Origin of the sequence: Nocardia sp. NPDC006982 (assembly GCF_042869435.1) — a bacterium.
In the GTDB taxonomy this organism is placed as follows: Bacteria; Actinomycetota; Actinomycetes; order Mycobacteriales; family Mycobacteriaceae; genus Nocardia.
The window spans coordinates 401,013-458,683 of the sequence record NZ_JBIAFV010000002.1 but is presented as its reverse complement, the minus strand read 5'-3'; the positions used below and the strand labels follow the sequence as shown (position 1 = coordinate 458,683).

General features: G+C 66.6%; 46 protein-coding genes (2 of these 46 cut by a window edge). 22 read left to right on the top strand and 24 right to left on the bottom strand.

Features of this window, described 5'->3' with window-relative positions; genetic code table 11:
* A protein-coding gene (locus tag ACFYOW_RS11000; RefSeq protein WP_387286704.1) for a DUF2339 domain-containing protein crosses the window boundary here: on the top strand, positions 1–1,088 show its 3' portion. 490 nt of this gene lie to the left of the window's left edge; 1,088 of the gene's 1,578 nt are visible here — the last part of the coding sequence; its start codon lies off the left edge, out of view; its stop codon occupies positions 1,086–1,088.
* Positions 1,089–1,306: 218 nt separating this feature from the next.
* On the opposite strand, the gene ACFYOW_RS10995 is transcribed toward ACFYOW_RS11000, so the two are convergent.
* Entirely contained in the window at positions 1,307–1,903 is a 597-nt protein-coding gene (locus ACFYOW_RS10995) for a TetR/AcrR family transcriptional regulator (protein WP_387286702.1), read from the bottom strand.
* Positions 1,904–1,991: 88 nt separating this feature from the next.
* Between ACFYOW_RS10995 and ACFYOW_RS10990 the strand changes: the two genes are divergently transcribed.
* Positions 1,992–3,197, top strand: a complete 1,206-nt coding sequence (locus tag ACFYOW_RS10990) for an alpha/beta fold hydrolase (RefSeq protein ID WP_387286700.1) — start codon at positions 1,992–1,994, stop codon at positions 3,195–3,197.
* 150 nt (positions 3,198–3,347) lie between these two features.
* Here ACFYOW_RS10990 and ACFYOW_RS10985 read toward each other — a convergent pair whose 3' ends face one another.
* From ACFYOW_RS10985 to ACFYOW_RS10970, 4 genes are all read right to left on the bottom strand, one after another.
* Entirely contained in the window at positions 3,348–6,200 is a 2,853-nt protein-coding gene (locus tag ACFYOW_RS10985; protein ID WP_387286698.1) for an MMPL family transporter, read from the bottom strand.
* Entirely contained in the window at positions 6,200–6,928 is a 729-nt protein-coding gene (locus tag ACFYOW_RS10980) for an NYN domain-containing protein (RefSeq protein WP_387287475.1), read from the bottom strand. Before ACFYOW_RS10980 ends, ACFYOW_RS10985 begins: the two co-directional genes overlap by 1 nt.
* On the bottom strand, positions 6,928–7,737 hold the full coding sequence (gene trmB / locus ACFYOW_RS10975) for a tRNA (guanosine(46)-N7)-methyltransferase TrmB (RefSeq protein WP_387286696.1): 810 nt from the start codon (positions 7,735–7,737) through the stop codon (positions 6,928–6,930). The genes ACFYOW_RS10980 and trmB overlap by 1 nt, the downstream gene beginning before the upstream one ends.
* 71 nt (positions 7,738–7,808) lie before the next feature.
* Positions 7,809–9,146 carry a lipase family protein gene (locus tag ACFYOW_RS10970; protein WP_387286694.1) on the bottom strand — a complete coding sequence of 446 codons (1,338 nt, stop codon included), beginning with the start codon at positions 9,144–9,146 and terminating at the stop codon, positions 7,809–7,811.
* 170 nt (positions 9,147–9,316) lie between these two features.
* On the opposite strand from ACFYOW_RS10970, the gene ACFYOW_RS10965 reads away from it, so the two are divergent.
* From ACFYOW_RS10965 to ACFYOW_RS10950, 4 genes are all read left to right on the top strand, one after another.
* Positions 9,317–10,099: an SDR family oxidoreductase gene (locus ACFYOW_RS10965; RefSeq protein WP_387286692.1), complete on the top strand. Its 783-nt coding sequence runs from the start codon at positions 9,317–9,319 to the stop codon at positions 10,097–10,099.
* Between the two features lie 88 nt (positions 10,100–10,187).
* Complete coding sequence (locus ACFYOW_RS10960) at positions 10,188–11,321, top strand: hypothetical protein (RefSeq protein ID WP_387286690.1); 1,134 nt, start codon at positions 10,188–10,190, stop codon at positions 11,319–11,321.
* Positions 11,322–11,631: 310 nt separating this feature from the next.
* Positions 11,632–13,020: a hypothetical protein gene (locus ACFYOW_RS10955; protein ID WP_387286688.1), complete on the top strand. Its 1,389-nt coding sequence runs from the start codon at positions 11,632–11,634 to the stop codon at positions 13,018–13,020.
* A gap of 274 nt (positions 13,021–13,294) precedes the next feature.
* Positions 13,295–15,133, top strand: coding sequence for a phosphoenolpyruvate carboxykinase (GTP) (locus ACFYOW_RS10950; RefSeq protein WP_387286686.1), 1,839 nt, complete (start codon positions 13,295–13,297; stop codon positions 15,131–15,133).
* Between the two features lie 408 nt (positions 15,134–15,541).
* On the opposite strand, the gene ACFYOW_RS10945 is transcribed toward ACFYOW_RS10950, so the two are convergent.
* Entirely contained in the window at positions 15,542–16,318 is a 777-nt protein-coding gene (locus ACFYOW_RS10945; RefSeq protein WP_387286684.1) for a phosphohydrolase, read from the bottom strand.
* A gap of 121 nt (positions 16,319–16,439) precedes the next feature.
* On the bottom strand, positions 16,440–17,279 hold the full coding sequence (locus ACFYOW_RS10940) for an SDR family oxidoreductase (protein WP_387286682.1): 840 nt from the start codon (positions 17,277–17,279) through the stop codon (positions 16,440–16,442).
* Between the two features lie 63 nt (positions 17,280–17,342).
* On the opposite strand from ACFYOW_RS10940, the gene ACFYOW_RS10935 reads away from it, so the two are divergent.
* The 3 genes from ACFYOW_RS10935 (at position 17,343) to ACFYOW_RS10925 (ending at position 19,400) form a co-directional block, all read left to right on the top strand.
* A complete protein-coding gene (locus ACFYOW_RS10935) occupies positions 17,343–17,741 on the top strand; it encodes a winged helix-turn-helix transcriptional regulator (RefSeq protein WP_387286680.1) in 399 nt (132 codons plus the stop codon).
* 210 nt (positions 17,742–17,951) lie between these two features.
* On the top strand, positions 17,952–18,902 hold the full coding sequence (locus tag ACFYOW_RS10930) for a GlxA family transcriptional regulator (protein ID WP_387286678.1): 951 nt from the start codon (positions 17,952–17,954) through the stop codon (positions 18,900–18,902).
* Between the two features lie 294 nt (positions 18,903–19,196).
* Positions 19,197–19,400: a hypothetical protein gene (locus tag ACFYOW_RS10925; protein WP_387286676.1), complete on the top strand. Its 204-nt coding sequence runs from the start codon at positions 19,197–19,199 to the stop codon at positions 19,398–19,400.
* Here ACFYOW_RS10925 and ACFYOW_RS10920 read toward each other — a convergent pair whose 3' ends face one another.
* Positions 19,401–20,843 (bottom strand): aldehyde dehydrogenase, encoded by a 1,443-nt coding sequence (locus ACFYOW_RS10920; protein ID WP_387286674.1) that lies wholly within the window; start codon positions 20,841–20,843, stop codon positions 19,401–19,403.
* Between the two features lie 208 nt (positions 20,844–21,051).
* Between ACFYOW_RS10920 and ACFYOW_RS10915 the strand changes: the two genes are divergently transcribed.
* Entirely contained in the window at positions 21,052–21,351 is a 300-nt protein-coding gene (locus tag ACFYOW_RS10915; RefSeq protein WP_387286672.1) for a hypothetical protein, read from the top strand.
* A 2-nt stretch (positions 21,352–21,353) separates the two neighbouring features.
* Here the strand turns inward: ACFYOW_RS10915 and ACFYOW_RS10910 are convergent, their stop codons facing one another.
* On the bottom strand, positions 21,354–22,136 hold the full coding sequence (locus ACFYOW_RS10910) for a class I SAM-dependent methyltransferase (protein ID WP_387287473.1): 783 nt from the start codon (positions 22,134–22,136) through the stop codon (positions 21,354–21,356).
* A 226-nt stretch (positions 22,137–22,362) separates the two neighbouring features.
* Between ACFYOW_RS10910 and ACFYOW_RS10905 the strand changes: the two genes are divergently transcribed.
* A complete protein-coding gene (locus ACFYOW_RS10905) occupies positions 22,363–23,529 on the top strand; it encodes a glycosyltransferase family 4 protein (protein WP_387287471.1) in 1,167 nt (388 codons plus the stop codon).
* Positions 23,530–23,769: 240 nt separating this feature from the next.
* Here ACFYOW_RS10905 and ACFYOW_RS10900 read toward each other — a convergent pair whose 3' ends face one another.
* Together ACFYOW_RS10900 and ACFYOW_RS10895 are read right to left on the bottom strand one after the other, a co-directional pair.
* On the bottom strand, positions 23,770–25,920 hold the full coding sequence (locus ACFYOW_RS10900) for a hypothetical protein (protein WP_387286670.1): 2,151 nt from the start codon (positions 25,918–25,920) through the stop codon (positions 23,770–23,772).
* A gap of 453 nt (positions 25,921–26,373) precedes the next feature.
* Positions 26,374–26,508, bottom strand: a complete 135-nt coding sequence (locus tag ACFYOW_RS10895) for a hypothetical protein (RefSeq protein ID WP_387286669.1) — start codon at positions 26,506–26,508, stop codon at positions 26,374–26,376.
* Between the two features lie 107 nt (positions 26,509–26,615).
* Between ACFYOW_RS10895 and ACFYOW_RS10890 the strand changes: the two genes are divergently transcribed.
* Complete coding sequence (locus ACFYOW_RS10890) at positions 26,616–27,899, top strand: polysaccharide biosynthesis protein (RefSeq protein ID WP_387287469.1); 1,284 nt, start codon at positions 26,616–26,618, stop codon at positions 27,897–27,899.
* A gap of 82 nt (positions 27,900–27,981) precedes the next feature.
* Positions 27,982–28,347, top strand: a complete 366-nt coding sequence (locus ACFYOW_RS10885) for a VOC family protein (RefSeq protein WP_387286667.1) — start codon at positions 27,982–27,984, stop codon at positions 28,345–28,347.
* 69 nt (positions 28,348–28,416) lie between these two features.
* Here the strand turns inward: ACFYOW_RS10885 and ACFYOW_RS10880 are convergent, their stop codons facing one another.
* Positions 28,417–29,523 carry a DUF3068 domain-containing protein gene (locus tag ACFYOW_RS10880; protein ID WP_387286665.1) on the bottom strand — a complete coding sequence of 369 codons (1,107 nt, stop codon included), beginning with the start codon at positions 29,521–29,523 and terminating at the stop codon, positions 28,417–28,419.
* 203 nt (positions 29,524–29,726) lie between these two features.
* Between ACFYOW_RS10880 and ACFYOW_RS10875 the strand changes: the two genes are divergently transcribed.
* Positions 29,727–30,932: an acyltransferase family protein gene (locus ACFYOW_RS10875; RefSeq protein ID WP_387286664.1), complete on the top strand. Its 1,206-nt coding sequence runs from the start codon at positions 29,727–29,729 to the stop codon at positions 30,930–30,932.
* An 80-nt stretch (positions 30,933–31,012) separates the two neighbouring features.
* Here ACFYOW_RS10875 and ACFYOW_RS10870 read toward each other — a convergent pair whose 3' ends face one another.
* The 5 genes from ACFYOW_RS10870 to ACFYOW_RS10850 all read right to left on the bottom strand — a co-directional run bounded on the left by ACFYOW_RS10870 (position 31,013) and on the right by ACFYOW_RS10850 (position 37,941).
* Positions 31,013–31,510 carry a DinB family protein gene (locus tag ACFYOW_RS10870; RefSeq protein WP_387287467.1) on the bottom strand — a complete coding sequence of 166 codons (498 nt, stop codon included), beginning with the start codon at positions 31,508–31,510 and terminating at the stop codon, positions 31,013–31,015.
* A 21-nt stretch (positions 31,511–31,531) separates the two neighbouring features.
* Positions 31,532–35,881: an alpha-(1->3)-arabinofuranosyltransferase family protein gene (locus ACFYOW_RS10865; RefSeq protein ID WP_387287465.1), complete on the bottom strand. Its 4,350-nt coding sequence runs from the start codon at positions 35,879–35,881 to the stop codon at positions 31,532–31,534.
* 149 nt (positions 35,882–36,030) lie between these two features.
* Positions 36,031–36,198: a DUF2613 domain-containing protein gene (locus tag ACFYOW_RS10860; protein WP_083898253.1), complete on the bottom strand. Its 168-nt coding sequence runs from the start codon at positions 36,196–36,198 to the stop codon at positions 36,031–36,033.
* Positions 36,199–36,312: 114 nt separating this feature from the next.
* Positions 36,313–37,404, bottom strand: coding sequence for an isochorismate synthase MenF (locus tag ACFYOW_RS10855; RefSeq protein WP_387286661.1), 1,092 nt, complete (start codon positions 37,402–37,404; stop codon positions 36,313–36,315).
* 57 nt (positions 37,405–37,461) lie between these two features.
* A complete protein-coding gene (locus tag ACFYOW_RS10850) occupies positions 37,462–37,941 on the bottom strand; it encodes a universal stress protein (protein WP_387286659.1) in 480 nt (159 codons plus the stop codon).
* Positions 37,942–38,089: 148 nt separating this feature from the next.
* On the opposite strand from ACFYOW_RS10850, the gene ACFYOW_RS10845 reads away from it, so the two are divergent.
* The 4 genes from ACFYOW_RS10845 (at position 38,090) to ACFYOW_RS10830 (ending at position 43,025) form a co-directional block, all read left to right on the top strand.
* The gene (locus tag ACFYOW_RS10845) at positions 38,090–39,418 is read left to right on the top strand and encodes an ADP-ribosylglycohydrolase family protein (protein WP_387286657.1); all 1,329 of its coding nucleotides are present in this window, start codon (positions 38,090–38,092) and stop codon (positions 39,416–39,418) included.
* A 37-nt stretch (positions 39,419–39,455) separates the two neighbouring features.
* Positions 39,456–40,616, top strand: coding sequence for a glycoside hydrolase family 3 N-terminal domain-containing protein (locus tag ACFYOW_RS10840; RefSeq protein WP_387286655.1), 1,161 nt, complete (start codon positions 39,456–39,458; stop codon positions 40,614–40,616).
* 251 nt (positions 40,617–40,867) lie between these two features.
* Positions 40,868–41,467, top strand: coding sequence for a TetR/AcrR family transcriptional regulator (locus ACFYOW_RS10835; protein WP_062992537.1), 600 nt, complete (start codon positions 40,868–40,870; stop codon positions 41,465–41,467).
* Between the two features lie 427 nt (positions 41,468–41,894).
* The gene (locus ACFYOW_RS10830; protein ID WP_387286654.1) at positions 41,895–43,025 is read left to right on the top strand and encodes a DUF5685 family protein; all 1,131 of its coding nucleotides are present in this window, start codon (positions 41,895–41,897) and stop codon (positions 43,023–43,025) included.
* Between the two features lie 55 nt (positions 43,026–43,080).
* Here ACFYOW_RS10830 and ACFYOW_RS10825 read toward each other — a convergent pair whose 3' ends face one another.
* Both ACFYOW_RS10825 and ACFYOW_RS10820 read right to left on the bottom strand, forming a co-directional pair.
* The gene (locus ACFYOW_RS10825; RefSeq protein ID WP_387287462.1) at positions 43,081–43,947 is read right to left on the bottom strand and encodes a MaoC/PaaZ C-terminal domain-containing protein; all 867 of its coding nucleotides are present in this window, start codon (positions 43,945–43,947) and stop codon (positions 43,081–43,083) included.
* Entirely contained in the window at positions 43,947–45,305 is a 1,359-nt protein-coding gene (locus tag ACFYOW_RS10820) for a 3-oxoacyl-ACP reductase (RefSeq protein WP_387286653.1), read from the bottom strand. Before ACFYOW_RS10820 ends, ACFYOW_RS10825 begins: the two co-directional genes overlap by 1 nt.
* Before the next feature lie 229 nt (positions 45,306–45,534).
* Here ACFYOW_RS10820 and ACFYOW_RS10815 point away from each other — a divergent pair, with 229 nt between their 5' ends.
* On the top strand, positions 45,535–46,851 hold the full coding sequence (locus ACFYOW_RS10815) for an acetyl-CoA C-acetyltransferase (protein WP_387286651.1): 1,317 nt from the start codon (positions 45,535–45,537) through the stop codon (positions 46,849–46,851).
* A 204-nt stretch (positions 46,852–47,055) separates the two neighbouring features.
* Here ACFYOW_RS10815 and prcB read toward each other — a convergent pair whose 3' ends face one another.
* Together prcB and gnd are read right to left on the bottom strand one after the other, a co-directional pair.
* The gene (gene prcB / locus ACFYOW_RS10810) at positions 47,056–47,856 is read right to left on the bottom strand and encodes a proteasome subunit beta (RefSeq protein ID WP_387286649.1); all 801 of its coding nucleotides are present in this window, start codon (positions 47,854–47,856) and stop codon (positions 47,056–47,058) included.
* Between the two features lie 236 nt (positions 47,857–48,092).
* Positions 48,093–49,124, bottom strand: coding sequence for a phosphogluconate dehydrogenase (NAD(+)-dependent, decarboxylating) (gene gnd, locus ACFYOW_RS10805; protein WP_387286647.1), 1,032 nt, complete (start codon positions 49,122–49,124; stop codon positions 48,093–48,095).
* A gap of 705 nt (positions 49,125–49,829) precedes the next feature.
* Here gnd and ACFYOW_RS10800 point away from each other — a divergent pair.
* Complete coding sequence (locus tag ACFYOW_RS10800; protein ID WP_387286645.1) at positions 49,830–51,467, top strand: VanW family protein; 1,638 nt, start codon at positions 49,830–49,832, stop codon at positions 51,465–51,467.
* Positions 51,468–51,474: 7 nt separating this feature from the next.
* Here ACFYOW_RS10800 and ACFYOW_RS10795 read toward each other — a convergent pair whose 3' ends face one another.
* Entirely contained in the window at positions 51,475–52,578 is a 1,104-nt protein-coding gene (locus ACFYOW_RS10795; protein ID WP_387286644.1) for a DUF4185 domain-containing protein, read from the bottom strand.
* 231 nt (positions 52,579–52,809) lie between these two features.
* Between ACFYOW_RS10795 and ACFYOW_RS10790 the strand changes: the two genes are divergently transcribed.
* Positions 52,810–53,934, top strand: coding sequence for a GGDEF domain-containing protein (locus tag ACFYOW_RS10790; protein WP_387286643.1), 1,125 nt, complete (start codon positions 52,810–52,812; stop codon positions 53,932–53,934).
* 51 nt (positions 53,935–53,985) lie between these two features.
* Here ACFYOW_RS10790 and ACFYOW_RS10785 read toward each other — a convergent pair whose 3' ends face one another.
* Complete coding sequence (locus ACFYOW_RS10785) at positions 53,986–55,821, bottom strand: acyl-CoA dehydrogenase (protein ID WP_387286641.1); 1,836 nt, start codon at positions 55,819–55,821, stop codon at positions 53,986–53,988.
* A gap of 312 nt (positions 55,822–56,133) precedes the next feature.
* On the opposite strand from ACFYOW_RS10785, the gene ACFYOW_RS10780 reads away from it, so the two are divergent.
* A complete protein-coding gene (locus ACFYOW_RS10780) occupies positions 56,134–56,730 on the top strand; it encodes an alpha/beta family hydrolase (RefSeq protein WP_387286639.1) in 597 nt (198 codons plus the stop codon).
* 329 nt (positions 56,731–57,059) lie between these two features.
* On the opposite strand, the gene ACFYOW_RS10775 is transcribed toward ACFYOW_RS10780, so the two are convergent.
* Positions 57,060–57,671 carry the 3' portion of a class I SAM-dependent methyltransferase gene (locus ACFYOW_RS10775; RefSeq protein ID WP_387286637.1) on the bottom strand. The gene runs 87 nt beyond the window's last position, so 612 of the gene's 699 nt are visible here — the last part of the coding sequence; the start codon falls outside the window, past its right edge; it ends in the stop codon at positions 57,060–57,062.

The following is a 57,671-nucleotide window of genomic DNA, read 5'->3' as shown; positions in this document are numbered from 1 at the left end:
TGCGCACGGTACCGGCGACTTTGACGACCTTGCTCGCCATTGCCGTCGCCGTCGTCGACGATCCGGCGCAGGGCCGGGTGTACTGGCTGCTCACCGCTGCGGTGGCGATGGTGGCGATCGGGTTGGTCGGCGGTGTTCTGGTGGTGCGCAGGCGATCCGGCGATATCGTCGCCGCGCTGAGCTTCGCGCTCTCGACGGTTCCGCTCCTGGCCGCCCCCGCAATGTTCGAGCGGCACTCGGCCGCCTTGGTCGCGGCCGTTTATGCGGCGGTCCTGTTGGCCGTGGCGGCGTTGCATATGGTGCCGAACTTGCGTGAGCTGGTGCGGATTCCGGGTTCGATCGCATTCGTCTCCGCGATCGCCGGTTCGTTCGCGCTGCTCGAAGCGTGTGTCGGCGTGACGCGAGTACAGACCCTGCCCATCGCACTGTTCCTGGTGGCGCTGTGCTACCTCGGGTTGGCCGGACAGCGGCGCTCCCGTATTACCGCCGCCGTCGGCGCGGCATTCACGTTGGTCGGCTCGGTAGCATACTTCACCACCGTGACTCCGGAAGTGCTTGCAGCACAACGGCTTGCACAACTGCGTCTGAATCTCGCCACCGCTCTGGGCGCCGTCCTCGCACTCGCGGTCATCGTTGTGGGCGTCTGGTGTGCCCGGAGACTCCCCGGCATGACGAAGGGCGGAACCGACGAGTCGACGCTGTTCGTCGTAGCGAGCATCGCGGGCCTGTATGCGGTAACCGCCGCAGCGGTCTCGATCGGAATCGCGACCGGCAGCGCCGACGGTTTCATCTTCGGCCACAGCGCCGCCACCATCCTGTGGATGGCCGCCGCGACGGCCACGCTGTTCTTCGGTCTGCGCAACCTGTCCCGCTCGGCCGCCGTCGCCAAACTGGCACTCGGCTCCGGACTGCTCGTCACCGCAGCCGCCCTGGTCAAACTGTTCCTCTTCGATCTCGCCACCCTCGACGGCCTGGTCCGAGTAGCAGCCTTCCTGGTGGTCGGCGTCCTCCTGCTCCTGGCAGGGACCCGCTACGCTCGAGCTTTCGCCGAAGCCGGTGCCACCAACCCGGATTCAGCAGAACGCTGACAACTGCGCCGAAACTCGAGCCACCGGCGAAGACCCAGCGGAAGCGCCCGCGCCACCTCCTCGTCGGTACCAACGATGCGTGCCTTCGCCGAAGCCTGTGTTGCATAACAAGATTCAGTGGAAGCGACCCGGCTGAACCGTTCCGATCGTCGGCGGGCACACGGATACCCAGCATCCGTTGGACTCGAGGCGATCTCGTTGGATCGACTCGGCGTGTGTCATGCACCTGGTTGTTCGAGCCCGGCGCAGATCAGGTCGACGATGCGTTCGGGTAGCGTCTCGTCGATCGGCTCGTGGGTGAGTAGGACTCGCATGTGGAACGGGGCGATGATGGTCTCGAGCACCAGGCTGGCATCGGTGGTCTGCGGCAATTCGCCTCGCTGAATACCACGTTCGATGATGACCGAAGCCAGGCTGCGGCGCGATTCCCAGAACCTGCGGCGCGCTGCTGCGACGGACTCGTCGTCGACATGCACGGCGGCCGCGCGGGTGAAGGTCGCGCCGGCGGGCTGGGACAGGAATGCCGCTACCGATCGGGTCAGCGCGAGGAGGTCGCCGCGCACCGAGCCGGTGTCGGGCACTGGGATGTCCTCGCCGCTGGTGGCCAGCATCGCATCGACGATGAGGTTCTCTCGGGTGCGCCACCGGCGGTAAATCGAGGTCTCGTGGACACCGGCACGGGCCGCGACCTCGCCGACACTGAAATTATTCAGACCATGTTCGAGCAGCACGCTGACCGCGGCCTCGACAACCGCTCCACGTACGCGTGCGCTGCGGCCGCCGGTACGCCGCGGCCGATCTGCTGACTCGGTCACCCACTCACCTTAACGCAAGAATCCTTGCGTTCTAGTTCGGTGCGCGTTAGCGTACTTATCGCATTATTACTTGCGTTAAGGAGTGGATATGGTCAACTGGGATGCGCCGACCATCGACATCGCGCCCACTGCGGACCCAGTCGGCTACCACAGACTGCATCCGGACCGGGGCATGGAATTCCAGCTCAACCGATTCCTGCAGTGGATCGGACCCGATGCCCTTGCCGAGGTCGGCGCGGCCGCCGAGCGGATCAGCTCCTACTCCGAGTGGATCACGGTGTTCCTCGAGCTGGCGCAGCAGGCACGGGCCGACGGTCGCGTGCTGCCTGCCGCATACTACGACCGGGCGGCAGAATTCTTCATGCCCGTCGACGACCCGCGCCGCGTCCCCGCTCGCGATCGATTCGTCGGCGCGATGCGCGATCTTTACCAGCTGTCTCCGGTCGACGTGTCCTACGGTGCGGCCGCATTGCCGACATACGAGGTGCTGCCCGAGGGCCCTTCGCAAGGCGTCCTCGTCGTCTGTGGTGGATTCGACGAGTACACCGAGGAAATCTTCCCCCTGCTACTGACCGGAGCCCGCGCCGGATACCGCGTCATCGCCTTCGACGGCCCCGGCCAGGGCGGCGCTCTCGAAGACCACGGACTGCCCCTCACGGCAACCTGGGAACACCCGGTCGCAGCCGTGCTCGATCACTACGACCTCGATGACGTCACCTTGATCGGCATCTCACTCGGCGGCGGACTCGCCATCCGCGCCGCCGCCTTCGAGCCCCGCATCCGTCGCGTCGTCGCGCTCGACGTTCTCGATGACTTCCTCGAATGCGTTGGCGGACAAGCCTTTCCCGGCGCAACCCCGGCACTGCGCCTCGCCGACGCCGCCCGCGCTCGCCCCATCGTCAACCTCACCGCACGCCTGGCCGCCGCCCGCAAACCGATCGCCGCCTGGGGCCTGCGCCAGGGCATGCATGTCACCGGCACCGCCGACGCCTACACCTTCTTCCGCGTCGCCCGCACCCTGTCCACCCGCACCATCTCCGACCGCGTCACCGCCGACGTCCTCCTGCTCGCCGGAGCCGACGACCACTACGTGCCCGCACACCAACTCCACCGCCAAGCCGCCGCGCTGACCCACGCCCGCTCCATCACCACGCGCTTGTTCACCGCCGCCGAACAGGCTCAAAACCACTGCCAAATCGGCAATATCGGCATCTGCCTGCACACCATCCTCGCCTGGCTCGACGATCATCAGCCCGCCGCGGAGGACAACCTGAGCCCGACGCCGATCCGGTGAGTCATAGGGTTCGCGCCGAGCGGCCCGCAAAAACCGCTGGCATCGAAGCTGCTCAGTGTCGTTCAGCCGTCACCGACAAATCCGCTTCCGGCACCCGGGTAGGAACTGATGTGGCTCGTGCTGAAACGAAAGCCGCAGCCGCACAACGCGTTACTCGCGATCCCGCCGCCGCAGCAACTCGTTCACGCTGACTGTCCGCCCGTCCGCGCTGTGATGCCGACCTTCGTCGGGCTGGCCGATGCGGCGACGGTTGGACCGCAACTCGGCCATCCAGTTTTCGATGCTGCTCCGGTTGTCGTCCGAGGCATCGTCATTCGACGGGGCGGGGCGTTCCGATGGCGCGTGGTGGGTCGGATGGTCCGAAGCCGGGACCGGCGTCTGCTGAAGCGGTGGCGGGGGAGGCGTCGGTGTGGGCGTAGGCGGAATCGGACGAGTCGGTTCCGAAGCTCCCGAAATCGTCGGAATCGGCCGCGGCCGAATGGGCTCGGGTGCGGGCGGCGCCGACTGGCCGAGCGGCGCAGGCGGCAACCCCGGCGCAGCCGATGCCTGTCCGGATGGCGGCACGGGCGGCCCAGGCGGTGGCGTATGCAGCGGCGAATTCGCCCGCGGCCGAGTCGGATCGTGTGGCGCGACAACCGGCCGCGGCGGCACCGGTGGTTCGGGCGGGAGCTTCGCGAAATGCTGCGTCGGCGCCTCCGCCTCGATCTCCTCGACCGTGCGCCGCCGCCGCGGTGACCGCGACCGAGTACTGACGTTATCGGTGAGCGCGGGCATCTGCATCGTCACCGGATCGGTGATCGGCGTGGTCTTCACCAGGTCGACGACCTCGCCCCCGCCGGGACGTTCGTCGTCCAGAATCGGCTCGCCGAGCCCGATCTTCTGCTGCACCTTCTTCATCCACGCCGGCGCCCACCAGCAGTCGTCGCCGAGCAGCTTCATGGTGGCCGGGACGAGCAGCATGCGCAGAATCGTCGCGTCGATGAACAGCGCCGCGATCATGCCGTAGGCCAGATACTGCATCATGACCAGATCGGAGAATGCGAACGCACCGGTCACCACGAGCAGGATGAGCGCGGCCGCGGTGATGATGCGCCCGGTCTGCGCGGTACCGATGCGCACCGCCTCGGTCGTCGAAGCCCCCTGCGTGCGCGCTTCGACCATGCGCGACAACAGGAATACCTCGTAGTCGGTCGAAAGACCGTAGATAACCGCGATGATCAGCACCAATACCGGTGACATGATCGGCTGCGGCGTGAAGTTCAGCAGGCCCGCGGCGTGCCCGTCGACGAAGATCCACGTCAAAATGCCGAGCGTGGAACCCAATCCGAGTGCGCTCATCAACGCGGCCTTGATGGGCAGCACCAGTGAGCCGAAGGTGAGGAACATCAGCAGCGTGGTCACGAACAGGACCAGCGCGATCATCCACGGCATCCGGTGCAGCAGCGCGTCGATGCTGTCCTTCTGGATCGCGGGCTGTCCGCCGACATACATCTGCACGTCGTCCGGGATTTCGAGGGAGCGCAGATAGTCGATGGTCGGATCCGGATTCTCCGAATCCGCCAGTGTCGCGCTGGTGCGGAACACTTCCTTGTCCGTGTTGGACTGAGCGGGCACGTCGAAGGTGCCGTTCAAGCCGGGCGCCTGCTTGGCCGCGGTCCACACCTTGCCGACGTCACTGCTGTTACCGGAGACGAAAACCAGTTGGATCGGATCGGACTTGCGTAGCGGGAAGATCGAGTCGAACTTCGCCTGCGCGAGCCGGGTCGCGTTATCCGGCGGCAGATACCGCTCGTTGATACCGCCGAAGGCCAGATTCCTGACCGGAATGATCAGCAGCAGCAACAGGATGCAGATCGGGATCGCGATCTTGAGCGGATGCTTCATCACCCAGCGGGTCGACTTGCCCCAGAAGCCGTTCTCGACTTCCTCCGCGGTCTTGGTCTTGCGGAATCGCTTGAGCCCGAGCAAATCCACCCGCGACCCGAGAATGCTGAGCATCGCGGGCAGGATGGTGATGGCGGTCAGTGCCGCCAGCGAGACGGTCGCGATGGAGCCGTAGGCGATCGATTTCAGGAAGCCCTGCGGGAACAGCAGCATGCCGCCGAGGCTGGCGATGATCATGGTCGCGGAGAACACGACAGTGCGACCTGAGGTCATCACCGAACGGCGCACGGCCGCCCGGGTGTCGTAGCCCTCGGCGAGTTCCTCACGGAATCGACTCACGATGAACAGGCCGTAGTCGATGGCCAGACCGAGACCGATCATCGAAACGACCGGCGAGACAAACGAGTTGACCTCGGTGAACTGGGTGACGAAACGCACGATGCCCCAGGCACCGATCACCGTCAGACCACCGACGATCAGTGGCAGTGCCGCCGCGACCACACCGCCGAAGATGAAGAACAGCAGCACCGCGACCGCGGGGATGGCCAGGATCTCCATCCGCTTCTGGTCGGCTGCCATGGTGTCGTTCAGCGTGCCCGCCACCGCCTGCAGGCCCGCGACCTGCACATCGACGCCCGGAATGGCGAAGGCATCCTTCACTTTCCGGAAGTTGCGCACCATATCGGTGTCGTTATTGCCCTGGATGGCGACCGAGGCGAAGGTGTACTTCTTATCCTTCGAACCGAATGTCAACGGTGACGCCGGACCGGTTTCGGTCTGCCAGTAGGCGCCGTTGATCTTGGAGATCTCATCCGGATGTTCGCGCGGCAGCGAATTGAGGCTGTCGACGATCTTCTGCCGGAATTCGGGATCATCGATCGTCTTACCGTCCGGTGCGGTGTAGAGCACGATCACATCGCTGTTGTGATCACGTCCGAACGCCTCGTCGGACAACTTGGCCGCCTTGGCCGATTGCGACGTGGGATCGTCCCACCCGCTGGAGCTGAGATGGTCTTCCAGGCCCAGGCCGTAACCGCCGAGTGCCAAGAGTGCGGCCGCGACCATGCCGATGACGGCGAAGCGCAGCCGATAGACCAGATCGCCCCAGCGTGTGAACACTAAGCGACTCCTTGGGCAGGGCGAGAGGTGAGCAGCGCCGACAGCGGCCGGAACGGCTGCAGCCAAGCTCCCTCGTCGGGCAGCGAGTCGAGGCTGACCCTGGGCAGCGGTTCACGGAACACGCCCGGGATGTCCTCGAGATCTACGAACTCGAGGGTATCGGATGTTACGGCCCAACTCGCATGCTCACGGAAGCCGAGTATCTGAACGGGGATTCCGTTGGCGGCCAATCGTTCGAGCGGTTCGCGAAATGCCTGGCCATCGGCGGAGGCGACCATGATGCCCGCCAGCCCGGCACCGCGGCTGCGTAGCTCGATGTGCGCGAGCATATCCGCGTCGACATCGGAGTCCTCATCGATCTTGGGCTTGGCGAAGACCGCGTAGCCGACATTGCGCAGCGCCTCCACCCACGGCCGCACCACATCGGCGGTGCCCGGCGCGATATTGGTGAAGACGGTCGCCTCCGGTTCGACCCGGGTCACGCTGCCGACCGATAGTTCGGCGGTGCGCGCGAGCAGCCAGCGGCCGAGCGCGTCGAAGCGCGGTCGATAGGCGGCGGTCGGGCGGCCGCCGAGGATCGCGCCCAGTCCCATATCGAGGTTCGGGGCGTCCCAGACCAATAGCACCCGACGCACATCGGGCGTAACCGCGCCGATCACCTCGGATCCGGTTCCGTGCACCTCCCCGGCAACATCTACGACCTCGTGGGCCATCTCACCGACACTCATCATCCGATCTTCCCCCATATGAACTCGTTGATGGCGCTTCCGGCGCGATGTGCCTTGCCTTCGAATTTCGTGACGGGCCTTTCGAAGCCGATCGGTGCGGTGTCGCGATGCTCGGCGCTGACCCCGCCCGTGGTCTCGTTCAAGCCGATGAGCTGCGGTTCTGCGGCGCCGACCGCGGCGATGAATTCGGCGTAATCGGCGTGGTCGGTCGCGACGTGCAACACACCGCCGGGCCGCAGGCGATTGGCGATCAATGCGAATGTGGCGGGCTGCAACAGCCGGCGTTTATGGTGTCGCGCCTTCGGCCACGGGTCGGGAAAGAAGACTCGAACGCCCGTGAGCGACTGCTCAGCAATCATATTTTCCAACACATCCACAGCGTCACCGCGCAGCAGCCGAATGTTGTCGATCTGCTCGCGCTCGATGCGCTGCACCAGTTGCGCCAGACCGGGCTGATAGACCTCGATGCCGATGAGATTCAGATGCGGTTCCGCCTGTGCCATCGCGGCGGTGGCGGTGCCAGTCCCACAACCGATCTCGATGACGAGCGGGGCCTCGCGGCCGAACCAGGCGGTGGCGTCGAGTGGTTCGTCGGCCACATCGCGACCGATCTTGGGCCAGGTGCGATCCCAGGATTGCTGTTGGGTCGCGGTGAGTGCGCCCCGGCGCGAGCGGAAGCTCGTCACGCGGGGGTACAGACGAGAGCTCGAGCCCTTTCGGGATCCACCGTCCGCCGGAGCCGGAGCTGTGGACGGCGGTCCGGGAACTGACTCGGCAGTATGGTTCGCGGCGTCGTTCACGCGCTCCATTGTCCAGCATCGCAGGATGCGGGCAGCAAGCGGTCGTAGCGGATCGCTTGCGGGTCACCCGAGGCGAACGGTTATGCGGCGCGTACGCGGGGGATTCGAGCGGCGGGCTCGGTCTCCTGACGCAGCGGCTTGCCCAGCGCCACCTTGACCGCGGTGCCGAGCATTTCCCACAGTCCACGCACACCCGTGGGCGAGGCGGCGACCGACCACACCGTGCTGTCGCCGACTTCGCGCACCGGTTTTCCCGCGAGCCGATCGCTCAGCCAATCCAGGCTGATCGGCGTGGCCAGCGGAAGCAGCGAGAAGTGCTCGCTGAGCCGGTCGCGCACATAGGTGACCTGTGCACCGCCGCGGCGATACCGCTCGACCTGGCCGTCGACGCCGTCCATGTGGATGATCTGGTCGTGCACCGGCTGCAACACCAGCAGCGGGCAGGTCGGGATGGAGTGACCGAGCCGCAGGTCGTCGAGCATGGCCTGCATATCGGGCGCGGCGAGCACCTCGGCGAGCGGACGGCTCAGATGGTGGCCGACATCTCTTTTGACGAGCCCGAGAACCGCCGCGAACGGTGTCGACCGTTCCGCGCGTTCGATGAGTCGCAGACCCTCGGCATCGCAATCGCTGTCGAATACCTCGGCCAGTGCCGGGTAGAGCCTGCGTAGCGCGGCGATCACGATCGCGGGCAGCCCGGCGTAATGCCCGCCGTTGAGTCTGGTGAATACCTGGCCGGGATCGCCGACCGGCGCGCCGAGTACCGCGCCGACGATATCGAGCTCCGGAGCGTAGGTCGGCGCCATCTCGACCAACCACGAACTGGCCATACCGCCGCCGGAGTAACCCCAGACCGCGATCCGGGTATCGGGGCGCAGACCCAGCGGCGCGAAGCGCAGCGCCGCGCGGATCCCGTCGAGCCCGCGGTAACCGGGTTCGCGCGGCGCGCCGAAATTCCCGTGCGGGCCCTCGTGATCGGCGATGCTCACCGCCCAACCCCGGCGCAGCGCGTTGGCCACCAGCATCCATTCGAATTGGGTGACCGAGCCGAGTGCGTGGGCACCGCGACGCAGTGCGTAGGAGGGGGAACATCGCTCGGCGACCGCGTCCATGGCGGTCTGGAAGGCCAGCAGCGGGCGGTCTTCGTTCGGGTCGGCGTCGAGCGGCAGCAGCACCGTGGTGACCGCCGCTTCCGGGGTGCCGTGCATGTCACAGCTGCGGTAGAGCAGCTGCCAGGCCGAGACCTGCTGCGGTACAAGACCGAACAGTGCGAGTTCGACGCGACGGCTGCGCAGGATGGTTCCGGCCGGCCGGGCCGCGAAACCCTTCGGTGGACGGAGGAATGGATCGCTACTGGGTAGCAGCGGCTTCCGATCGCCGGACGCGTCCGGCTCGACACCGATGACATCGACGGTCACGGCAACCTCCTCATCGAGACCAGCGGAACGGATTCCGCCTGGTCGGCTGCCGCGTTCGAAAAGCGAAGCTGCGCACCGACGATGGTGCCGACCATCCCGCCAGATTAAGTGACCATGGCATCTGTGGGAACCCCGAGGTAGGGGGCTTGCCGCCGCACTAGACTGCGCGCATGAGCAGACCGACTGTGTTCATCACCGGTGCGGCGGCGGGTATCGGCCGGGCCACGGCCCTACTTTTCGCAGCACAGGGGTATCACGTCGGTGCATACGATATCGATGAGGTTGGGCTGACCAGGCTCGCGGCCGATATCCACGCCGCCGAAGGCAGTGTGCGCACCGGGGTGCTGGATGTGACGAACGACACTCACTGGACCGAGCGTCTCGCCGAGTTCAACGGTGACGAGAACCGGCTCGACATCCTCGTCAACAATGCGGGCATCCTGCGCGCGGGTTCGTTCGAATCGATCGATCTGGCCACCCACCAGACAATCATCGACGTCAATCTCGGCGGGGTCATAGCGGGAACGCATGCCGCGTTCAGCTATCTGCGCGATACGCCCGGTGCTCAGGTGGTGAATCTGTGCTCGGCGTCGGCGATCTACGGTCAACCCGAACTCGCCAGCTACGGTGCGACCAAGTCCGCGGTCAAAAACCTCACCGAGGCACTGGATCTCGAATGGGAGCACCACGATATCCGAGTGATCGCGGTGTGGCCGCTGTTCGTGGCCACCGCCATGGTGGACGGAGTGGAAACCGGTACGACCAAATCGCTCGGCGTGCGTCTGACCGCCGAGGATGTCGCGCAAGGGATCTGGGACGCGACCCGCAAGCGCGGACGGCTGCCGCGGGTGCACTACGAAATCGGCGCGCAGGCAAAGGTACTGGCGGCCGCCGCGAAATACGCGCCGAACTGGGCCGTGCGGACCGCGAACAAATACTTCAGCGGCAGCTGATCCGTTCGAGCGACCTGCAAGCAGGCGCTACGGCCCGTCCGCCCGGTATGTCTGCAAGAATGGCGCACCGAAAAGGGGGTGCGAAGCTTTGCCGACAGCCACCGAATCCGACGGGCCCCGGATCCGATCGGGCGGACCCGCACGGGAACTGGACCAACTCGACCACCTGCTCGCGACGCTGCGCTCGGGTGCCGATCCGCGGATCGTGGGCCAGGTGGGGACCGCCATCGCGCGCTGGCGTCGGCCGCCGCGCATTCAGGTGACCGGGCGGGCGCATACCGGGCGGACCACCGTGCTGCACGCGCTGGCATTGATGTCGGCGGTGGAGACGGCGCCGATCGACGAACCGGGCGTGGCCGATCCCGAACTCGACGCCGACATCATCGTCTACGTGCTCTCCGGTGCGCCACAGCCCGCGGACCGGCGGATTCTGTCGGAACTGCCGCCGGAGCGCACGGTCGCGGTGCTGAACAAGGCCGACGCCATCGGATCCCGCTGGGGTGATGCGGTCGCCGCCGCCGAGCAGTACAGCGGCGGACTCGGGACGGTCACGCTGCCGGTGGTCGCCTCGCTGGCCGTGCGCACCAGGGCCGGTGCGGTGAGCGAGGCCGATATGGCCACGCTGCGCCGCCTGGCCGAAACCGCGGATCCGGCGCTCACGCTTTCGCCCGACCTGTTCGTCGCGGCATCGGCCGGACCGGATGTCGCCGAGCGCGAAGAACTGCTGCAGCATTGGGATCTGTACGGCGTGACCTGCGCGCTGTCGGCATTGCGGCAAGACCCCGAACTGGGCCCGCACGCACTGCTGCAGATCATGCACGCGGCCAGCGGTATCGATCCGCTGCACCGCTTACTGCACCGCCGCTACGAACAGGTCTCCGCGCTGCGCGGCGGCGAACTCCTCGACGAACTGGCCCGTCTCGCCGCCCGCGCCGTCCCGGCCGACGGCGCGAACGCACGGGACATGCTGGAGGACTACCTCTTCGGCGACGACGCCCTCTGGCTCGGCCTCTGCGCGGGCCTCGCCTACCCGCAGGTCGCCCACCTGGCCGCCGGGTATCGTGCACCCGCGCCCTCCGATGCCGACGACGCCCTCGCCCGCGCCGCCCGCTGGCGCGCGGTGGTCTCCAGCGATATGTCCCCTGCGGCTCGCCGCGCCGCCCTTCGCGTGCACAACGGCTACATCCGGCTATGGGAACGGATGAGCAGTGCCGGACTCTGAGCAGCCGGATTCCGCACGCATGGAGCCGTCAGGCTCGGGTGCACCTGAGCGCGACGAATCTGCTACCGCTGCACGCCAGTCCGCGAGTGGTCCGGCGGCACAGGCATCGCCGACGAGTGGGGACGAATCGGCTGGACCAGCGGTTGCGTCACGCGGATCGACTCCTGTTCCGAACGGCGGGGACCCTGATGGATCGCCCGCTCCTGGGAAGCCGTCGCTGACTCCTGAGGTCGAGGCGGTCATCGCACGGTGGAACCCGCAGGGAACGGCGCTCCTACGAGCGGTGCAGGGCACGGGGGTGGCGTCGGCGGTGTCGTTGATCGGGCCCGATGACGCCAATACGAGCCTGTTGCGCACCGAACTGGCTCGGTTCGAGCCGCGGATACCGCTCTCGGATCCGGTGTCCGATGCGAGCGCGGCGGTGGAGACCACGTCGCCGTCGGGTAATGCGCCGTCGGCGGTCGCGCTAATGCTGTTGGACGCGGGTAGCGCCCTCGGCGCGGACACTGTGCACATGGTGCAGCGCCTGCGCGCCGACGGCACCCGGGTCCTGCTCGCCATGAACGGCATCCACGCCTATCAGGACTGGCGCGCGGTGCAGGCGCACAACCTCGAACTGCTTGCCGCCCAGGGCATCGACGATCTGGAGATCGTGCCGGTATCGGCGCGGCTCGCGGTGGCGGGCCGATCGGCTGGAGATGCGGGTCTGCTCGATCGCTCCGGCCTCGGTGCGCTGCACGCGGAGCTCGCGGCGGCCACGGCCGGCGCCGAATCCGAGGACCGGGTCGCCGCGGTCACCGCGCGCGTGTTGACCGATACCCGCCGACGGGTCGCCGAACAGGTCGCGGTGCTGCGTTCCGGCGCGGAACCGATCCAGTGGCGCGAAGAACGCGCCGTACTGCTCGCCGGACGTGACGGCGGCCGCGCCACCGCCATGTCCACCCTGCGCAGCCAACTGCATCTGGCCAGGGTCGATCTGATGACCGATGTCGGGGCCCGGGTCCGCGCGCTGCACGCCGCCGCCCGGGGTGAGCTCGACCGTTTGCGCCGCGCCGAATTCGACGGCTATCCCGAACGCCTACAGCAGGCGGTCAACGAACTGACCAACGTCGTGGACGGAACCGTCGACCAGCGGCTGTCCGAGCTCGCCGACCGCCTCGGCGCAGCACCGGAACACGACCGCGACATGCCACCGCGTTGGCGCGATCCGGCCCCGCGTGTCGGTCCGGATCCGGAGCCGCGGCACCGAGGTGTCGAAGATCACCTCATGATCGCGCTGGGTGCGTCCGCTGGGGTCGGCATCGGCCGCCTACTGGTCGCCCCGTTCTCCCTCGTGCAAGCCCTCAATTTCGCGGTCCTACCCGTGACGCTGCTGCTCGGCGCGGGTGCGGCGGCCTGGGTGGTGCGGGCCCGCGGCCAGGTCGCCGACCGTGCGCACCTCCGTCAATGGGTCTCCGACGCGCTGGTCAATGCGAAGGCCCATTTGGAGCAGCGGGTCGCTACCGCGCTGGTGGAATCGGAGACCGCGCTATCGGACCGCGTCATGCGCGCGAGCACCGAGCGAATCGTCGAAATCGACCGTCAGGTGGCCGAATTGGAGGCCAGACTGCGCCGTGCCGCGGCCGAGCAACCAGGACAGCTCGCCGCCTGCGAACGCGATATCGCCATACTCGACCGATATCGGACTTCTTTTGACTAGGTAACTTAGTGGGTAGTCCTGGGGAACCCGATTCCGTACTGGTCGTCACATCGCGTTAACCTCTTAAGCAGGAACCTGGGCGTCCGCTTCGTCCTTGTACGCGGTCCAGCCATGACGCGCTTTCGACTGGTCGTAGCGGGTGCCTTCCCGCCAACGGTGGCGCTCGGTGTGTTCGCGCTGGTCATGGGCTTTGCCGTAGCGACTGCTCGCAGGTCGCTCGAAATGGTCAGGCCAGGCGGAAACACCTTGAACCGCCCATCTCAGGAGAGTTTTCATGACCTCAGCGACCATTCCTGGTCTTCGCGATTCCGACGGCAAGCAGCCGACCGAGCACAGCGAACTACTCGCCTGGGTACAGGACGTCGCAGAACTCACTCAGCCAGAGCGAGTGGTCTGGGCGGACGGTTCCGACGAAGAGTGGGATCGGCTGACCGCTCAGCTCGTTGCGGCGGGCACCTTCCGGAAGCTCAACGAGGACAAGAAGCCGAACTCGTTCCTCGCCCTCTCCGACCCCTCCGATGTGGCGCGGGTCGAATCCCGCACCTACATCTGTTCGAAGACCGAGGCCGACGCGGGCCCCACCAACAACTGGGTCGACCCCACCGAGATGCGCGCCACCATGACCGAGCTGTACCGCGGCTCGATGAAGGGCCGCACCATGTACGTGGTGCCGTTCTGCATGGGCCCGCTCGGCGCCGAGGACCCCAAGCTGGGCGTGGAGCTCACCGACTCCGAATACGTCGTGGTCTCGATGCGCGTGATGACCCGCATGGGCACCGCCGCGCTGGAGAAGCTCGGCACCGACAAGCCGTTCGTGAAGGCCCTGCACTCTGTCGGCGCCCCGCTGGCCGAGGGCCAGGCCGATGTGCCGTGGCCGTGCAACGACACCAAGTACATCACCCATTTCCCCGAGGACCGCGAGATCTGGAGCTACGGCTCCGGCTACGGCGGCAATGCGCTGCTCGGCAAGAAGTGCTACTCGCTACGCATCGCCTCGGCCATGGCCCACGACGAGGGCTGGCTGGCCGAGCACATGCTGATCCTCAAGCTGATCTCCCCCGAGGACAAGGCGTACTACATCGCCGCGGCCTTCCCGAGCGCCTGCGGTAAGACCAACCTCGCGATGATCCAGCCGACGGTTCCCGGCTGGCGCGCGGAGACCCTGGGCGACGACATCGCCTGGATGCGTTTCGGCAAGGACGGCCGCCTGTACGCGGTGAATCCGGAGTTCGGATTCTTCGGTGTCGCGCCGGGCACCAACCACAGCTCGAACCCGAACGCCATGGCGACCGTCGAGGCGGGCAACACGGTCTACACCAATGTCGCGCTCACCGATCACGGCGACGTCTGGTGGGAAGGCCTGGAGGGCGAGCCCGATCACCTGATCGACTGGAAGGGCAACGACTGGTACCTGCGGGAGACCGAGACCCTTGCCGCGCACCCGAACTCGCGGTACTGCACGCCGATGTCGCAGTGCCCGATCCTGGCTCCGGAATGGGACGACCCGCAGGGTGTGCCGATCTCGGCCATTCTGTTCGGCGGCCGCCGCAAGACCACGGTCCCGCTGGTGACCGAATCCTTCGACTGGCAGCACGGCGTCTTCATGGGCGCGACCCTGTCGTCCGAGCAGACCGCAGCCGCCGAGGGCAAGGTCGGCACCGTGCGCCGCGACCCGATGGCGATGCTGCCGTTCATGGGCTACCACGTCGGTGACTACCTGAACCACTGGATCAATGTCGGCAAGAACGCCGATGCGAACAAGCTGCCGAAGATCTTCTACGTGAACTGGTTCCGTCGCGGTGGCGACGGCCGCTTCCTGTGGCCCGGATTCGGTGAGAACTCCCGCGTGCTGGAGTGGATCGTCGGCCGCATCGAGGGTTCGGCGCAGGCCGAGCCGACCGCGATCGGCAATGTGCCCACCGCCGCCCAGATGGACCTCGAGGGTCTGAATGTCGACCCGGTCGATGTCGATGAGGCACTCGCCGTCGATGCCGACGAATGGCGCAAGGAGATCCCGCTCATCGAGGAGTGGTTCGAATTCGTCGGCGACAAGCTGCCCTCCGGCGTGCGCGACGAGTTCGAGGCGCTGAAGGAGCGCCTGGGCTCTGTCTAATTTGCAGCGCCTTCGGCGCTGCGTGTTCGCGGCCCCCTGGTGTCTCGCGGCCGAGCAGCCGAGACTCGCGCCTGCGGCGCATGCGCTTCGGCCACTCGGCCGCGAGACGGGCCGCGAACGTCGCTCGTAAGACTCGCTCCGTGGTGGCTGAGTAATCGCCGAAACCTGTGGCGCCGGTCTAATTTGCAGCGCCTTCGGCGCTGCGTGTTCGCGGCCCCCTGGTGTCTCGCGGCCGAGCAGCCGAGACTCGCGCCTGCGGCGCATGCGCTTCGGCCACTCGGCCGCGAGACGGGCCGCGAACGTCGCTCGTAAGACTCGCTCCGTGGTGGCTGAGTAATCGCCGAAACCTGTGGCGCCGCCCGCCCCATCTTTCGCGATGGTGCGGGTGGATTCGGCTGTGGCGGGGATTTATTCGGAGAACGGCGCGAACCGGATCACTTGACGGAAGCCCGCAGTCCGGAAGAGCCATCGGATCCGTCCGTCCGGCATTGCGGCCGCCTCATTCGTCAGCGCTTGCGTCACATGCTGTTTGAAGTTGTGCCGCGGATGGCGGCGCAGCAGTTCCTCGACCCAGCTCGGATCGAGGTCGGACATCCGTGCCCCGAAGACGTCCACCGACGCGCCGGCGGAAACGAAGCCGAGATCGTCGACCTCATCGGCGACTCCGACGGTGAGGTGCGCGGCGATCGCGGCACCGACGGTGTGTGCCTGTTGCGCTGTCGCACCCGCACCGGTGACGAATTCGACGGCCCGCTCCGCCCCGGTCACCGCGAAACACCTTCCTGGCGTTGGGTGTTCGAGATGCAAATCATGCAGCAGGCAGGAAACGTAGGCCAACTCGTCGTCGTATCGCGTGCCATCGACTTCAGCGAGCGCACGCCCGAAGAAGTAACTCCGATACGAGTGCTCCAACATGTGCACCGAAAGACATTCCCGCGCTTCTTCTTCGGTGGCCTTGGCCAGCTTCGAATCGGGCAGTTTCAGTTCCGCGAAATCCACCCGACCGTTCCCGCGTCGACCGAGCGCCATCGCAATCTGTCCCGCAACGAGCCGGGGCAATCCCGCAACGAGCTTGGCAGTCAGCTGCCTGCGCTGACGACCGGAAAGCGCCCCTCCCGTACGCGTCGCCCATTCCCAATCCATCCCCACAGGCGCACCCACGTCGATCTCCTTCTCCTCGAACATGTCTCGTTCTCAGTGAAGCCCTCGAGTCGGCTGCCGACGAGTGGCGGAAATGTCAGTAACCCTCGGATTCCCGCCAATCGTACGCCCGCCGACCAAGAGTTGGGGCTGGACAGGCGATAGGTCAGCGGAAGTCGAGAGCGTGATCTTGTGCCCACTGGGCGAAGGTGTGGGCGGGGCGGCCGGTGATGTCTTCGACGATCGTCGATACCTGCGGTGGTTCGGTGACGCCTGCCTTCCATCCGGCCAGGATGGCCTCGACACCGATCTCCGGCATGGTCTTGCCCAGCTCCACACGGGCCTGGTCATCGGAAATCACTTCGAAAGCGATCTCGCGATCGATGGCCGCACCGATCTGCCGCACCTGCTCGCGCAGGGTCAGTGACTCGGAGCCCCATACGGTGTAGGCCTGGCCTTGGTGACCGGGCTCGGTCAGCGCGGTCACCGCGAGTGCTGCCAGATCCTTCTCGTGGATGGGTGCGGTCCTGGCGTCGGGATACGGCATTCGAACGATGCCCTCGTCCCGGATGGAATGCTGCCACCACCAGAGGGCGTTCGTGGCGAACATGCCGGGGCGGATGAAGGTCCAGTTCAGACCGGACTTCTCGATGGCCGACTCGATGACGCTGTGCATCAAGGCAATTGGATTGCTCGACGCATTGCTCTGCAGCACAGCGCCCGACGACAGGAACACCACGTGCCTTACCTCGGCGGCTTCGGCGGCAGCCACGAAACCGTCGATCCCCTCGGGCTTGGCGTAGAGGAAGACGCGCTGCGCGCCCTCGAGGGCGGCGGGCAGCGTTTCGGGCTGCTCGAGATCGGCTGCGACGACCTCCGCGCCCGGCGGGAAGCCTGCGGTGGCGGGTTCCCTGCTCGTCGAACGGACCTGTTCCCCTCTCGAAATCAGGCCCTCCACCACGTGGCGACCGACATTGCCTCTGGCTCCGAAAACAACTGTGACCATGGCGGCAGCGTAGGCCGCCGGGCTTACCGATGGTAAGGACATACCTTCAGGTAAGCTCCAGAAATGGCGGTACGTTCGCAGGTCGAGCCCACTACCTGGCAGGGCATGAGTGACGCATTCAACAGTGAGTGTCCGGCACGCGAGGTGCTCGACCACATCACGAGCCGCTGGGGCATGCTGATCCTGACCGCGCTGACCGACGGGCCGCTACGGTTCTCCGAGTTGCACGCCAAAATCGGTGGTATCAGCGAGAAAATGCTGTCGCAGACGTTGCGCACGCTCGGTCGCGACGGGCTGATCGCGCGCACCGTCGAGCCCACCACGCCACCGCGGGTCAGCTACGAACTCACCGAACTCGGCCATGGACTCACCGAATCGCTGCACCAGTTCCTTGGTTGGATCCGTCAGCACACGGTCGAGGTCATGGCCGCCCAGCGCCGCCACGACCGCCAGCGCCAGTAACCTCTCGGTGCTGTCCAAATACCATGCATCGCATAGTGTTCGGCTTTTGCACGCAGGGTACGCGCTGTGCGCGAAAGCCAGCGCCTGTTGCGTCGGCCGAGGCGCCGGGGCATCTGATCAACAAGTGCACGAGGCGGGTGCCTCACCCTCGCGGTGCGCAGCTGATGGCAGGGATTCCGGTGACGCTCGGATTCATGCCACACTGAGGATGTGCTGCAGGTAGTCGCGCTGGCGCTGGACGGCGTCATGACCTACGACCTGGCCTGCGCGGTCCAGGCATTCCGCCACGGGCCGGGCAAGACCGGGGAACCGGTGGGGTTCGAGATGCGGACCTGTGGTGTGCGGCCGGGTCCGGTGTGGACCCCGAACGGTTTTGAACTCCGGGTCGAGCAGGGACTCGAGGCGTTGACGAGCGCCGACATCGTGGTGGTTCCGGGAACCGGGTTGCCCACGCTGCCGCCGGCCGAGGCGGTGCTCGATGCGCTGCGAGCCGCGTCGGAGCGCGGCGCGACCATGGTGAGCATTTGCGTCGGCGCGTTCATCCTGGCGCGGGCCGGACTCCTGGACGGGCGGCCCGCCACCACCCACTGGGCGTATTGCGATGAATTCGCCGCACTGTTCCCAGCGGTAAAGCTCGACCCCGCCGCGCTTTACGTGGACGACGGTGATGTGCTCACCTCGGCGGGGTTGTCCGCGGGACTGGACCTGTGTCTGCATATCGTGCGTCGAGAGCTGGGTGCGGGTGTAGCGGCCGATCTGGCCCGCTGGAATGTGACACCACCGCACCGCGAGGGCGGTCAGGCGCAATACATTCCGGATGCCTTGGGCGGCAATGACTTCCCTGGCGCGCTGGCCGCGACCATGGCCTGGGCGGCGGCGAATCCGGCTGCAGCGCCGGATGTTTCGGCGCTTGCCGGACATGCGCTGATGAGCGAACGCACATTCATCCGCCGATTCAAAGCCGAGGTGGGCACCACGCCGCGGCGCTGGTTGGAGGCGCAGCGCACTGTGCGTGCCAGGGAGTTGCTGGAGACTACCGAACTGCCCGTCGAAGTTATTGCGGCACAGTCCGGATTCGGTAGTGTCACCGCGATGCGGGTGCACCTGCGCGCGGCCACCGGTACGACGCCCGCCGGTTATCGGCGGTCGCTGCGTCGCTAGCAAATCTCGTCGGCGAATGCGCGTACCAGGCGGTATCGATCTGTCGATGTTCTCGGATTGTCGGATCTGAAGCCGTCGGTGCGCTACGGTTGATTTGCCCGGACGTGCTTCGTATTAACAAGAAGCCGGTCCGGGAGGGGCTTATGCTACGCGTGGTTTCCGTCTCATGACCCGCCAGATCGATTGCCAATCGTTAACTCTATGACTTAGATCGACTGAACTACTTCCCTTTCGACTCGCGAATCCGAACCTTGCGGCCAGCGATGAGATCAACGCATGAGAGGTGGTTGGAACATGACCGATCTGGAAATCGGCCCGCTGGCGGTGCCGCAGATCGAGCCGGCGACCGCGAGCACACCGCTGCGGCGCGCTGCCGGACGTTTGCAGGATGCGCTGCCGTCGGGTTGGCAGGTCGAAATCGTCGACGCCGGTGCGCCGAAAATCGTCGACGCACCGGATCGTCAGCCGGTAGTCCGGGTGGTTATGCCGGGGGCTTGACTACCCCGTCCATCCCATCGGCATCAGCAGGGACTTCTGCTCGCAGAATGCGTCCAGACCCTCTGGTCCGTTCTCCCGGCCGAGGCCGGAGTTCTTGTAACCACCGAACGGCGAGCTCGGGTCGAATGCGTACCAATTGATCGCGTAGGTTCCGGTGCGCACCCGCGCCGCGATTTCCGCGCCGTGCTCGATATCGGCGGTCCAGACCGAGCCGGCCAGGCCGTATACGGAATCGTTCGCGATGGCAACCGCTTCATCCTCGGTCTCGTATGGGATGACCGACAGGACCGGGCCGAAAATCTCCTCCTGCGCGATCGTCGACTTGTTGTCGACATCGGCGAAGATGGTCGGCTCGACGAACCAGCCGCGCTCCACATTTGCCGGGCGGCTGCCGCCGAGCACCAGTCGCGCGCCCTCCTCCGTGCCCTTGGCTATATAGCCCTCGACACGGTCGCGCTGACGTTCGGAGATCAGTGGGCCGAAGGTCGTCGCGGGATCGGTGGGATCGCCGGTCTTCAGCGTCCGCACGTGCTCGACCAGCGCGTCCAGGATCTCGTCGTAGCGGCTGCGCGGCGCGAGAATGCGAGTCTGCGCGACGCAACCCTGGCCGCTGTTCATCAGACCGGAGAAGGCGAGCACCGGGATATTGGCGATATCCATATCCGGCAACAGGATTGCCGCCGATTTGCCGCCGAGCTCGAGCGAGACGCTCTTGAGCTGGCCGGTCGCAATGGCGCCGATCTTGCGACCGACCGCGGTGCTGCCGGTGAAGGTGACCTTGTCGACGCCCGGATGCGAAACCAGATACTCCGCGGCATCCGCCTCGGCGGGCAGGATCGACAGCACGCCCTCGGGCAGGCCCGCCTCGGTGAAGATTTCCCCGATCTTGTTGGCGGTCAACGGAGTCAGCGGCGCGGGCTTGAGCACCACCGTGCATCCGGCGAGCAATGCGGGTGCGAGCTTATTGGCCGCGAGGAACAGCGGGACATTCCAGGCCGTGACGGCCGCGACCACACCGCGCGGCTCCCGCGAGACCCGCGCGGTGCCGAACAGGCCGGTGCGGGTTTCGTTCCAGGGGAAGGACTCGGCCAGTCCGGCGTACGCGTCGAGCGCGGCCACGGCCGGAATCTGGTTGAGCGTCATGGCGATCATCTGCGGTGCGCCCATTTCCGCGGTGAGCGTGGCGAGCAGATCCGCCGAACGCTCCTCGATCAGGCGCGCGGCGCGGGTGAGTACCTGGGCGCGCTCCGCGGGCGGTGTGGACGGCCATGGACCGTTGTCGAAGGCGTGCCGGGCGGCGGCTACCGCGGCGTCGACGTCGGCGCGACCGACCACCGGGACGCTGCCCACCGGCTCGACCGTCGCGGGCGAGATGACCTGGAGGCGCTCGGTGGCGGCGGGCGCGGTCCAGCGGCCGCCGATGAACAGGCTGTCGTAATGCATGAGAACACGTTACAGTTTTGTGGCCCGATTGTCTGTAACGTGTTCCAGTTTGCTGCCTGGCCGACGGTCTGAACTGCGCGAATTCCAACCTGTCGGTTCGCTTTTCAGAGAACGCACTATTGCGTTCTGTTACTGCACCGGTCATGCTGTAGCTACTGATCAGCTCGCTCGATTCATGAACCGATTACGCAATTGGGGAGTCAGAGTCATGGCGGTGCAAGTGATCGGTCGGTCGTTGATGACCAGCGACCAGACCGAGCATCAAGCTAAAAGTGTCGGCGCAGGTGGGTGGGTGGTTTCCTTCCTACCGGGCCGGACGCTGACCATCGAGCAGGCAACCGCCGCGATGCAGGCCGCCGAGGCGGTGGCCGTTGTCGGAATGCTGGCTGTTCAGGTCGGTCTGACCACCCTGGAGACGGTCGGTTTGGCCATTCAGGAATCGCCATGGGCGGCCACGATCAACGCATGCGGGCGCAGGAGCTGGCGCCGGGGCTGGCTGGAGAAGTAGCGCTACGGCTTGCTGGCCACTACCACCAGATTGCTCACCAGTAACTCTCGCAACACCGGTACGCGAACCACCCACCAGGCCCAACGCGGGTGGTAGCGGGGGAAAATGACGCGCACATCTGCGGAAGTGCCTGCCGCCCAACGCAACCCGTCGACGGCGCCGACCGCGAACAGCGACTTGCCGAAGCGGTTCTTCGGTTCCCGGCCGGTCTTGCGACGGTATCGGCGCGCTGCGTACTCACCACCGAGGTAGTGCCACGGCCCTGTTTCGTGGCCGCCGAACGGGCCGTGCCAGACCGTGTACGAGAGCACGATCAAGCCGCCCGGACGGGTCACGCGGACCATTTCGTCGGCCATGACCCACGGCTGCGGCACATGCTCGGCGACATTCGAGGAGAAGCAGATGTCGACCGCGTTGTCCCGGAACGGCAGTGCCATCCCGGACCCGCGGACCGCGCCCGCTACCGAGAGTCCGGCGGCGTGCATCTCCGACGGGTCGGGCTCGACGGGGATGTAGCGCGCACCGGTCTTGACGAATTCGTCGGCGAAGTAGCCGGGGCCGCCGCCGACATCCAGGATGGTCGCGCCATCGAGGCCGTGTCCGGTGACATCTGTGTAGAAATCGCCGAGCATCGCCGCGCTGTCAGCGGCAAGACCGCCGTAGAACAGTGCGGGATCGGTCTGCTCGAATCGGAAACTGCCGAGCAGCCGCAGCGACCGGCGCAAGGTCGCCCGCCGCGCGAACCGGGACACGGCTCGTCCGCGCCGTGGGGCATGCGTCGCCACGGCCTCGGCTGGCTCGGTTTCAGCAGTCGGCACGGCGCAGAGTCTCGCATAGTGCGGGCAACCCACCGCAGTGCCGCCCACCTGGGCTGGGAATTCTCGCTGGCGTCGGTTGCTGTTCATGCGGAGCGCGATTGCTGGTAAGGGCGCGGTGGAGGCTGGTCGGGCAGGTGCGCGGGTTAGGGTGTACGGCGATATCCGTGACCTGCTGACCGAGAGAAGCTCCACCGTGCGCGAAGTCCTCCTGCTGTGCTGGCGTGACACCGGGCACCCGCAGGGCGGCGGCAGCGAACGATACCTGGAACAGGTAGGCGCGCAGCTCGCCGCGCGCGGGGTCAAGGTAACCCTGCGCACCGCGCGTTATCCGGGCGCACCGAAGCGGGAGCGGATCGACGGCATCGATATCAGCCGGGCGGGCGGGCGGTTCTCCGTCTATCCGCGGGCACTGGCCGCGATCGCGTTCGGACGGCTCGGCATCGGGCCGCTGCGGGGTCTGCGGCCCGATGCGGTGATCGATACGCAGAACGGGATCCCGTTCTTCGCGGGTGCCGCGACCAAGGCGCCGTCGGTGGTGCTGGTGCATCACGGGCACCGGGAGCAGTGGCCGGTCGCCGGACGGTTCGTCGGGCGGATCGGCTGGTGGATCGAATCGCGGCTCTCGCCGCGGGTGCATCGGCACAACCAATACCTGACCGTTTCGCTGCCCTCGGCCGAGGAACTGGCCACGCTGGGGGTGGACGGCTCCCGGATCGCGGTGGTGCGCAACGGCGCCGAACCCGTTCCAGTGGACGCGCCGACCGGCTGCGCGGAGACGCGCACCGAAGAGCCGCGCATCGTGGTGCTCTCGCGGTTGGTGCCGCACAAGCAGATCGAAGACGCGCTCGCGGTTGTCGCGCGACTGCGGAGTCGGATTCCCGGCCTGCGGCTCGATGTGATCGGCGACGGCTGGTGGGCGGACAACCTGAAGGCCGACGCCCGCCACCTCGGCATCGCCGACGCGGTCACCTTCCACGGCCACGTCGACGAGCGGCGCAAACATGAATTGCTCGCGCGCGCTTGGGTACACGTGCTGCCCTCCCGCAAGGAGGGCTGGGGCCTCGCGGTCATCGAGGCGGCGCAACACGGCGTCCCGACGATCGGCTACCGCAGTTCACGCGGACTCACCGATTCCATTGTCGACGGGGTGACCGGGGTGCTCGTCGACGATGTGAGCCAGCTCGCCGAGTCCGTCGGTGAACTCGTCGACGACACCGAGGCGCGCGCTGTCATGGGGGAGAAGGCGCGTGCCCGCGCGCGTGAATTCTCTTGGGAGCAAACCGGTAACGGTGTGTACGAGGTGCTCGCGGCCGCGGCTCGAGGTGAGCACAGCTCGGGGCTTATCCCGCCGGGACCCTGATCGGTAGTGGGTCGCGGTCATGCGACGAACTCGTCGTTGACCGGCAGTGCGCGTGCGGGCGTTCGGATGTCGTGGCCCGAATCGATCTCCGAAGTCGGTGCGCAGTGCGGTCTGTTGCTCCTGTTCGGCTAACCGCGCGCGGCGTGCTCCCGTCGGGCGCCGGCTGGGGAGGTCGCCGATGTCGAATGTCATAGGCGTTGTCGGCCTGCCGATCCGCGCCCCCGAGCGTGCATGGTGGTCCTATTTGCGTGCGTGCGCTGCCGCTCGAGTCAACGGCGTGGGGCGCAATATCGCCGCGAGCAGCAGACCGCCGACCAGCAGGGCGGCCCAGAGGATGTGGGCGGCGTAGGCGATCACGCGGTGCGCGGACTGTGATTCTTCGAAATGGTCGGTGGCGTCGGGGACTCGGTACAGCGCCAGTTGGGAGTCGGCGTAGACCGAGTCCAGCTGGGCGAGTGTTGTTTTCGACTCGCCGAGTGGCCCGGGCGTGGTGCGTTCGACGAGGACCCAGCCGACCCCGAGCTCACCCAACCGCCGCGCCGAATCACCGTGCAGCAGTGCGATTTCCACCTCCCGGGCCCGGGTGCCCTCACCGGCCACGGTGCGCCCGTGCACCGGAAGCTCACCGGTCTGCAACACATCGCGCGGCAACATTCGTGGCGCCGGATCCAATACCGCCACTTTGCCGCTGTACGGGAACTTCCGAAACATCCCGCCGGGCAACACGGCAACATCCCCAGGACCACCGATCCGCTCAGCAACCCGCTGCCAGCCGACCGGATAATGCACCGGCTTCAGCGCCCCACCCACACCCCAGGCCAAATCGAACAGCGGCAGCACCAGCATCGCGATGAATACCGTTGCGGTCAAGGCCATCCCGAGTGAGCCGGCGGACTCCTTCGTCGCTGCTGCGAGGCGCAGTGCGACCGCTCGACACCCAGCGGCGGCGCACAGCACGTACGCAGGCATGGCAAGCGCCACATACTTCTGCGTATCCCGCAACAACCCCGCGCCGGGCACATGACCGACAAGCCACTCCAAGCCGCTCATGCCCCAGGACGTCGCCCCCAATGCGGGCAGTAGGACTGCGAGAGCCGCAAGTACCAGCAATGCGCGACGGACTCGCAAGCTCTCCCGATCGACGCCGGCGGCTGTGTCGGCCTCGGTGGCCGCGGCCTCGGGGTGCGTCGAATTTGTGGCGTCGCCTGCGGGAGTTGCGCCGGCGCTGGATGTCTCGGCCGCCCCGCGATTCGAACCCGCGTCGCCTGTGTCGGATTCGATGTCACCGGCATCGAGGCGGCGGGTTGCGGTATCGCCGGGCATTTCGGCAGCAGAGGCCGGCGAACGGGTTGTGGCGGTGTCGGATTCATCGGCATGTGCGGGGCTGGTCGAGGGTGTGGGCCGATCAGCGGTATGGCGGTTCGTAACGCGTGCCTTGATCCCCGCGGTAGTGCGGATGCCGATGGCGACGAGAGTCAGCAGCAGTGCGGTGGCGATCAGGGCGAGGGGGGTGGTGCGGGAGTCGGGGACCGAGTCGGCGTTCCAGATTCCGCCGAGTCCGGCCAGGGAGCCGAGGGTGCCGAGGGCTGGTTCGGCGCGGGCGGCGAAGGCGGCGATTCCCGCGGGGTCGGAGGGTTCAGAGCCTGCGCCGGACAGTACCGTCGCGGTCGACCACGGTGCGGACGTGGCCAGCAGCAGCGCAAGCGCGCCGAGTAGATTTCGCCGTCCGACCAGGACCATGGCGGTGCAGCCCGCCAGCAGCGCACCCGTCGGGGTCAGTCCCGCGGCCGCGAAGCATCCAGCCAGAGCCGCCCACGAACTCACGGCACTCCTGCGCGAAGCGGACTTTCCGCTTCGGCTGGGCGCCGCCTCGGCGTTCGGCTCGAGTGGCGGCTGCCCGGGGTCCGGGGTGATCGAACAGCGGATTCGGTACGCGGCCAATGCGGTCCAGGGCAGAGCCGCATAGCCGGTCAGGAGGCTCCAGTGGCCTTGTAGGAGACGTTCGGCGACGTAGGGGTTCCACATCGCGACCGTGACGGCGACCAGTTGGGGGCCGGTCGATACCCGGAGCAATTCGCGGGACAGGACTGCGGCGCCGAATCCGGCTGCCCACAATGCGACGAGCAGTATTGCCTTGACGATCGAACCGCCGTCGATGAGCGGTGAGACCGCTGCCAGCAGTGCATCCTGAGGGACTGCGCGTGGGGCCGCGTCGCCGAGACCGAGCGCGGAGTCCGTCAGGTAGGAACGCGGTGTGCTCACTGCGTCGCGCAGCAGAAGATAGCCCGGCCCGAGCAGTGGGCCTGCGATGAGCAGCGCCAGCAGGCCGCTGTAACCGGCGGGGACGAACCTTGCCCACCGGGTGTGTCGAGCCGGGCCGCTGCCACTCACGCCTGTGCACCTTACGTACCGTCGAGCAAACCGCCACCTTCCGGTACCGAGCGCCTGTTATGGGCATCACCCGTCGGGCGACTCGATCCTGCCCTTGCAGACGCACGACGCTCGACCACACCACGGGAAAGTCGGCGGCGAAGGCGCAACAGTTGCAGTGTCTTGTCGCCAGGTCGACCCGTGGTCACTGTGCCGCATGTGTAGTCGGCCTCGAGCGCCCTCGCCGCGGCGCTGCCCGTCCGGACCATTACAGCCAGCGCGAGAATCCCGATCGGGTCGCCGATCGCGCCGAGCAGTGTTGCCAGGCGTTGGAGTTGGGCACCGGCCTCGGCGGTGAGTTGCGCGTCGAGCAGGCGCGGCGCCGAAGGTTTGGGCGTGGGTGTTGTCCAGGAACAGGTTCCAGCTGTCGGCCCTGCTCCACGGGATCTGCCCCCTCGTGATCATGCGGCGAGGTCAGATTGTGGGCGTGAGCGCGGCTTCGGGGAGCCGCATTGTGCGCATGGGATGGGCGGCCGGCGGGGTGAGTTGCTCGATATCCCACGGGGTGCCGGAGAAGCAGGGAGCAGGGACGAGAGTCGGTCCGGTCATGGTGGGCGCGTGCGGGGCGCGGGGTGGTGGGGTGGGACGATTGCCGCGTGCCCGCTGTCCGTCGTCTCCCCGTCGTGGCGGATCTGACGTTGGTCACGGCAGGGGCGATGACGGCCAATGTGGCGGGATATCTGCTGCAGATGCTGGCCAGCCGTTGGTTGGGGGTCACCGGATACAGCGAATTCGCCAGCCTGCTCGCGGTGCAGCTGTTGTGCGCGGTACCCGCCCTCGCGCTCCAGAACGTGGTTGCCAGGGAACTGGTGCGCGGGTCGAGTGTGGCGGCACTGCGCGGGTTGCAGTGGCGGTGTGCGGTGATCGTCGCTGTAGTCGCCGCGGTGCTGGTGCCGGTTGTGACGGCCGTACTGTACGTCGGTGTACTCGCCGGTGCCGCCGCCCTCGGCGCGGCCCCCGCCTTGGTCCTGCTATCCGGTGAACAGGGAATCCTGCAGGGCAGCAGACGCTTCCGAGCCCTGGCCGTAGTCCTGGGCGCGGCCGGGGTAGCGCGAGTGCTCCCGGCATTGTTGGTCCTCGCGGCGGGTGGCGGCACGGCTCCCGCATTGTGTGCCGCCGCCGCGGGAATCGTTGTCGCCGCCGCGTTCGCCCGCTCCACCGCAGGCTCCCCCTCAGCGCGCATTCGCCCCGCTATCGCCCCTGCGACGGAAGGGTCGCCGGACGTTGCCGCCGAAGGACCGATGCCCGGATTCGCAGTCGGCGAAGCGGGAACTCGAGATGACGTTCGGCCCGCCGGCGACCGGCCGCCGGCTCAGGGTGTGCGTTCCGTCGGAGTGTTGCCGGTATTGCGAGCGGCGCAGGTGCAGGCGGCGTTGATGGCATTGTCGTCGGCGGATTTGATCATTGCGCGAATAGTTTTGGACGAGGCGGATGCGAGCCGGTACGCGCTGGGGGCGATCGCGGCGAAGATCGCGTTCTGGCTGCCGCAGGCCGTGGGAGTCGTGCTGTATCCGCGGATGGCGCAGCCTACGCATTCGGCGCGTGCGATCCGGGATGCACTGGCAGTGCTGTCGGGCATCGGAATCGTGGCGGTTTCGGGCGCAGCCTTGGCGGCACCGGTCGCGCCATTGTTCGCGGGACAGGATTACGCGCCGATCCAAGGCTTGCTGTGGTTGTTCGCCCTGCAAGGAGCCATACTCGCGGTGCTACAGGGCGCACTGCTTTCGGCGATCGCGGTGGACCGCACAGCCCTCGCCGCGGTGACCTGGCTCGGCCTGGTGGTCGAGGTGGTCCTCATGGCCTGTTTCGCCCGCTCGGTACCGACGCTGATCACTACCGCGGTCGGTGTCGCGGCCGCTACCACGACGCTCGTGGCGGTGATCGTGTTGCGTACCGCCGACCACTCCGGGATCGCCGAACCGCCGGGCGCACCCAGCTGATCACGGGCTATCCGAGCACAGCCGAGCGCCGGGCCGTCAAGACACGCGTCGTAGAGCCGTCGACTCGCCTAGCATCACCAGCATGATCACCGCTGTGCACACACTGGTCTATGCGCAGGATCCGGACGCGGCACGCGCCTTCTTCCGTGACGTTCTCGGCTGGCCGAATGTGGATGCGCATGGGGGGTGGCTCATATTCGGAACTGGGCCGAGTGAGCTCGGGGTGCATCCGGCGGATGGGTCGCCGCGTCACGAGATTTCGTTGATGTGCGATGACATCGAGCAGACGATGGCGGAATTGGGCGGGCGTGGGGCGGAATTCGCGGGTGAGATCGCCGAGCGGGGTTTCGGGCGCTGCATCGATATGAAGATTCCCGGCGCGGGAGTGATGCTGCTGTATCAGCCGTCGCATCCCGTTGCCTACCCGCTGGGTCCGTCCGCGCCCTGAATCGACCTACGCGAAAACGAACTCGGCTCCCCGGCATAAGGCCGGGGAGCCGAGTAGTCGAACTAACCGTCAGAGATTCTTCTGGATCCTGATCTGCTCGGTCGGAGCATCATCCCCACCGCGACCCGGCCCACGCCGACCCGCACCGGCCGGAGCGGCCCCGCCGCGGATCCCGAGGAACACACCGCCGACCACGGCGGCGACACCGAGCACACCGAGCACGATCGGCATGATCCGGCCGTACAGCGACAGCTTGTCGATGTTCTCCTTGGCCACCGAGATCTGCGATTCGATGGTGTTCTCGTCGAAGACCAGGTGCGACTTCAGCGCGGTGACGTCCGGGTGGTCGCCGCTGCGCGCGTAGTACAGGTGGATCTGCTCGCCACCCTTGACCACGGTGCCGGTCTGCGGCTCGACCCACAGGTCGCGGGTGTCGGTGTAGAAGCGGGTCATGGTGACCGGGTCGTCGCCCTCGAGGCCCCACTTCGAGGCGGGCAGGCTCAGCTTGTTGGACGGTGACTGGATCACCTCCCACAGGTTGGTCACCGGGACCGACATCTGGAAGTGGTAGACCTTCATGTCGTTGATCTCGGACTCTTCGATGAACTTCGCGTCGTAGGACTTACGCGCATTGACATCGAAGTACGGGTAGCTCTTCTTCTCGGTGCCGATCGGGAAGCGGTACTGCAGACCGGTGTGCTGGACCGGGTCGGCGATGCTCTGCATGTCCTTGTTCACCGTGACGGCGATGGAGCCGTTGGGGTCCTTGGCCACCGGCTCGCCGGTCTTGCGGTCGATGGTGACCCGGTCGACGGTCGCGGTGAGCAGGCCGGTGTCGCCCTGCTTATCGATGCGCCGCAGGGTCTGACCGGCCTGGACGGTCATCTCGGTGGCGTCGGAGGGCTCTTCGACGGTGAGGAACCGCTGTGAGATCAGTGGCACATTCGTGTCGATCTTGGCCGCGCCCTCCGGTGCGGTGAGCGACTTGGAGTCCAGGACCAGGCTGTCCTCGCCCGGCTGGTTCGTCGCGATGGTGGTGATCTCGAGATCGAGTGGAGTTTTCGCCAGTTTGCTGACGGTGTAGGTCGGGATCATCACCGCGGCGACGATCAGCAACGCACCCAGACCCACGAGCAGGCAGGCCACCGTCCTTCTGGTTCCGGCACTCAGTGCCATGCAAACTCTCCTCGTCGTAGAACACAGGTCTGTACGGCGAGTACTGCGGGCACGCCGCGGCACTCGTGAGCCCCGACACTAACAGCCCGATGTCGTACCATGCGGTGCCGAGGCCGGATTCGACCCAGAAATCGCCCGAGTTTAGCGCGAAATCTGAAACGTGGGGTTACCACCTGGTAGGACATCCTGCAGACTGGAGTTCGATGACCGCCACCCTATCCGCGCCGACCACCACCGCACCCGCGCGTACACGCGGTTTCGTGCCCGCCTTGGAAGGTATGCGCGGCATGGCCGCACTCGGTGTGCTGCTGACGCACGTCGCATTCCAGACCGGCGCCGCGAATACGCCCGCGTTCGGACGGGTTTTGGAACGGTTCGATATGGCGGTCGCGGTCTTCTTCGCACTGTCCGGATTCCTGCTGTGGCGCCCGCATGCGGCGGTCGCGCGCGGACTGGGCACCGCGCCGTCGGTCGGCCATTACTTGCGGCATCGCGCGGCGCGCATTCTGCCCGCGTACTGGGTTGTGGTCGCCGCGGTGCTGATCCTGGTGCCGAGTGCGGCCGATACCGCCGGCCTGCGGGTATGGGCTTCGAATCTGGCGTTGACGCAGGTATTCGTGCCGCTCACGCTCACCGATGGACTCACCCAGATGTGGAGTCTGTCCGTCGAAGTGGCCTTCTATGTCGCGCTGCCGCTGCTGGCATTCGCGGCGGTGCGGTTGCGTGGCGATGCCGCGCGCTGGCGCATCCCCGCGATCCTCGCGCTCGCGGCGGTGAGCCTGGGCTGGAACTTCATTCCGGTGCCGACCCCCGATGCCATTCACGCCGACAATTGGCTGCCCGGATATCTGCCGTGGTTCGCGGGCGGCATGTTGCTCGCCGAGCTCGTCGACAATAGAGATCAGCTATCACCGCGGCTTCGGCTGCTCGCCAATCAGCCGGTGATGTGGAGCATCGCGCTGGTCGCATTCCTGATCTCCGCCACCGACCTGGGCGGTCCCGCCGGGCTGACGCGGGCCGAGCCCTGGCAGTACGCGGCGAAGATGGGTTTCGGCGCGATCATCGGTTTCGCGCTGCTCGCTCCGCTGGTGCTGCGCCCGCCCGGCGCGCGTCCACATCGCTGGTTGGAATCCGGGGTCGCCGCGATGATCGGGCGCTGGTCCTACGGCATCTTCCTCTGGCATCTCGCGGTGCTCTCGGTGGTGTTCCCGATTTTCGGAATCCTGCCGTTCGGCGGCAACTTCGGCAAGGTGCTCATCCTGACGATCGCGATCACCCTCCCGATCGCCGCGGCCAGCTATGCACTCATCGAGGAACCGGCGCGCCGGTTCGCGCGTGATCGCGATCGTGCGAAGGCCGCGCGCTCGGCTGCGACCGCGACGGCAGCGCGCGACGAGACGGTTGGCTGACCGGATTCGGGCCTAAGGCGCGTGAATGACCGTGAGCTGATGGCCGCGGGACACGGCGTCGCGAGATCGGGCGGTTGTGATCAGCTGTCGAGCTGGCGGCGGATGTCGAGCAGATGGTGCCGGAGTTCGTGCAGCGTATGCAGGGCGAGCCAACGCAGCGGACGTTCCTGGCGCTCGGGATAGGTGAAAATGAGCTTGCGGTCCCAGTCCGCAGGTGCCAACCGGTCGAGGACATTGCCGAAGAGCAGCGCCGCATCCTCGAGTTGCCTGGCGACATCCGAGGGTCGTTGATCGGCATATCCGTCGTGTTCGACGCGTTCGTCGCGACCCATCGGCTCCGGTGCCGGTGTATCGACCCGGCGGGCGAGCAGTACCCGTTCTCGTTGTGCGAACAGCACATCCCGCACATGGCACGCATATTCCAACGGTGACCACACATCCGGCGCGGTGCGCTGCCGGAGCACCCGGCCGTCACCGGCGAGCAGTGCCGCGTATTCCGCTGCGTGGCCCCTGGTCAGCGCCGACACCTCCGGAACCAAGGCCGGGTCGTATTCGAATCCGCACTCCGCGCAGTCCATCACCTGTTCGAGGCTATTCCCTCAACGATGTGCACGTCGGGCGGGCAGCGCGGCGATGCCGACGGCGATCACGGCGAGCAGTGCGGGTACTTGCACCCACAGCGAGCCGCCCATGTATCCGCCTGCGGCGCGCCATGGTCCGGTGGAAAGGGCTGCCGCCGCGGCGGCGGTGCCGAGGCCCGCGACGGCGGTGAGGACTTTCGACGTCACCCGTGCGGAGAACCGAGTGGCGGCGAGCGCGACCACGGTCAGTGTGGTGCCGACGGGTCCGGCGACGACTGTTGCGACAGCGGCGATTCCGAGCGCGCCGAGAACGCGATTACCCCAGGTGGTCGGGGGCGACGCGCCCTCGGCGGTTTGCTCGGCTGGGTGCACGTCGGAGTCGGCACGGCTGCGCTTACCAGGCGGATTTCGGGTGGCGTCTGTGCCCGCGGGCGAATTCGGCTCCGGGCCAACGGTTGCCGGGCTCCGGCGCTTGCGGGGGATGGCGATCAGGATGAGCGGGATGAGCAGCAGTAGGCCGCCGAAGATACTGAGGCGGTACCAGCGGTCGATGGGGAATGAGACGGTGATGGGATTCGAGTAGTTGTCCGGGAGCAGCCAGCCTTGCTGCCAGCCATTGACCACGACCGGCTCGAGTTCTTTGCCGTCGGCGGTGCGCGCCTGCCAACCGACATTGGTACTGAGCGGCAGGACGAGGAGCTGTCCCGATGTCGTAGTGGGCGCAGCGGCAGGGGTGAAATCGGTGCGGTTCAGGCGAAGTCGGTCTACGAAGAACAGATCCGTCGGTGCGACCGTCACATCCGCACGCCCCGCAGCCACCGGGATCGTGTCGGTGGATCCGCTGTCGGCCACCTCCGGTGTGCGGGCTGTACTTGGGCCATTACCGAGTGCGGTGTTGGTTGAAACGGGGCGGGCATTCCCGGTGTCCGCCAACTCGGGCGGAAGTTCCGAATCCGCACACACGCGAGCGGGAACCGGTGCACCAGAGCGCAATTCATCAGCGGTCGCGGTGACGGACGTATGCACGAATCGTCCACCGAGCGCAATCGTCGGCCCCTGCGCACACGGGACGGTAATCAGCCGATCCCCCGAGGCGGGTGCAGGGTAATCGGGACCGAGTACCGCTACCTCGGCGAGACCGGGCGGCTGCGTCTGGGCGAACCCGAGGGCGGTGCGGTCCAGGACCGGCTTCCAGGTCTGGATGCTCAGTTCGATGCGGTCGGTCACGGTGGGCTGCAATGAGACTCGGGTCGATTCGCCCGGTTCGATCTCGCGAACCTGTGGGCCGTTGCCGAGATTTACGACTATCGAAACAGGTGCGGCGGGCAACTCGCCGAGCGACGGTGTCACGTCCAGCCCTGTCACCAGCGCAGGTTCGGGCAATTCCAGTGTGAGTGTCGGTTTGCCGCCCGCCAGATTCCGCACCGAATCCTCCGGCGCGGTCCAGCTCGTGCGCGGATCCCCATCGGTGGCCGCGAAGGCGGAACCACGCAGGTCGCCGACGTCTGCCTTACCTCGGGCGACGGGGTGCGTGTTGTCGGTGAGCAGCGCCTCGAGCGCCGGACCCTGTCGAGTCCGCACGGTCAGCTGCGGCGTCACATTCACCGGTTCCGGCACCGACAGCGTGCGTTCGAACGTGCCGGGTTCCTCCGGTGCCAGGGCAAGTCCCTTGCTGCACCGCACCCGGTCCGGCGCATCGAAGCACGCACTACGCCCGGGAAATTCCTGACCCAGATCCCAGGCCCGCACCTGCGCGCCCGCGGGTGTGGGCGGCAGCACGGTCCGATGCCGAATATCGACCCGCACCGGCGCACTCCGGTCGGTGTAGTCGTCCAGAGTCAGCTCGCTGATTCCGAATTGCCCACCGCGCGTACCGTCCTCGGTGCGGATGGCGGTAATGGTGAGCCAGTCGGTCTTGCCCGCAGGCAGCGAAATCGACACCGGCATACCAGGTTCGGGAATCCGCGCGGACACACTTCCGTTCGCGGTCCGCACCTCGACCCACTTCACCGGATCGCCGATCGCGGCCGCGCTGGTGGTCACCTGCAGCAGCCCGGAGCTGATCGGATGGTCGAGATCGAGCCGAAGCCATTGTCCCAGTGCGTGTTCGGCGCCATTGCTGATCCACGCGGTCGACGGATCGCCATCGACAACCGCGGCCGTCGAACTGCCGGGCGCGGAGCCGCCCAACTGCGTGGCGTCGGCGGCGGAACTCGATGCGGTGACCGTCGCGCCCGACCATTCCCCACGCACCAATTCCGCACCGGGAACCCGATAGTCGGGCACGAGGTTGTGCGTTCGGCGCGCATCGTCGGGCGCGCGCAGCGCCGAATTGTGATTGTCCACCCGACCGAAGTCGGCCTCCCGGTCCATCGGCGTATCGGTCACCGTCAACGGCCCGATCGGCAAACCGGACGCCGCCGCATCGGATGCGAGAAGTGTCGGCGCGGTACCGGGATCGCGGCGCAACCGTTCGAGCACTTCTGGCCCGCCCTGAACCGTGCCGACCGAGGTCATGGGCACCGTGTAGGCACCAGGGAATGATGTCGGCGCGCCTGTGCCGCTATGGATCTCGATCGGAGTGCCCGCAGGCGATGCCTCGACGCGATAGATCTCGACCGCCCGATACGCGGGGCGCAGATCACCATCGGCGACCAGACCATCGGGTCGGACAGTCTCGATCGGGTGGCCGAATTCGGCCACCTTGTGCAATCCCGGCGACCCGTCGATCGCCTGATGCGCCAGCATCGGCCGGGTCGAACGCGACGTCTCCGGGTCGAGATCGTTACGCAGTACCAGAATTCCGATGCCTTGCTCGGCCAGCGTCGCGGCGAGTCCGGTCGACGGCCTGCCGTCGGCGATCAACCGCTGCACCGAATCCATGGCCCGGATGGTGCCCGGCGGGTTCAGCGGCACTGCATCCCGGATTGCCCACGGCGTACTCGCGAGCGCCTGCAGCGGTTCGTCGCGGGTGAGGCCCCAAATCTGACTGCCGAAGGGTGCGCCGGGCACGACCAGCGCTCGGGTATCGGAGGCATTGTGGGACAACCACTGTGCGGTCTGCTTCCAGTATCCGGGCACTTCGTCGTAGGCGCCGCGCGGTGCGAGCTTCGCGGTCCAGGCCAATGAGGTGGACAGCGCGAGCGCGGTGAGGATCAAGGCGGCGACGGCGACGGATCTATCGCGTTCGGGATGGGCGAAGGCGCTGCGCCACACCGGCATCGGGACGGATGCGGGCAACGGCACCTTGCTCAACATATGAGCGAGACCGAGCACCAACGGAATTCGGATCAGCGGTTCCAGCTTGTGCACGTTGCGCAGCGGCGCGCCCCCGGTATCCAGGAATACCCGCACCGAATCCGCGAACGGCCCGCTCAGTTCACCGACAAATCCGGCACAGATCCCGACCAGCCCGACCAGCAGAATCAGCGCGAGCCGCCCGCGATACGGCATGGACCGCATCGCCAATCCGGCCATACCTGCCGCCGCGAGCAGTCCGGTGGCCAGCACCGCGGCGGGCTGGGTCACCAGCACCGCGCCCGCGATCCGCTCCGGCGAGACGAACGGCGTCCAACTGTCGGTGCCGCGCAGCACTTCACCGAGCGAGGCCCACTGCGTGGTCACCCCTGACGATTCGATGTAGTCCAGGAACGGCGGACTCACCTTGCCGAGCAACAGCAACGGCACCGCCCACCAGAATGTGGCCAGCACCAGCAGCGGAATCCAGGCCCGGGTGAACCGCCACCACTTCCGGTTCGGTCGATACGACGCCCACCACAGCAGTGCGGGCAGAAATGCGGCGACCGTCGCCACCGCATTGACCGCACCCATCAATGCCAAGGCCAGCGCACTACCTGCGGGCGAGGCCGCACCGCCGCGCCGGTTCCGGTAGGCGGTGCCCAGCGCGGCGGGCGCGAGCAGCACCCACGGCGCGAGCACCATCGGCAGCGTCTCCGAGGAGATCGAACCGAGCGTGGTCAGCACCCGCGGTGACAGTGCGAATGCGGCCGCCGCCACGATCCGCGATCCGCGTGCGCCGATGCCGAGTGCTTCGCAGAGCCGCACGATGCCCCAGAACCCGGCGAGCAGCAGCAATGCCCACCAGATCCGCTGCGTTACCCAGGCGGGCAGACCGAGTAGATGTCCGGCGGAGAAGAATGCGCCGTGGGGGAAGAAATATCCGTAGGCCTGGTTCTGCACCTGCCCCATCGGGGCCTGACTGCTCCACAGGTGGGCGGCGCGTTCGAGGAAACCCAGCGGATTCTGCGCCAGGTCGTATTTGGTGTCGGCGACCGTCAGGCCGGGCGCCTGGAGAAAGGTGAGCAGGAACGCCGCGACCACGGTCCCGACGAACCAGCCTCTGCCCAGCGGGGCGCTGTCATACTGACGCGCCGCGCCCGAGGAACCGAACGAGTCGGTAGCCGAAGCAGAAGGCTGTGCTGAATCCGCGGCGCTCACCGGCCCTCCGTGGTTACGCAGGCTGCCGCCTACGGGCCTATCGTTCGCGCCGCGCGGGATCAGCGGCTGCCGTACTCAACGTTGTTGAGTAGTGAGGAGGTGGAGTCGGAACGCTCGATATCGGGCCGCGTGTTCTGCTGCACTGCCATCGTGATGACGAACACCGCGATCACGCCCAACACGGCGCCCGCGACCGCACTCGCAACACCAGGGACAGCAAACTTCATCGCGGCACTCCAATACATCGATGCAGGCATATTCTGGGCCAACCTAGCAGGGCCGAGCGTGATCACCTACGTTCAGGCCACCGATAGCGGAATCGAATAGCGGGCGCGGGTCGCTCAGCTCGGGATGGCGCAGTGCAAACTGCCGAGCAGTGTGCGCAGTTTGGCGGTGGTCTCGTCCAACTCGGCATGCGGATCCGAAGCGGCCACGATGCCGCCGCCCGCGAAGGCACGGATCGAGCGCCCGTCGGCGGCGATTTCCGCGCTACGAATCGCGACCACCCATTCGCCGTCGCCGTACGCGTCGCACCATCCGACCGCGCCGCCGTAGAAGCCGCGTTCCTCTTCTATGTGCGCGATCGTGTCGAGGGCGAGATCGGTCGGCGTGCCGCAGACCGCTGGGGTGGGATGCAAGCGGATCGCCAGGTCGAGCGCGGTCGTCGCGGGATCGCGTAAGCGACCGGTGATCGGGGTGGCCAGATGCCAGACCTCGTGGGTATTGATCAGCTGCGGGCCGTCCGGAATGGTGAGTTCCGCGCAGACCGGCGCGAGCACCTCCCGAATCCACTCGATGACGAACGCATGCTCATCACGATTCTTGGTGCTGGCCAACAACTCTCGCGCCTGCGCGGCATCGTCGTCCGGATCGGCGAGGCGCGGCAATGTCCCCGCGAGCGGATGCAGCGTGACGGTCGTGCCGTGCCGTGCGACCAGTACCTCCGGGGTGGCGCCGACCAGCGTCGCACCCGGCCGGCCCGCGGCCGTAAGGTCGACCGCGAAAACATTCGCATGCGGATGCCTGGTCAGCAGATGTCCCGCGACCAGCTCCGGTTCCAGCGCGCTATCGGCTTCGGCCAGCACCGATCGAGCGGCCACGACCTTGCGCAACGGCTGCGCCGGATCGTTCAGCTGCTCGACCAGTTTCGTCACCCGCGCGACATGCTCTGCCGGACTCGGTATTTCGGTGATGACCCGAACGGCGGGCAGGTCCGGCAGCGCCGCTGGCCGCCATGGCCCGACCGTGCGCTGCGCCTGCTCGGGCACGCAAAGCGCGGCCGAACTCCGGGGATCGAACGGCAGGGCGCCGACGATCAACTCGGCGGTCCCGTCCCGCAGCGCCGCCACCGCCCGCGCCGCCTCGTCGAAGGTGACCCGGGTCCCCGACGCGCGGATCACCCCACCGGGCTGAGCGAGCAAGAAACCGTTCATGATCCCTCGACCCTAACCCCGCAAACCCGGAGCAGAGCCACCCGAGCGACCCAAATCTCAGCGACGCGGTTCCCTACCCGGCGGCACCATGAGCACCGGACGGTGGCAATGCTTGAGTACGGCGTCGGCGACGCTGCTGTGCATCAGCGCTCGAATACCGGTGGCGCCGCGCGTCCCTGCCACGATGATGTCGACGTCGAGGTCGTCGGCGGTTTCGACGATGGCATTCCAGATCGTCGACGTGCACTCCGCGGTGCGTGCCTCGGCATTGAGACCGGCGAGTTTGGCCAAGCGGACGCCCTCGATATTGATATTGCGGGCGTCGACATAGGCGACGTCCTCGATCTCCTCGTCGGGCACCCATTCCGGCTGCATCACACCGGAGAGTCCGGACAGCCGAGCGGCCTGGCGCACCATCGGTTCCCAGGCGGTGAGCACCACCGCTCTGTTCGCCGCGAGGAACCGGCCGGCGTATTCGATGGCCCGCTTGGCATTTTCGGAACCGTCATAGGCAATGAGCATGAGATCGCACGGCACGATGACCTCCAGGTTGGAGTCATTTGGCTACGCCACAACATTACTCCCGACAACCCCGTCACGAGGTATTGCGGCGCGCGGATAATCTGCTGCGGGAACGGATTGAACGGCGAAAAAACCGACTGGGCGACACGGACCAGGAGCGGATATGCCCGATGCGAACGAACTGGTGTTCTTCGGCAGGCACGAGATCGACCCGCGGACCCTGCTGTTCTACGAATGGCGGCAGCGGCTCGAATCGGGCTATCCGGTGGCCGAGTTCGAGTCCGAGGTGCGCGCGCTCGTCGCCGTCGATCATGTCGAACCGGCCGAATGCTGGGCGATTTTCGATCGACTCGAGAGCACCGAACGCGATCCCGACTGGGGTTATGACGAATCCGGAACTGCGGCACCGCAGTCGGCAATCCGGCCGGTCGCGCCGATACCCGAGCTGTTCGAGCGGATCCACGGCGGTTGGCTCGGGCGCTGCGTCGGCTGCACGCTCGGCAAGCCGCTGGAAAACGGATTCGTCTGGACGCCCGCGCGAATCCGCGCCTATCTCGAGCGGGCCGACGCCTATCCGCTGACCGACTATGTGCCCGCATTATTGCCGCCGTCGCCGGAATATCCGTTGAATCCGACATGGCCGGTATCGGCGAAAGGCCGCATCGACGGTGCGCCGCGCGATGACGATGTCGATTACACCGTGCTGGGATTGCACCTATTGGAAACATGCGGAACGAATTTCACGCAATCCGATGTCGCGGATGCCTGGTTGGAACTTCTGCCATTTCTGCAGATCTACACCGCGGAGCGGGTCGCTTACCGAAATCTGATTGCTGGTCGGAAACCACCGGAGGTGGCCGGGTATCGAAATCCGTATCGCGAGTGGATAGGTGCGATGATCCGCGCGGATATTTACGGTTACGTCAACCCGGGTAAACCGGCGCCCGCCGCCGAACTGGCCGCGCGCGATGCCGGGCTTTCACATACCGGCAACGGTGTGTACGCGGCGATGTGGGCCGCCGCGCTGGTGGCCGCGGCCTTCACCGCCGACACCATATCGGATGCGCTTTCCGTTGCCCAGCAATGCATTCCGGCACGTTCGAGGTTGCACGTCGCGGTCGCCGAAGTGATCGTGGACCATCACAGTGGCATGTCATGGGAGCAGGCTCTCGGGGCCATTCACCGCCGCCACGACCACTACAACTGGGTGCACGCCATTCCGAACGCCTGCCTCGTCACCGCCGGTTTACTCTGGGGTGCAGGCGATTTCACCCGCACGATCGCGCTGACGGTGCAGGGCGGTTGCGATACCGACTCCAACGGCGCGACGGCGGGTTCGGTCGCTGGAATCCGCGCCGGTGCCCGCGGAATCCCGACCCACTGGACCGATCCGTTCCACGACCGACTGCACAGCGCGGTCTTCGGCCACGACGGCAGCCGAATTTCCGACCTGGCCCGCCGGACGCTACGACTGGCCGCTAGCCATACCTGAGTCGAACCGCCCGGAGCACGCCGATTACCGTGGACTTATGCGGAAGACGCCGATCGTCCTGCTCGCAATCCTCGCCGCCGTCGCGACGGCGTGCTCGAACGGCGACTCCAGCCCCGCGCCGTCGAAATCCGCGATTCCCGCCGTGACGGCCGGTTCCGCGGCTCCCGCCACCACCACCGCCAAAGCTGACTGCGGTGCCGACTTCCTCGCGAAACTCACCCTGCGCGAGAAACTGGGGCAACTGCTGACAGTCGGTGCCACCGGTGCTGACGACGCCACGAATGTGGTGCGCAATTCGCAGGTCGGCGGCATTTTCGTCGGCGGCTGGACCGATAAGTCGCTGCTGGCCGACGGCCTGATCAAACAGGTCAAAGCCGCCGCCAAGGTGCCGCTGATGGTGACCATCGATGAGGAGGGCGGCCGGGTCTCCCGGGCCAAGGATCTGATCGGCGCCGCCCCATCGGCCCGGGTGACCGCCCAGACCATGACAGTGGATCAGTTCCACGACGCCACCGTGACCCGCGGCCGCGCACTGAAGGATCTGGGCGTCACCGTGGACTTCGCCCCGGACGTCGATGTGAGCAGTCAGCCGGACGACTCCGTCATCGGTGACCGGTCCTTCTCCGACGATCCCGCGGTGGTCACCGAATACGCCGGCGCCTACATCCGCGCCATGAACGAGGTCGGGGTCGGCACGGTGATGAAGCACTTCCCGGGCCACGGCTCCGGATCGGGCGATTCGCACACCGGCGCCGTCCGCACCCCGCCGCTGACGCAGTTGCAGAGTGTCGACCTCGTGCCGTTCCGCAATCTGGTCGACTCCGGCGCTGCCGCCATGGTCGGTCACCTCGACGTACCCGGCCTGACCACCCCCGACGTCCCCGCCAGCATCAGCCCGGAGGCCATGGCGCTGCTGCGCGACGGCACCGGCTACGGCGCGGCACCGTTCCAGGGTCCGATCTTCACCGACGACCTCGGCGGCATGGCCGCCATCACGAGCCGGATGAGCATCGAGGACGCGGTCGAGGCGGCGCTGATCGCCGGTGCCGACAATGCCCTGTGGATCACCACCGATGCGGTGCCGCAGGTGCTGGACCGTCTCGAGCAGGCGGTATCGAGTGGGCGCCTGTCCGCCGAGCGGGTCGACGCATCGGTGCTGCGGATGGCTCGATTCAAGGGCGCGCTGCAGTCCTGCTGACGGTTGGCCTTTCCAGCGACCTGCGAGCAGTCGCTAGTGGCTCTCGTATGTTGTACAGCCGCCTTGTCGCCGTACACCCGTAGTATTCCTCTGCTGGACAGCTGAACAGCTGTGCCCGCGAATCCAAGGACATCGCGGTCCGAAGGATGGGAGCCGAGTGCCGATAGTTCGCCGAACTTACGAACACGCAATCCGACCCGCCGAACTTACCTTGGAGTAATATAAGAGTTTCACCATGTGGTAGGAGAGTGATGGCGGGCGGAACGAAGCGACTTCCTCGAGCGGTTCGTGAGCAGCAGATGCTCGACGCCGCGGTCGAGGTTTTCTCGCGTAAGGGGTTCCACGACACCTCGATGGATGCGATCGCCGCCGAGGCGAAAATCTCCAAGCCGATGCTGTACCTCTACTACGGCTCCAAGGATGAATTGTTCCGCGCCTGCATCCAGCGCGAGGGGTTGCGCTTCATCGAATCGGTGGCACCGGCGGGAAATCCGCAACTGTCCCCACATGAACAAGTGCGTACGGCGCTCGAGGGTTTCCTCGGCTTCGTCGACCGAAACCGCAACTCCTGGCAGGTGCTCTACCGCCAGGCGATCGGCCAGCAAGCCTTCGCCTCGGAAATCGAAAACGCCCGCGAACGCGTCATCGAACTGACCGCCAAACTGCTCGAATCCAGTGCCAAGCACGCCGAACCAGGCACCAACTTCGATGTCGTCGCCGTGGCCGTCATCGGCGCGGGCGAGGCCATAGCCGACCGCGTAGCCAGCGGCCGCATCGAAGTCTCCGAAGCGGTCGACCTCTTGGACGACCTCGCCTGGCGCGGCCTAGCAGGCCGCAAAAAGGCGGAATAGCCCCTCCTGCTCGCCAGCCGCGTCGAGGGTAGTCGAATGGTTGCTCAACGCACCGAACCCAACCACCATCTGACTACCCTCGGCAATGAACGCTCGAGCAGGTAACCACAGCGGTAGGTCGGGTACGGCACACGAGGTGCCCAGCACGGCCCGGTGAACCACGGGACGGCAAACCGTCCAGGACAGCCCGACCCCGGGATGTCGGTGCAGGACAACAGGACCCACCGCGGCAACCCGGATCAGACTGCGGCAGCTGACAAGCACCGCCCGGCTTGCGGCGGCGTTTGCGGGCTGCCAGAGTGCGGGAGATCAAGAGAGTGGACCGGCGCAGTGGTCGGGGAACGGGGCGGAATTGTTCGGGATGTTGCGGCCGTGTTCGCATGGGGCCGAGAAGTACGGGATCGATGCGAGCACGTGGCGTGCACATATGTGTGGGCTGTGTTTGGGGCTGCGGGATGGGCACGGGCAGTTGGCGCGGGCGGCGACCAATACCGATGCGATCGTCCTGAGCGTGCTGACCGAGGCACAGATGTCCGGCTCGATCGAGCGGACCACGGCGGGGCCGTGCGCGCTGCGGGGGATGCGTCGCGCCGAGGTGGCGCGTGCGAATTCGCCGGGCGTACTGCTGGCTGCCACCGCATCACTGTTGCTGGGATCGGCCAAGATTCGCGATCACGTCGACGATGGTGACGGTCCGGTCCTCACCCGGCGTCCCATGACGAAGGTGTCGAGTCACTGGGCCGACCGCGCGCGATCGCAGGCATCCCTGATCGGCCTCGATGTGGAACCGCTTGTCGCCGCGATCAATTCGCAGTCGCACCTGGAAGCTCTCGCCGCGGTGGGTGCCCGCCCCGCAGCGGGCACGTCGGAAAATGCGTCTCGCACAATCTCTCTCGACGAATTGACCGCACCGACGCAGATCTGCGCAGCGGAATTCTTCGCGCACACTGCGGTGCTGGCCGATCGCCCCGACAACGTTGCCGCTTTGCGTGCGGCGGGCAGGAATTTCGGACGGATAGCCCATCTCGCCGATGCCGTCGCGGACTTCGACGACGACCGGACCCGCGGCCGCTTCAACCCGCTCGCCGCCACCGGGACCACCATGCCCGAGGCATACGACCTGCTGCGGCAATCGGATTCCCACCTGCGCAAGGCCGTCGCGGAGGCGAAACTGGACCAGGTCCCGACAATCCGCTGGATGCTGCTCGACCCGCTGCACGCCTTGGTGCGCAGGGTCGGCCGCGGCCTGGGCGTAACCGCCCACGCCTGCAGCACATCTCGGCGCACCGCGACGATGCAGTACCCGATGCCGCCGGGAACGGGATTCGAGAAGCCGCCGCGTCGCCCCGGGATCGGCGAGGCGCTGGCATTGGTCCTCGGCGTCTACTGCACCGGCTACGCCTGCTGCGCCGACCACACCAACCCGTGCAACGGCAAGCGCAAGGACGCCTGGATCAAGAACTGCGACTGCGGCGATTGCTGTGACTGCGGGGATTGCAGCTGTAACTGCTGTGACTGTGACGGCTGCTGCTGCGACGGTTGCGGCTGCGACTGCTGAAACTCGGCCCAGAAACAGCGAAGCCGCACTCCAGGAGTGCGGCTTCGCTGTCGGGTCAGCGCAGGGTGGCCGTCAGATGCGGATACCCCTTCTTCGGGTTCAGCATTGCCAGGTCCCAACCGCCCTCGACCTGATCGGCGTACACATTCACCGTGGACGGCAGCAGGATCGGCTTACCGAATTTGACCGCGTAGCCGGCCTTTTCGGGAATCCGCCCCTCGACATTCGAGAGGATGTTCGCGGCCGACCACATGCCGTGGGCGATCGCCTTCGGGAAGCCGAATGCCTTGGCGCCCAATGCCGAAGTGTGGATCGGGTTGTGGTCACCGGAGGCGGCCGCGTAGCGGGTGATCGTCTTCTGATCCACCCGAACGGTGCGCATCGGCGGCGGCGGAACCTCTTCCGGCTTCGGCTCACCCTTCGGTTCGCCCGAAAGCGAGGTGCGCTGCTGGTGCAGGAAGGTGGTGACCTGACGCCACACCAGTTCCCGGCCGACATTCACCTCGGTGATCGCATCCACCAGCAGCCCCTTCGGGTGCTCGCGCAGATTCTCGATATGCGTGGTGAAGTCCAGCGGTTCGCTCACCGAGATCTCGCGACTGCGCTCGATCAGATTCTGCGCGTGCACCGCACCCACCGCGACGAACGGAAAGTCCCGTGCCACAACCAGTTGCATCGCCAGCGGGAAACTGAGGATGAACGGGTAGGTCAGCGGCAGCGAGTCGCCGAACCGCAGTCCGGTCGCCCGGCAGTACGCGGCCAGGTGATCCGGATCCACGCGCAGGCCCTCCAGCCGGACGACGCGATCGGGCAGCGTCGCTTTGCGCCCCGAGACCAGCGGCACCGGCACCGCACCGAGCGCGGCCTTGACGAAAAGGCTGCTGTTCTTGGGAGGTTCGGTGAGCGTGATCGTCTCGGTCATCATGCTCCGATCAGGCTCTGACCGCAGACCCGAACCACATTGCCGCTCACCGCATTCGACGCCGGGCTGGCGAAGTAGGCGATGGTCTCGGCGACGTCGATGGTCTGTCCGCCCTGCAGCAGCGAGCTCATCAGCCGACCGGCCTCGCGGGTGGCCAGCGGAATGGCCGCGGTCATGGCGGTTTCGATGAAACCGGGCGCGACGGCGTTGATGGTGATGCCCTTCTCGGCCAGCTTGGGCGCCTCGGCGTTGACCATGCCGATGACACCGGCCTTGGACGCGCCGTAGTTGGTCTGACCGCGGTTACCGGCGATGCCCGCGATGGAGGACACGTCGATCACCCGGCCACCCTCCTTCAGCGCGCCACGCGCCACCAGGCCCTCGGTAATGCGGTGCGGTGCGGCGAGATTCACGTTGATGACCGACTTCCAGCGGCCTTCGTCCATATTGGCGAGCAGCTTGTCGCGGGTGATACCGGCGTTGTGCACGACGATATCGATGCCGCCGAAGCGTTCGGTGGCGAATTCGGCCAGCTTCTCGGCGGCGTCGGGTGCGGTGACATCGAGTGCGAGTGCGGTGCCGCCGACTTTGTTGGCAGTGGCCGAGAGGGCCTCACCGGCGGCCGGGATATCGACGACGATCACGGTCGCGCCGTCACGGGCGAAAACCTCGGCGATGGTCGCGCCGATGCCGCGCGCGGCGCCGGTGACCACGGCGACCTTGCCGTCGAGCGGCTTGTCCCAGGCGACCGGGGCCACCGAATCGGCCGAGCCGACCCGGATGACCTGACCGTCGACGAAGGCCGACTTGGCCGAAAGCAGGAAGCGCAGTGTGGATTCCAGGCCGGACGCGGTGGCGGATGCCTCCGGGTGCAGGTAGACCAGCTGGGCGGTGGCACCGCGCAGCAGTTCCTTGGCGACGCTGCGGGTGAAGCCCTCGAGCGCGCGCTGGGCGATCTGCTCGTCCACGCCCGCGGTCAGCTCGGGGGTGGTGCCGATGACGACGATGCGCCCGGACGCCGCGACACTGCGCATGGCGGGCTGGAAGAATTCGAACAGCTGCGAGAGATCTTCGACCGTGCCGATGCCGGTCGCGTCGAAGACCAGCGCGCCGTACTTCTGACCCGAGGCGGGCGCGTCGGCGAAGGTGTAGTCCGAGAGCAGCGTACGCACCGGTTCGGCAACGCGGCCCTTGCCGCCGAGCAGCACCGGACCGGGCAGCGGCGGTTCACCGGCCTGGTAGCGGCGCAGGTTCTGCGGCTGCGGCAGGCCCAACTTGCTCGCCAGGAATTGGCCGGGAGCCGAGTGTACGAACGATCCGTAGAGGTTGGGAGCACCCTTGCTCTTGCTGGCTGCCACTGTTTCTCCCTTTTCTCGTGTGTCGTGGTTTCGGCGCGCCGGTGGCTGCGTTGCCGAATGGTCTGCATGCCCCGGCGCGAATTTACGCAGACTTGCGGGGTACGGTATCGACAACAAACTTACTCCAGAGTAAGTTTAAAGTAAACCAACCGCGACGGGGCGCCGATCTGCGCGGACACGTCCGTGTCGACCGGCCCACCGGGCACCCGACGAGACCTTGGAGACTCGAGTGACAACCAAAGCCCGTTCAGCGAAGAGCACGGCAAAGAAGGGCCCACGCCCGGTTGCGATCGTGGGCGGCAACCGGATTCCGTTCGCCCGCTCCGACAAGGCCTACGCCCACGCCTCCAACCAGGACATGTTCACCGCCGCGCTGGACGGTCTGGTGAGCCGGTTCGGCCTGCAGGGCGAACGCCTCGGCATGGTCGTCGGCGGCGCGGTGCTCAAGCGGGTCGGCGAGCACGGCATGGTCCGCGAGAGCGTGCTCGGCAGCAAGCTCAGCCCGTACACCCCGGCCCACGACCTCCAATTGGCCTGCGGCACCGGCCTGCAGGCGATCGTCACCGTCGGTGACGCGATCGCCGCCGGTCGCATCGATGCCGGTGTCGGCGGTGGCACCGACACCACCTCCGATGCCCCGATCGGGGTCAGCGAGTCCATGCGCGAGTGGATGCTCGACGCCAACCGCGCCAAGAACAATAAGGACCGCCTCAAGCTGGTCGGGCAACTGCGCCCTGCCATGCTCGGCATCGAGATCCCGCGCAATGCCGAACCGCGCACCGGTCTGTCCATGGGTGAGCACGCCGCCATCACCGCCAAGGAATTCGGTATCGCGCGCGAGGCCCAGGACGAACTGGCCTACCTGTCGCACAAGAATATGGCCGCCGCCTACGACCGCGGCTTCTTCGACGACCTGATCACCCCGTTCCTCGGCCTGACCCGCGACGACAATCTGCGTCCGGGTTCGACCGTCGAGAAGTTGGCCACCCTGAAGCCGGTGTTCGGCAACAAACTCGGCGATGCCACCATGACCGCCGGCAACTCCACCCCGCTCACCGACGGCGCCTCCGCGGTGCTGCTGTCCAGCGACGAATGGGCCACCGAGCGCAACCTGCCGGTGCTGGCGCATCTGGTCGACTCCGAGGTCGCCGCGGTCGACTACATCCACGGCCCCGACGGCCTGCTGATGGCGCCGACCTACGCGGTGCCGCGCCTGTTGGCCCGAAATGGCCTGACCCTGCAGGACTTCGACTACTACGAGATCCACGAGGCCTTCGCCTCGGTGGTGCTGGCCACCCTGCAGGCGTGGGAGTCGGATCAGTACTGCAAGGAGCGTCTGGGCCTGGACGGCGCGCTCGGTTCGATCGATCGCAGCAAGCTGAACGTCAACGGTTCCTCGCTCGCCGCGGGTCATCCGTTCGCCGCGACCGGCGGGCGCATCGTCGCCTCCACCGCGAAGATGCTGGCGGAGAGGGGATCCGGCCGCGCGCTGATCTCCATCTGTGCCGCGGGCGGACAGGGCGTCGTCGCGATCCTGGAGCGTTGAGCTCCTCCCGCCTCCCCGGATATTCAGGCGCCGGACTCGAGTGCCATGAGGTCGGCGTCGGCGTCTGACGGGGAGGCGGTGGCTGGATCAGCCCGTACCCCGTGAGTTACTTATGTGCTGACGAAATCAGCTGTTGCCTTCGAGAAGGCTGACTTCTGGTTGGAAAGTGGTGGTATTCGGTCGATTTCTCGACCGAATACCATTTCAGTCGCGTGCCGCCGCGGTGCGGTCCTCGAGGAGGTCGCGCGAGATTTCCGCGACCCGATCCTCCGGAACCTCCACGGCGCCTTCGGCATTGATGACGACAACGGTCGGATAGATGCCCCGGGTGAGATCCGGGCCGCCGGTGGCGGTGTCGTCCTCGGCGGCATCGAAGAGCGATTCGACGGTGATCCGCAGCGCCCGATCCTCATCGATCCCGCGGCTGTAGGTCTTCTTCAGCGAGGACTTCGCGAACAGCGAACCGGAACCGACCGCGGTATAGCCGAAGCGCTCCTCGCTGCGACCGCCGACGACATCGTAGGAGAAGATCCGCCCGACCTTCTCCGGGTCGGTGGCGCTCGAGTCGTAGCCGATCAGCACCGGGACCACCGCCATATCCTGTAATGCGGCAGGCAGATTGTCGCGCACCATCTTCGACAGCTTGTTCGCCTTACCCTCGAAGGTCAGCCCCACACCCTCGATCTTCTCGTAGTGTTCGAGCTCGACCGCGAACAATCGGATCATCTCGATGGCCATGCCAACGGTGCCCGCGAAACCCGCCGCCGAGTAGGTGTCGGTGATGAACACCTTCTCCATATCCCGGCTGGCCAGCAGATTGCCCATGGTGCCTCGCCGGTCGCCGGCGAGTAGCACGCCGCCGCGGTAGGCGAGGGCCACGATCGTGGTGCCGTGCGCCGCGATATTCTGTCCGTGCACCGTGGCATTGCCGAAGTCGCTGCCGGGCAGGAGTTCCGGTGCGTATCGGCGCAGGTTCTCGGAGAAGGAAGACGTCGCGAACTCCATGACTCCACCGTAACGACTTCCCGTCGGCGGCGTCAGTGCACCGAACTTCCGCGGGCGGAAAGTCCGGTGCGCCACAGCCATTCGCTCATGCCGGTCCTGATCGCGGACTGGGTACCGGCAGCGCGAGAAAATTCGAGGTAGGCGAACGAGTCGGCCGTCAGTGCGATATTGCGCGGCGTCTGCCGTGGACAACCTTGTCCGACCAATTCTGTCTGAGGCGGTGGATTCGGACAGTCCTACTTCGGGGGCAGCTCGATGTGACCGCCGAAGGCCTTGCGCATGGCCGAGAGCATCTTGTCCGCGTAGAGCGCCTCCCCGCGCGAGGAGAATCGCGCGAACAGCGCCGCCGCGAGCACCGGCGCGGGGACGCCGGTATCGATCGCGGCGTCGAGGGTCCAGCGGCCCTCGCCGGAATCCGATACCCGGCCGTCGAAGGATTCCAGGGTCGGATCGGCGTAGAGCTCGCTCGCGGTGAGGTCCAGCAACCACGAGGCGACCACGGATCCGCGCCGCCACACCTCGGTCACTTCGGGCACGTCGATGTCGTATCGGTACCACTCGGGATGTTCGAGCGGGGTCTCCTCGGCGGAGGCCACGGCATCGTGGGTCGCGCCGATATTTGCCTTGTGCAGGATGTTCAGGCCCTCGGCGTAGGCGGCCATAGCACCGTACTCGATGCCGTTGTGCACCATCTTCACGAAATGGCCTGCTCCGGCCGGTCCGCAGTGCAGATAGCCCTGCTCGGCGGGTGACGGCTCGCCCGTGCGGCCCGGCGTCCGTTCGGCCGCCTCGACCCCCGGAGCGATGGACTTCAGCAGCGGATCCAGATGCGCCACCGGCTCGGCCTCGCCGCCGATCATCAGACAGAAACCCCGGTCCAGTCCGAAGACGCCGCCGGAGGTGCCGATGTCCACATAGTGGATGCCCTTGGGCTTCAGCGCCGCGGCGCGCGCGATGTCGTCGTGGTAGCGGCTGTTGCCGCCGTCGATGACGATGTCGCCGGGCTCGAGCAGCTCGGCGACCTGGTCGATCACCCGACCGGTCACCGCGGCCGGAATCATCACCCAGACCACGCGCGGGGTCTCCAACCGGGATACGAAGTCCTTCAGATCGGTGGAGCCCTGGAAACCATCGCTGCCCAGCTCCGCGACGAGTGTGTCGATCATCTTGGGTTTGCGTTCGTAGCCGACGGCGGTGTGCCCGTCCTTGACGATCCGGCGCACGATATTGCCGCCCATCCGGCCCAGGCCGATCATTCCCAGCTGCATTCCAGCCATCTCCCTCGTTGCGTGTGGGCCCTGGTGGTAGGAAGTTCAGCTCGATTGTCCCGCGGATGTGTAACGCGCGGTGCGGTGGACCAGATAAACGGATTGGCTCCGCGTAGTTGCCAGACCCCCGACCCGGCAACTACGCGGGGCCCTTCCATGTGTGGCGTGGTCCGTTGCACGTGATTTGCTGATGGACCGCGCTGTGCTGACGATGTCGGGGGAGACCACTATCGTTGGCGGGGCTCGCACCGTGCGGGCTCCTTAATCGAGCGGGGAGGACGGTTCGTGACGAGCGAATCGAGTACCGGCCGGCACGGTCGACACGAAGGCGGCCAGGTCGGACTACGGCAGCTCCTCGACTCGGCTCGATCCGCCACACCGCAGCAGCCACCGCCGCCGCGCACGGTTGCGCAGCAGCCACCGGGCGCGGATAAGACACCGCAGCCGCCCAGGCCGCGATCGGCGCACCAGCAACCGAGGTCGTCCGAGACGGCGGCGCCTCCCCAGTCGGCCGCTGAGCAGCCGACTCCGTCGGGACCTCGGTCACCGGAGTGGGGTGGGAATGCCATGCCGACCGAGCCGCTGCGGGCAACTCGGCGATCCAAAGCAACCGCGCCCAACGGCGGGCAGCGGGGTCGCGCACCCGAACAGCCGTCCAGATCTAGCGGGCTGAGATCGCCCATCGCTAAACGCATCGGTATCGGCGTGGGCGCACTGATAGCGGTTTGCGGTCTGGCTTACGTCGCGGACCTTGTACTTTCGTCGGATCACGTACCGCGCGGCGTCGTCGTGGCCGGTATCGATATCGGCGGTGAGGACACCGCGGCCGCGGATGCTCAGTTGCGCACCGCGGTGGATCCGCGCGTCGACCAGGAACTGCCGCTGCAGATCGGCGACGTGCAGACCAGGCTCACACCCCAAACCGCCGGCCTGGGGGTGGATTGGGATGCTACCTGGGCCCGCATCGGCGGCCAGCCGCTCAATCCGATCACCAGACTGACTTCGCTGTTCGTCACGCACACGGTGCCGGTCGCGAGCACGGTCGACGACAAAGCACTCGATGCTCAGCTCACCGCCCTGCGCGTGCACGACCGCGCGACGGTCGAGGGCACCATCGCCTTCGATGGCGCGCGCCCGGTCGCCGTGCCGCCGGTACCCGGCCGCATCCTCGATGTACCGGCCGCGCGCACCGCGCTCATCGAAAACTGGTATCTCGGTGCGCTGCTGGATCTTCCGGAGACAGCCGCACCGATCGCCGTGCGCGCGGAAGCGGTCGAGCAAGCTCTGCACACCATTGCCGAACCGGCGGTGAGTGCGCCGATTGTGTTCGCGGGCAAGAACAATGCGACGGGCAAGCTGGAGCCGGAGCAGATCGCATCCATACTGTCCTTCGCCCCCGATGGTCAGGGCGGTCTCGCCGCGTCCTTCAAACAGGACGTCGCACTCGGTGTGCTGGGTCCGCAACTCGCGCCGTCCGAGGTCGAGGCCAAGGACGCGACCTTCGCCGTGACCGGGTCGGCCGCGACGGTGGTTCCGGCCGTGGTCGGCGACAAGATCAATTGGGCGAAGACGTTCGAGCAGTTGCCGAATCTCGTCGTCGCCCCGCAGGAGCGCACCGCGCAGGCCGTCTACGAGAAGGTGGATCCCAAGCTCACCACCGAGGCCGCCAACGCACTCGGCGTCACCGAGGTGATGGGCCAATTCACCACCAGCGGCTTCAGCGGGCCGTCCGGTGTGAATATCCGCGTGGTCGCCAAGAAGGTGAACGGCGCCATCGTCAAGCCGGGAGAAACCTTCTCGCTCAACGACTTCACCGGTCCCCGCGGCACCGCCGAGGGGTACGTCGAATCCGGCATCATCGATCACGGTCGCCCGAGCACCGCCGTCGGCGGCGGCATCAGCCAATTCGCGACCACCCTCTACAACGCCGCCTATTTCGCGGGCATGGAAGATGCCGGTCACACCGAGCACAGCTACTACATTTCCCGCTATCCGGCCGCGCGCGAGGCCACCGTCTTCGACGGCGCCATCGACCTCAAATTCCGCAATAACAGCCAATCCGGTGTCTACATCGAAACATCGACCACCGACTCGGAAGTCACGGTCCGCCTCTGGGGCACCAAAACCGTCAATGTCGAATCGATCACCGGCGAGAAGACCAAGCCGACCGAGCCCACCGAGATCAAACTCCCCAAGGGCAAGGACTGCATCGCCACCGAAGGCGCACCGGGGTTCACCATTTCCGATACGCGAGTCATCACCGACCGCAAAACCGGTCGCGAAATCTCGCGCAGCACGCGGACGGTGAAGTACGACCCGGTACCTGTCGTGAAATGCGAGTAGGCAACTCCTACAGCGGGGTTCGCATCAGCAGCACGTTGTACTGGTTCCATACCGACAGCAAGAAGTACAGGTCACCGCCGGTCTGATACGGGAAGATCATCGGCGCGTAGGCGCTCGGCAGCGCGGTGCCGTCGACGAGCACCTCCGGCTCGCTCCACGGTCCCTCCGGCGCCGATGCGGTGCGCAACACCACCGCATTCCGGGAGTCCGTGGTGAGCATGATGAATTTGCCGAGATGCTCGTTCCACATGACCGACAGCTCGCTGACATCACCGACGATCGGTGCGGCGTCCTTGGCCTCGGGCTTCCACTCCTTGCCGTCCCAGTACTCGTAGCGATCGAGATCGGCGATATCGGATTCCACTGCCCGCGAGACGAATCCGGGGTTCAGCCGTCCTGCCGGAGTGCCGTAGCGATAGACGTAACCGTCATCCTTCAGGAAGGCGTTCTGCTGAAAGTTCTGATGCCCGTCCACATTCGCGCGCCGGGTCGTGGTCAGCGGGGTCCAGGTCTGCCCGCCGTCACCGGAGGCGGCGAGGGTGGAGAAGTTGGTCGACCATTTGCCGTGCTCACCCCATTCGCGCACCGACATCAGGCTCATGTACTGCACCCCGCCGACCGAAATGCCCGCTGTCGGAATGAGACTGATCTCGATGCCCGGAATCTTGGGGCTCGGCAGCGGATTGGTCACGGCGCCTTCGAAGGAAATCCCCTGCGACGGATCCTTGGTCGAGCTGTGGAAAAGTACCTGGCTGCTCCAAGCGAAGACGCTGCCTACGAGCAGGTTCGGGAAGCCGAGGCCCGCGCTGTCACCGAAGGCGGTGATCATCCGGCCGTTGCCGTCGTCCCACATGACGCCGAGGTCGGTGCCGAGCACATTGACGTTCTGGGTGCGATTGGGGCTGTCCATACCGGTCATCTGGAAGACCGCCTGGGTCAGTCCGGGTAGGCGAGGCAGTCCGCGTGGCTGTCCGTTGATGCCGGGAATGGGGTTGATGCCGGGAATGGGAAGCAGGAAGTTCGAATCTGCGGCGGCCGGTCCGGCCAGCGCGACCGATATTGCGGCGGCGAGCGCACCGGCTCTGCTGAGTGCGGACAGCGATCGGTTCATCCGGACGATCCCTTCTTGCGCGCGGTCTGCCCGGTCATTGTGCCCCGTTTCGTGATCTATGTCCGGCTCCTCGTGGTGGAGAGCGACATGTGATCATCGCTACACTGAAGATCACCAGGAGACGGGGGCTTCGACAGGGGCTGGCCTGTCACCGCTGCTTAATGGTCGCTCGAAATGGCAAAGCTGTTCGGTACATCCAGCAGGATTTCGTGAACGCTAGGCGGTGGCTCCATGGGTGACAGTCGCGCGATACTTCGCAGTTGGTGGCGCGATCCGGCGCATTATCGCTGGTTCGTGCGGACACTCGAATCGCATTCCGGGCTGCGCCTGATCAAGGCGATCATCGGCGCGGGCGGTGCGATCATGCTCGTGATCAACATTCTGATCTGGATGTCGCCCGCCGGTCCGAACGGCACGGTGAACCGAACCATCTTCGCGGCGGCCGGTGCGACGGCAGCGGTGTGGACGGTTCGCTGGTGGCTGTTCCCGTGGCCCCGCGCCATCACTTCACTGGCCATGCTGACCTGGGCGGATGTCGCGATCACGGCATCGTGCCTGGTGGACAGCGATCGGGTGTACGGCGCATTGAGCGCGATGCTGCTCGTGGTCACCGGTGCCTACATCACGTTCTTCCACAGCCCGAAGGCGCTCGCCGCGCACGCCGGATGGTCGCTGCTCACGGTGGGTGCGCTGGCCGTGTTGCTGGTGACCGATGCGCAGAGCAATGATCTCGCGCTGGCCGGTGCGATGGTCTTGATCATGGTCGCGGCCATCGTCGTGGTGCTGCCCGCGTTGCAGTTCTGCTATTGGGTGCTGCGCATCGATGTGCTCTCCGATCCGCTGACCATGCTGCTGAATCGCCGCGGGCTCGACTATTACGTGCACCGTACGCGATACCAGCGCCAACTATGCGTGATCACCCTCGACCTCGACCACTTCAAGGCGGTCAACGACACTTTCGGTCATACCATCGGTGACGAGGTGCTGGTCTCGACGGCCGCGCGGTTGCGCGCCGCGGCCGATCCCGATGCCGTGGTCGCCCGCACCGGCGGGGAGGAGTTCGCGGTGGTCGATCAGTTGGATCGTGCGGCCGCGCTGAGTCTGGGCGAGCGGTTGCGCCTGGCCGTGGCGGAGACACCCGGCATATCCGTCACCGTCACGGCCAGCGTCGGTGTCGCGGTATGCGGCGGCGGCACGGACGCGGGACGGCCGCGATGGCTGCTGCGGTGTGCCGACAACGCGATGTATCAGGCGAAACGGCTGGGCGGCAATGCCGTTGTGCTGGCGGAAGATCCGGAACAACCGGCGATCGAACTCGCCGAGCCCGCCCGAGAGATGGTGCACCGCACCAAATAACAACAGCGGCCCCGGAGACTCCCGGGGCCGCTGTGTGCGAAATCTATTGGATCAGAACGCCGCTTCGTCCAGCTCCATGATGTCGTTGTCGAGGTTGGACAGGATGGCGCGGGTCGCGGTCAGCTCTGGCAGCACATTGCGTGCGAAGAACTGTGCGACGCCGACCTTGCCCCGGTAGAACGCCTCATCGGCACCGGTCGCGCCATTGTCGAGCGCCTTGATGGCGATGTCGGCCTGACGCAGCAGCTGCCAGCCGATGAGCAGGTCACCGACCGAGAGCAGGAAGCGCACCGAACCCAGACCGACCTTGTACAGCTCGGACGGCTGCTCCTGGGCGCCCATCAGGTGCCCGGTCAGGGTGGCGGCCATGGCCTGCACATCCTCGAGCGCGGTGGCGAGCAGCTTGCGCTCGGCCTTCAGCCTGCCATTGCCCGCCTCGGACTCGATGAACTTCTGCACCTGGCCGGCCACGTGGGCCAGCGCGACGCCGCGGTCACGGGCGATCTTGCGGAAGAAGAAGTCCTGCGCCTGGATCGCGGTGGTGCCCTCGTAGAGCGAGTCGATCTTCGCGTCGCGGATGTACTGCTCGATCGGGTAGTCCTGCAGGAAGCCGGAGCCACCGAAGGTCTGCAGCGATTCGGTCAGGTACTGGTAGGCCCGCTCGGAACCGACACCCTTGACGATCGGCAGCAGCAGATCGTTGACGCGGAAGGCGACATCCTTGTCGGCACCGGAGACCAGCTCGGCGATATCGGCATCCTGGTGCGCGGCGGTGTAGAGGTAGATGGCGCGTAGACCCTCGGCGTAGGCCTTCTGCAGGGCCAGGCTGCGGCGCACGTCCGGGTGGTGGGTGATGGTGACGCGCGGGGCGGCCTTGTCGGTCATCTGGGTCAGGTCCGCACCCTGGACGCGCTGCTTGGCGTAGTCCAGCGCGTTCAGGTAACCGGTCGACAGGGTCGCGATGGCCTTGGTGCCGACCATCATGCGCGCGTTCTCGATGACGTCGAACATCTGCGCGATGCCGTTGTGCACCTCGCCGACCAGCCAGCCCTTGGCGGGCACGCCGTGGCCGCCGAAGGTGACCTCACAGGTGGCCGAGACCTTGATGCCCATCTTGTGCTCGACATTGGTGACGAAGACACCGTTGCGGTCGCCCATGGTCTGGGTCTCGAAGTCGAAGTGCCACTTCGGCACGTAGAACAGCGACAGGCCCTTGGTGCCCGGGCCTGCGCCCTCGGGGCGGGCCAGCACCAGGTGCATGATGTTCTCGAACAGGTCGTCGGAGTCACCCGAGGTGATGAAGCGCTTGACGCCCTCGATGTGCCAGGAGCCATCCTCCTGCTTGATCGCCTTGGTGCGGCCCGCGCCGACATCCGAACCGGCATCCGGCTCGGTCAGCACCATGGTGGCGCCCCAGTTGCGATCGGCGATGATCTGCGCCCACTTCTTCTGCTCGTCGGTGCCGTTGTTGTAGAACACCTGCGCGAAACCCGCACCGGCGGCGTACATCTGAGCCGGCGGGTTGGCGCCGAGGATCATCTCGCCGAGCGCCCATGAGACGGCGCTCGGGGCGCCGAGGCCACCCAGCTCCTCGCGGACGGCGACCTTGGCCCAGCCGGCGTCTTCGAGCGCGCGGTAGGACTTCTTGAACGATTCGGGGAGAGTGACCGTGTGGGTCTCGGGATCGAAGGTCGGCGGGTTGCGGTCACCGTCGACGAACGAATCGGCCAGCGGACCCTCGGCCAGGCGACGCACCTCGTTGAGCATCTCCTTGACAGTGTCGGTGTCGAGATCGCCGTAGGCGTCGCTGTCGAGGATGGCACCGAGGCCGAGTACCTCGAAGAGGTTGAACTCCAGGTCGCGGACGTTGCTCTTGTAGTGGCCCATGTCTGTTACTCACTCTCCGTTGAGTTGGTGCGGTCGGTTGGTTGCCGTTCCCGCCCGTTGTCCGTCCACCGGGTAGCCGTGCCGGTTTCTCCGCATGCTACTCGCGGGTAACTTATGTCCCATATTACCGGTCGGTAATGGGGTCGCAAAGACCCGAGCGAGCAATGTGACGCGGAAAACACTCGAAGGCGTTGCCGTTTGTCTACGGCTCGCGTAGTAGACGATCGAGCCGGGTTTGCCAGTGCTTTACCGTGCGGTCGACGCGCTGCGGTGACTGGGCGTCTTCGGATAGCTGGGGACTACCGTGGAAATGTGCGAATCGAGACGAGCGCCGGGCCCGCGGAGATCGAGCTCGACAAGCCGCGCAAAGCGGCGTTCCTACTGCTGCTCACGCACGGGTCCGGCGGCGGTGTCGACGCAAAAGACCTGCTTGCCGTGCGCGACTGCGCCTACGAGCTGGGCGGCGCGGTGGCGCGGGTGGTGCAGCCGTACCGGGTCGCCGGACGACGCGCCCCCGGTTCCGCGGTGAAGCAGGACGAAGCGTGGCTCGAGATCGTGACCGACCTGCGCAAGCGAGTGAAGAAGGTCCCGTTGATCCAAGGTGGGCGCAGCAATGGGGCCCGGGTGGCCTGCCGCACCGCCATCGCCGCCGACGCGCGCGGCGTGCTCGCGCTGTCCTTCCCGCTGCATCCGCCGGGTAAGCCGGAGCAGACGCGTCGCGAAGAACTGCTGGCTCCGGGCGATATCGAAGTCGTCGTGATCAACGGCGCGAACGACCCATTCGGCATCCCCGACCCCGCCGATGCCGCCGAGGTGCGCGTGATCCCTGGTCAGCCGCATTCCTTCCGGTCGGGATTCGACACCATCGCCGACACGGTCGCTCCCTGGTTGCAGCGTTGGTCCCAGTAGCGCAGGTTTTGGGCCGCGCGGGTGCGACGGGCCGCCGACAGCTCCGTTGCTCGCGTGCCGGGGCTGGACGTCTCGGATCCCGCCCCTGCATTTGTGCGCTACGCACAAAATATTCGGCCGCGCCATGCGTGGCGCGCCCAACCATGCGAAGCGCAGCAGAGACGTGCGCGGCAGGCTCGGCTAGCGCGCCGCCTAGATAGGTTGCCGCGTCATCCCGGTCCGGCTCGCTCGCTGAGCGCAGTCGAAATGCGGCACGACACGCCCGCAGCGCCGCCATATGGCTGCGCTCGACGGATCTCGATCACCTCAGAAGCCAGCTGGACGCGGCACTAGCTGGGCGATGCGGGTTCGACGGGCGGGTCCGCTGGGGGTTTGGTGGCGATGACCAGGGCGTCGATGGCGTCGCGTTCCTCGGTGGGGCGGTAGACGCGGTCGGCGAGGCGGACTCGGATGTGTTCGGGGTCGTTGCCGAGGTCGGCGATGATGTCGTCGGGGGTGAACAGGACCGAGGGGTCTTGCGGGCCGCCGAAGCCGTCGGTGAGATTGGTGGTGTCGTGGCCGAGGATCAGCAGCGTGCCCCCGGGGGCGAGCAGATCGGCGAGGTGGCGGACCAGCCTGCGGCGTTGTTCGGCGGGCAAGTGCAGGAAGACCATCAGCACGAGTTCGTACGGGCCGGTGATGCCCGCGGCATCCAGATCGTTGACATCGGCGCATTGCCAACTGATCCGGCTGCGGACCGAGCGGGACAGGCGGGTCGCGATGGTGCGGCCCTTATCGATGCCCACCTGTGAATAGTCGACGGCGTGCACCTGCCAGCCGTGCGTGGCCAGCCACAGCGCGTTGCGCCCTTCACCGCAGGCGAGATCGAGGGCCCGCGGCAGGCCGGGCGGCTCGCCGTCGGGAGTGTCCGGGACCAGCGGGGCGATCCGCTCCAGTCCGTA

Excerpts from the sequence above, each read along its gene's own strand:
- ACFYOW_RS10860 (WP_083898253.1), bottom strand. The coding sequence starts at position 36,198 with ATGAAGTTTGCTGTCCCTGGTGTTGCGAGTGCGGTCGCGGGCGCCGTG.
- ACFYOW_RS10915 (WP_387286672.1), top strand. The coding sequence starts at position 21,052 with ATGGCGGTGCAAGTGATCGGTCGGTCGTTGATGACCAGCGACCAGACC.
- ACFYOW_RS10845 (WP_387286657.1), top strand. The coding sequence starts at position 38,090 with ATGCCCGATGCGAACGAACTGGTGTTCTTCGGCAGGCACGAGATCGAC.
- ACFYOW_RS10945 (WP_387286684.1), bottom strand. The coding sequence starts at position 16,318 with ATGTTCGAGGAGAAGGAGATCGACGTGGGTGCGCCTGTGGGGATGGAT.
- ACFYOW_RS10875 (WP_387286664.1), top strand. The coding sequence starts at position 29,727 with ATGACCGCCACCCTATCCGCGCCGACCACCACCGCACCCGCGCGTACA.
- ACFYOW_RS10950 (WP_387286686.1), top strand. The coding sequence starts at position 13,295 with ATGACCTCAGCGACCATTCCTGGTCTTCGCGATTCCGACGGCAAGCAG.
- ACFYOW_RS10855 (WP_387286661.1), bottom strand. The coding sequence starts at position 37,404 with ATGAACGGTTTCTTGCTCGCTCAGCCCGGTGGGGTGATCCGCGCGTCG.
- ACFYOW_RS10980 (WP_387287475.1), bottom strand. The coding sequence starts at position 6,928 with ATGAGTGTCGGTGAGATGGCCCACGAGGTCGTAGATGTTGCCGGGGAG.
- ACFYOW_RS10965 (WP_387286692.1), top strand. The coding sequence starts at position 9,317 with ATGAGCAGACCGACTGTGTTCATCACCGGTGCGGCGGCGGGTATCGGC.
- ACFYOW_RS10825 (WP_387287462.1), bottom strand. The coding sequence starts at position 43,947 with ATGACCGAGACGATCACGCTCACCGAACCTCCCAAGAACAGCAGCCTT.
- ACFYOW_RS10835 (WP_062992537.1), top strand. The coding sequence starts at position 40,868 with ATGGCGGGCGGAACGAAGCGACTTCCTCGAGCGGTTCGTGAGCAGCAG.
- ACFYOW_RS10895 (WP_387286669.1), bottom strand. The coding sequence starts at position 26,508 with ATGACCGGACCGACTCTCGTCCCTGCTCCCTGCTTCTCCGGCACCCCG.
- ACFYOW_RS10925 (WP_387286676.1), top strand. The coding sequence starts at position 19,197 with ATGACCGATCTGGAAATCGGCCCGCTGGCGGTGCCGCAGATCGAGCCG.
- ACFYOW_RS10885 (WP_387286667.1), top strand. The coding sequence starts at position 27,982 with ATGATCACCGCTGTGCACACACTGGTCTATGCGCAGGATCCGGACGCG.
- ACFYOW_RS10990 (WP_387286700.1), top strand. The coding sequence starts at position 1,992 with ATGGTCAACTGGGATGCGCCGACCATCGACATCGCGCCCACTGCGGAC.
- prcB (WP_387286649.1), bottom strand. The coding sequence starts at position 47,856 with ATGGAGTTCGCGACGTCTTCCTTCTCCGAGAACCTGCGCCGATACGCA.
- trmB (WP_387286696.1), bottom strand. The coding sequence starts at position 7,737 with ATGGAGCGCGTGAACGACGCCGCGAACCATACTGCCGAGTCAGTTCCC.
- ACFYOW_RS10920 (WP_387286674.1), bottom strand. The coding sequence starts at position 20,843 with ATGCATTACGACAGCCTGTTCATCGGCGGCCGCTGGACCGCGCCCGCC.
- ACFYOW_RS10785 (WP_387286641.1), bottom strand. The coding sequence starts at position 55,821 with ATGGGCCACTACAAGAGCAACGTCCGCGACCTGGAGTTCAACCTCTTC.
- ACFYOW_RS10940 (WP_387286682.1), bottom strand. The coding sequence starts at position 17,279 with ATGGTCACAGTTGTTTTCGGAGCCAGAGGCAATGTCGGTCGCCACGTG.
- ACFYOW_RS10870 (WP_387287467.1), bottom strand. The coding sequence starts at position 31,510 with ATGGACTGCGCGGAGTGCGGATTCGAATACGACCCGGCCTTGGTTCCG.
- gnd (WP_387286647.1), bottom strand. The coding sequence starts at position 49,124 with ATGCAGCTGGGAATGATCGGCCTGGGCCGGATGGGCGGCAATATCGTG.
- ACFYOW_RS10830 (WP_387286654.1), top strand. The coding sequence starts at position 41,895 with ATGTGTGGGCTGTGTTTGGGGCTGCGGGATGGGCACGGGCAGTTGGCG.
- ACFYOW_RS10935 (WP_387286680.1), top strand. The coding sequence starts at position 17,343 with ATGGCGGTACGTTCGCAGGTCGAGCCCACTACCTGGCAGGGCATGAGT.
- ACFYOW_RS10795 (WP_387286644.1), bottom strand. The coding sequence starts at position 52,578 with ATGAACCGATCGCTGTCCGCACTCAGCAGAGCCGGTGCGCTCGCCGCC.
- ACFYOW_RS10890 (WP_387287469.1), top strand. The coding sequence starts at position 26,616 with ATGACGGCCAATGTGGCGGGATATCTGCTGCAGATGCTGGCCAGCCGT.
- ACFYOW_RS10840 (WP_387286655.1), top strand. The coding sequence starts at position 39,456 with ATGCGGAAGACGCCGATCGTCCTGCTCGCAATCCTCGCCGCCGTCGCG.
- ACFYOW_RS10790 (WP_387286643.1), top strand. The coding sequence starts at position 52,810 with ATGGGTGACAGTCGCGCGATACTTCGCAGTTGGTGGCGCGATCCGGCG.
- ACFYOW_RS10880 (WP_387286665.1), bottom strand. The coding sequence starts at position 29,523 with ATGGCACTGAGTGCCGGAACCAGAAGGACGGTGGCCTGCCTGCTCGTG.